Source organism: Actinomadura sp. NBRC 104425 (assembly GCF_030269545.1).
Taxonomy (GTDB): Bacteria; Actinomycetota; Actinomycetes; order Streptosporangiales; family Streptosporangiaceae; genus Spirillospora; species Spirillospora keratinilytica.
On the sequence record NZ_BSTN01000034.1, the window covers coordinates 1 to 56,653 of the forward strand.

The 56,653-nt window shown below is 71.2% G+C and carries 53 protein-coding genes and 3 pseudogenes (1 of these 56 cut by a window edge); 11 read left to right on the forward strand and 45 right to left on the reverse strand.

Annotated elements, in window-relative coordinates:
- Positions 1–719 precede the first annotated feature (719 nt).
- The 7 genes and pseudogenes from QSK22_RS30220 to QSK22_RS30250 all read right to left on the reverse strand — a co-directional run bounded on the left by QSK22_RS30220 (position 720) and on the right by QSK22_RS30250 (position 8,547).
- Positions 720–848 (reverse strand): acyl carrier protein, encoded by a 129-nt coding sequence (locus tag QSK22_RS30220; RefSeq protein ID WP_285497921.1) that lies wholly within the window; start codon positions 846–848, stop codon positions 720–722.
- 108 nt (positions 849–956) lie between these two features.
- Positions 957–1,659, reverse strand: a pseudogene (fabG, locus tag QSK22_RS30225) (3-oxoacyl-ACP reductase FabG).
- A gap of 3 nt (positions 1,660–1,662) precedes the next feature.
- Positions 1,663–2,100 (reverse strand): group II truncated hemoglobin, encoded by a 438-nt coding sequence (locus QSK22_RS30230; protein WP_285497860.1) that lies wholly within the window; start codon positions 2,098–2,100, stop codon positions 1,663–1,665.
- A gap of 339 nt (positions 2,101–2,439) precedes the next feature.
- On the reverse strand, positions 2,440–4,905 hold the full coding sequence (locus QSK22_RS30235; RefSeq protein ID WP_285497861.1) for a PEP/pyruvate-binding domain-containing protein: 2,466 nt from the start codon (positions 4,903–4,905) through the stop codon (positions 2,440–2,442).
- 306 nt (positions 4,906–5,211) lie between these two features.
- Positions 5,212–6,312 (reverse strand): Rv3169 family protein, encoded by a 1,101-nt coding sequence (locus tag QSK22_RS30240; protein WP_285497867.1) that lies wholly within the window; start codon positions 6,310–6,312, stop codon positions 5,212–5,214.
- A gap of 22 nt (positions 6,313–6,334) precedes the next feature.
- Positions 6,335–7,738: a phosphotransferase family protein gene (locus tag QSK22_RS30245; RefSeq protein WP_285497868.1), complete on the reverse strand. Its 1,404-nt coding sequence runs from the start codon at positions 7,736–7,738 to the stop codon at positions 6,335–6,337.
- Positions 7,739–7,983: 245 nt separating this feature from the next.
- Entirely contained in the window at positions 7,984–8,547 is a 564-nt protein-coding gene (locus QSK22_RS30250; protein ID WP_285497869.1) for a nuclear transport factor 2 family protein, read from the reverse strand.
- A 494-nt stretch (positions 8,548–9,041) separates the two neighbouring features.
- Here QSK22_RS30250 and QSK22_RS30255 point away from each other — a divergent pair, with 494 nt between their 5' ends.
- The 5 genes and pseudogenes from QSK22_RS30255 (at position 9,042) to QSK22_RS30270 (ending at position 12,227) form a co-directional block, all read left to right on the forward strand.
- Complete coding sequence (locus QSK22_RS30255) at positions 9,042–9,230, forward strand: ferredoxin (RefSeq protein WP_285497870.1); 189 nt, start codon at positions 9,042–9,044, stop codon at positions 9,228–9,230.
- Between the two features lie 445 nt (positions 9,231–9,675).
- The gene (locus QSK22_RS30260) at positions 9,676–10,062 is read left to right on the forward strand and encodes a hypothetical protein (protein ID WP_285497871.1); all 387 of its coding nucleotides are present in this window, start codon (positions 9,676–9,678) and stop codon (positions 10,060–10,062) included.
- Between the two features lie 15 nt (positions 10,063–10,077).
- Positions 10,078–11,397 carry a cytochrome P450 gene (locus QSK22_RS30265; RefSeq protein ID WP_285497872.1) on the forward strand — a complete coding sequence of 440 codons (1,320 nt, stop codon included), beginning with the start codon at positions 10,078–10,080 and terminating at the stop codon, positions 11,395–11,397.
- Between the two features lie 324 nt (positions 11,398–11,721).
- Positions 11,722–11,910, forward strand: a pseudogene (locus tag QSK22_RS33910) (LLM class flavin-dependent oxidoreductase); the annotation flags it as partial.
- 98 nt (positions 11,911–12,008) lie between these two features.
- The gene (locus QSK22_RS30270; RefSeq protein WP_285497873.1) at positions 12,009–12,227 is read left to right on the forward strand and encodes a hypothetical protein; all 219 of its coding nucleotides are present in this window, start codon (positions 12,009–12,011) and stop codon (positions 12,225–12,227) included.
- A gap of 127 nt (positions 12,228–12,354) precedes the next feature.
- Here QSK22_RS30270 and QSK22_RS30275 read toward each other — a convergent pair whose 3' ends face one another.
- From QSK22_RS30275 to QSK22_RS30310, 8 genes are all read right to left on the reverse strand, one after another.
- On the reverse strand, positions 12,355–13,137 hold the full coding sequence (locus QSK22_RS30275) for a tyrosine-protein phosphatase (RefSeq protein ID WP_285497874.1): 783 nt from the start codon (positions 13,135–13,137) through the stop codon (positions 12,355–12,357).
- A 30-nt stretch (positions 13,138–13,167) separates the two neighbouring features.
- Positions 13,168–13,503 carry a VOC family protein gene (locus tag QSK22_RS30280; protein WP_285497875.1) on the reverse strand — a complete coding sequence of 112 codons (336 nt, stop codon included), beginning with the start codon at positions 13,501–13,503 and terminating at the stop codon, positions 13,168–13,170.
- The gene (locus QSK22_RS30285) at positions 13,500–13,637 is read right to left on the reverse strand and encodes a hypothetical protein (RefSeq protein ID WP_285497876.1); all 138 of its coding nucleotides are present in this window, start codon (positions 13,635–13,637) and stop codon (positions 13,500–13,502) included. The genes QSK22_RS30280 and QSK22_RS30285 overlap by 4 nt, the downstream gene beginning before the upstream one ends.
- A 28-nt stretch (positions 13,638–13,665) precedes the next feature.
- A complete protein-coding gene (locus QSK22_RS30290; protein ID WP_285497877.1) occupies positions 13,666–14,451 on the reverse strand; it encodes a ThuA domain-containing protein in 786 nt (261 codons plus the stop codon).
- A 17-nt stretch (positions 14,452–14,468) separates the two neighbouring features.
- Positions 14,469–14,681 carry a hypothetical protein gene (locus tag QSK22_RS30295; RefSeq protein ID WP_285497878.1) on the reverse strand — a complete coding sequence of 71 codons (213 nt, stop codon included), beginning with the start codon at positions 14,679–14,681 and terminating at the stop codon, positions 14,469–14,471.
- A gap of 2 nt (positions 14,682–14,683) precedes the next feature.
- The gene (locus tag QSK22_RS30300) at positions 14,684–16,030 is read right to left on the reverse strand and encodes an aromatic ring-hydroxylating oxygenase subunit alpha (RefSeq protein WP_285497879.1); all 1,347 of its coding nucleotides are present in this window, start codon (positions 16,028–16,030) and stop codon (positions 14,684–14,686) included.
- Between the two features lie 112 nt (positions 16,031–16,142).
- Positions 16,143–16,562 (reverse strand): SDR family NAD(P)-dependent oxidoreductase, encoded by a 420-nt coding sequence (locus QSK22_RS30305; protein WP_285497880.1) that lies wholly within the window; start codon positions 16,560–16,562, stop codon positions 16,143–16,145.
- Positions 16,563–16,605: 43 nt separating this feature from the next.
- Positions 16,606–16,908 carry an SDR family NAD(P)-dependent oxidoreductase gene (locus QSK22_RS30310; RefSeq protein WP_285497881.1) on the reverse strand — a complete coding sequence of 101 codons (303 nt, stop codon included), beginning with the start codon at positions 16,906–16,908 and terminating at the stop codon, positions 16,606–16,608.
- Positions 16,909–17,038: 130 nt separating this feature from the next.
- Between QSK22_RS30310 and QSK22_RS30315 the strand changes: the two genes are divergently transcribed.
- Positions 17,039–17,446: a VOC family protein gene (locus QSK22_RS30315; RefSeq protein ID WP_285497882.1), complete on the forward strand. Its 408-nt coding sequence runs from the start codon at positions 17,039–17,041 to the stop codon at positions 17,444–17,446.
- Between the two features lie 21 nt (positions 17,447–17,467).
- On the forward strand, positions 17,468–18,367 hold the full coding sequence (locus tag QSK22_RS30320) for a TIGR03619 family F420-dependent LLM class oxidoreductase (RefSeq protein WP_285497883.1): 900 nt from the start codon (positions 17,468–17,470) through the stop codon (positions 18,365–18,367).
- A 96-nt stretch (positions 18,368–18,463) separates the two neighbouring features.
- Here QSK22_RS30320 and QSK22_RS30325 read toward each other — a convergent pair.
- From QSK22_RS30325 to QSK22_RS30375, 11 genes and pseudogenes are all read right to left on the reverse strand, one after another.
- A pseudogene (locus tag QSK22_RS30325) lies at positions 18,464–19,670 on the reverse strand (IS110 family RNA-guided transposase).
- 269 nt (positions 19,671–19,939) lie between these two features.
- Entirely contained in the window at positions 19,940–20,938 is a 999-nt protein-coding gene (locus QSK22_RS30330; protein WP_285497884.1) for an alpha-ketoacid dehydrogenase subunit beta, read from the reverse strand.
- Positions 20,931–21,947: a thiamine pyrophosphate-dependent dehydrogenase E1 component subunit alpha gene (locus QSK22_RS30335; protein WP_285497885.1), complete on the reverse strand. Its 1,017-nt coding sequence runs from the start codon at positions 21,945–21,947 to the stop codon at positions 20,931–20,933. Before QSK22_RS30335 ends, QSK22_RS30330 begins: the two co-directional genes overlap by 8 nt.
- Before the next feature lie 13 nt (positions 21,948–21,960).
- Entirely contained in the window at positions 21,961–22,569 is a 609-nt protein-coding gene (locus tag QSK22_RS30340; RefSeq protein WP_285497886.1) for a nuclear transport factor 2 family protein, read from the reverse strand.
- Between the two features lie 29 nt (positions 22,570–22,598).
- Positions 22,599–24,023 (reverse strand): FAD-dependent oxidoreductase, encoded by a 1,425-nt coding sequence (locus QSK22_RS30345; RefSeq protein ID WP_285497887.1) that lies wholly within the window; start codon positions 24,021–24,023, stop codon positions 22,599–22,601.
- A 4-nt stretch (positions 24,024–24,027) separates the two neighbouring features.
- Positions 24,028–24,645, reverse strand: coding sequence for a histidine phosphatase family protein (locus QSK22_RS30350; protein WP_285497888.1), 618 nt, complete (start codon positions 24,643–24,645; stop codon positions 24,028–24,030).
- Between the two features lie 182 nt (positions 24,646–24,827).
- On the reverse strand, positions 24,828–25,406 hold the full coding sequence (locus tag QSK22_RS30355) for a histidine phosphatase family protein (RefSeq protein ID WP_285497889.1): 579 nt from the start codon (positions 25,404–25,406) through the stop codon (positions 24,828–24,830).
- A 204-nt stretch (positions 25,407–25,610) separates the two neighbouring features.
- Positions 25,611–26,405 carry an enoyl-CoA hydratase/isomerase family protein gene (locus QSK22_RS30360; protein WP_285497890.1) on the reverse strand — a complete coding sequence of 265 codons (795 nt, stop codon included), beginning with the start codon at positions 26,403–26,405 and terminating at the stop codon, positions 25,611–25,613.
- A 28-nt stretch (positions 26,406–26,433) separates the two neighbouring features.
- On the reverse strand, positions 26,434–28,005 hold the full coding sequence (locus tag QSK22_RS30365) for an AMP-binding protein (protein ID WP_285497891.1): 1,572 nt from the start codon (positions 28,003–28,005) through the stop codon (positions 26,434–26,436).
- Between the two features lie 61 nt (positions 28,006–28,066).
- A complete protein-coding gene (locus QSK22_RS30370) occupies positions 28,067–29,602 on the reverse strand; it encodes an AMP-binding protein (protein ID WP_285497892.1) in 1,536 nt (511 codons plus the stop codon).
- A gap of 108 nt (positions 29,603–29,710) precedes the next feature.
- Positions 29,711–30,556, reverse strand: a complete 846-nt coding sequence (locus tag QSK22_RS30375; protein WP_285497893.1) for a MaoC family dehydratase — start codon at positions 30,554–30,556, stop codon at positions 29,711–29,713.
- Between the two features lie 803 nt (positions 30,557–31,359).
- Here QSK22_RS30375 and QSK22_RS30380 point away from each other — a divergent pair.
- Positions 31,360–32,226, forward strand: coding sequence for an SDR family NAD(P)-dependent oxidoreductase (locus QSK22_RS30380; protein ID WP_285497894.1), 867 nt, complete (start codon positions 31,360–31,362; stop codon positions 32,224–32,226).
- 244 nt (positions 32,227–32,470) lie between these two features.
- On the opposite strand, the gene QSK22_RS30385 is transcribed toward QSK22_RS30380, so the two are convergent.
- From QSK22_RS30385 to QSK22_RS30440, 12 genes are all read right to left on the reverse strand, one after another.
- Positions 32,471–34,210 (reverse strand): PEP-utilizing enzyme, encoded by a 1,740-nt coding sequence (locus QSK22_RS30385; protein ID WP_285497895.1) that lies wholly within the window; start codon positions 34,208–34,210, stop codon positions 32,471–32,473.
- 276 nt (positions 34,211–34,486) lie between these two features.
- Positions 34,487–34,933: a nuclear transport factor 2 family protein gene (locus QSK22_RS30390; RefSeq protein ID WP_285497896.1), complete on the reverse strand. Its 447-nt coding sequence runs from the start codon at positions 34,931–34,933 to the stop codon at positions 34,487–34,489.
- Positions 34,934–35,057: 124 nt separating this feature from the next.
- Entirely contained in the window at positions 35,058–35,516 is a 459-nt protein-coding gene (locus tag QSK22_RS30395; RefSeq protein ID WP_285497897.1) for a hypothetical protein, read from the reverse strand.
- A complete protein-coding gene (locus QSK22_RS30400) occupies positions 35,513–36,589 on the reverse strand; it encodes a phosphotransferase family protein (protein WP_285497898.1) in 1,077 nt (358 codons plus the stop codon). The genes QSK22_RS30395 and QSK22_RS30400 overlap by 4 nt, the downstream gene beginning before the upstream one ends.
- Entirely contained in the window at positions 36,586–37,755 is a 1,170-nt protein-coding gene (locus QSK22_RS30405; RefSeq protein ID WP_285497899.1) for an Rv3169 family protein, read from the reverse strand. The genes QSK22_RS30400 and QSK22_RS30405 overlap by 4 nt, the downstream gene beginning before the upstream one ends.
- 141 nt (positions 37,756–37,896) lie before the next feature.
- A complete protein-coding gene (locus QSK22_RS30410; protein ID WP_285497900.1) occupies positions 37,897–38,640 on the reverse strand; it encodes an SDR family NAD(P)-dependent oxidoreductase in 744 nt (247 codons plus the stop codon).
- Positions 38,641–38,829: 189 nt separating this feature from the next.
- A complete protein-coding gene (locus QSK22_RS30415; RefSeq protein ID WP_285497902.1) occupies positions 38,830–39,939 on the reverse strand; it encodes a CaiB/BaiF CoA transferase family protein in 1,110 nt (369 codons plus the stop codon).
- Positions 39,940–40,106: 167 nt separating this feature from the next.
- Entirely contained in the window at positions 40,107–40,544 is a 438-nt protein-coding gene (locus QSK22_RS30420; RefSeq protein ID WP_285497903.1) for a hypothetical protein, read from the reverse strand.
- A 2-nt stretch (positions 40,545–40,546) separates the two neighbouring features.
- Positions 40,547–41,590 (reverse strand): phosphotransferase family protein, encoded by a 1,044-nt coding sequence (locus tag QSK22_RS30425; protein WP_285497904.1) that lies wholly within the window; start codon positions 41,588–41,590, stop codon positions 40,547–40,549.
- Positions 41,587–42,723, reverse strand: coding sequence for an Rv3169 family protein (locus QSK22_RS30430; RefSeq protein WP_285497905.1), 1,137 nt, complete (start codon positions 42,721–42,723; stop codon positions 41,587–41,589). The genes QSK22_RS30425 and QSK22_RS30430 overlap by 4 nt, the downstream gene beginning before the upstream one ends.
- 2 nt (positions 42,724–42,725) lie before the next feature.
- Positions 42,726–44,357 (reverse strand): class I adenylate-forming enzyme family protein, encoded by a 1,632-nt coding sequence (locus tag QSK22_RS30435; protein WP_285497906.1) that lies wholly within the window; start codon positions 44,355–44,357, stop codon positions 42,726–42,728.
- A complete protein-coding gene (locus tag QSK22_RS30440) occupies positions 44,354–45,145 on the reverse strand; it encodes an enoyl-CoA hydratase/isomerase family protein (protein ID WP_285497907.1) in 792 nt (263 codons plus the stop codon). The genes QSK22_RS30435 and QSK22_RS30440 overlap by 4 nt, the downstream gene beginning before the upstream one ends.
- Positions 45,146–45,625: 480 nt before the next feature.
- Between QSK22_RS30440 and QSK22_RS30445 the strand changes: the two genes are divergently transcribed.
- Positions 45,626–46,873 (forward strand): acyl-CoA dehydrogenase family protein, encoded by a 1,248-nt coding sequence (locus tag QSK22_RS30445; protein WP_285497908.1) that lies wholly within the window; start codon positions 45,626–45,628, stop codon positions 46,871–46,873.
- Between the two features lie 274 nt (positions 46,874–47,147).
- Here QSK22_RS30445 and QSK22_RS30450 read toward each other — a convergent pair whose 3' ends face one another.
- The 6 genes from QSK22_RS30450 to QSK22_RS30475 form a co-directional block, all read right to left on the reverse strand.
- Positions 47,148–47,849, reverse strand: coding sequence for a TIGR03620 family F420-dependent LLM class oxidoreductase (locus tag QSK22_RS30450; protein WP_502872388.1), 702 nt, complete (start codon positions 47,847–47,849; stop codon positions 47,148–47,150).
- Positions 47,850–48,078: 229 nt separating this feature from the next.
- Entirely contained in the window at positions 48,079–49,596 is a 1,518-nt protein-coding gene (locus QSK22_RS30455; protein WP_285497910.1) for a pyruvate, phosphate dikinase, read from the reverse strand.
- A gap of 18 nt (positions 49,597–49,614) precedes the next feature.
- A complete protein-coding gene (locus QSK22_RS30460) occupies positions 49,615–50,226 on the reverse strand; it encodes a hypothetical protein (RefSeq protein WP_285497911.1) in 612 nt (203 codons plus the stop codon).
- A gap of 364 nt (positions 50,227–50,590) precedes the next feature.
- The gene (locus tag QSK22_RS30465) at positions 50,591–51,730 is read right to left on the reverse strand and encodes an acyl-CoA dehydrogenase family protein (protein WP_285497912.1); all 1,140 of its coding nucleotides are present in this window, start codon (positions 51,728–51,730) and stop codon (positions 50,591–50,593) included.
- Positions 51,727–52,950, reverse strand: coding sequence for an FAS1-like dehydratase domain-containing protein (locus QSK22_RS30470; RefSeq protein ID WP_285497913.1), 1,224 nt, complete (start codon positions 52,948–52,950; stop codon positions 51,727–51,729). The genes QSK22_RS30465 and QSK22_RS30470 overlap by 4 nt, the downstream gene beginning before the upstream one ends.
- Positions 52,947–53,864: an SDR family oxidoreductase gene (locus tag QSK22_RS30475; RefSeq protein WP_285497914.1), complete on the reverse strand. Its 918-nt coding sequence runs from the start codon at positions 53,862–53,864 to the stop codon at positions 52,947–52,949. Before QSK22_RS30475 ends, QSK22_RS30470 begins: the two co-directional genes overlap by 4 nt.
- Positions 53,865–54,267: 403 nt before the next feature.
- On the opposite strand from QSK22_RS30475, the gene QSK22_RS30480 reads away from it, so the two are divergent.
- On the forward strand, positions 54,268–54,822 hold the full coding sequence (locus QSK22_RS30480) for a MarR family winged helix-turn-helix transcriptional regulator (protein WP_285497915.1): 555 nt from the start codon (positions 54,268–54,270) through the stop codon (positions 54,820–54,822).
- 129 nt (positions 54,823–54,951) lie between these two features.
- On the opposite strand, the gene QSK22_RS30485 is transcribed toward QSK22_RS30480, so the two are convergent.
- Positions 54,952–56,181, reverse strand: a complete 1,230-nt coding sequence (locus QSK22_RS30485) for an acetyl-CoA C-acetyltransferase (protein ID WP_285497916.1) — start codon at positions 56,179–56,181, stop codon at positions 54,952–54,954.
- 117 nt (positions 56,182–56,298) lie between these two features.
- Between QSK22_RS30485 and QSK22_RS30490 the strand changes: the two genes are divergently transcribed.
- On the forward strand, positions 56,299–56,653 hold the 5' portion of the coding sequence (locus tag QSK22_RS30490; protein ID WP_285497917.1) for a Zn-ribbon domain-containing OB-fold protein. It continues 38 nt past the right edge of the window; 355 of the gene's 393 nt are visible here — the first part of the coding sequence; the start codon lies at positions 56,299–56,301; its stop codon lies off the right edge, out of view.

Below are 56,653 nucleotides of genomic sequence, written 5' to 3' on the forward strand. Positions count from 1 at the left end.
CCTGCGCGTCCACTTGGCAGGCCTGCCAGGGCGTTTACCCTCTGGGAGCAGCCGCTCCAGCACCCGCCACTGCCGGTCGGTCAAGTCCTTGCGCCCCGCGATCGATACCCTGGCCATCGAGGTCTCCGTGCAGATGGTCTTCTTGGTCGTTGATCCATCTACCGGAGACCTCACCTGTATCCAGGCACCGACATGCCGCGACCGAACCGACAACCAGGACTTTCTAAACACGGCCTAGTGTCGGTGCCCAGTTCGCGGAAAACCTGTCCGACCGGGCTGCGGCAGACGCGGTCCGCACCAGGATCGACTCTGGCCTGGCTGGCGCCGCTGATCGAGCCGCAGTGGGCCAAGCGATACGGACGCCGGGTGGAGATCGGCAAGCTGCCGGGCGGGAAGGCGGCCGTGACCGCCCGAGCCGAGGAGTTCGGCCCGGACGGACAGAAGATCCTCACCGCCGCCTGGGCCGCCTGCACCTCACCCCACCTGCGGCTCCTTCCTCAAGTGGAGATTCTGCGTCAGATCTTGGTCCACCACTACTACTGGGACGCGGACGGACTACTGCGCTGGCGGGACGGCCATGCCCTGCCACCCGCCTCGCTGCCGTTCTACTCCCCTTATGACACCGACGCGCGTCGTTGGACCGGAAAGGCGGAGGCCGGAGCCTGGCGGATTCAGCCAGGGCGTGACAATGGATTTCGATCCACGCGTGGCCGTCCGGGTCACCGAGAGCGCTCGGCCAGGTCACCCGGCTCGCCCAGCCACTCCAGCGGCACCTCGACGCCCAGTTCGTCCTGGAGCTCCAAAACCAGCCTCGCCGCGGCCATCGAGTCCAGGCCCGAAGCCGTCAGCGGAGCGTTCCGGCCACATCGACCCCGGGTGGCAGAAGCCGACGCAGCAACCCGGCCACCTCGGCGACCGGTGCTTCGGTGATCGGTTCCATCCGTTCCGTTCCCTTGTCAGTGCCCCATGCCCAGCCCGCCATCGACTGGAAGAACCGCGCCGGTGAAGTATCCGGCCACCGCGCTCGCCAGGAAGGTCACCGCGTCGGCGACCCCCGCGGCTCGGCCACCCGGCGCAGCGCGATCTGGCCCATCAGCTCCTCGCGGCGGCGGTCGGTGAGCCGCTCGGTCATGTCGGTGCGCACATAGCCGGGCGCCACCACGTTCACTGTGATCCCACTGCCACCCAGCTCACGCGCGAGCGACCGGGCCAGCCCCACCAAACCGGCCTTGGAGGCCGCGTAGTTCGCCTGCCCGGCCGCCCCGGACAGCCCGCTCACCGACGACATGAAGATCATTCGTCCCCGGCGCATCAGCACCATGGGCCCCACCGCCCTGCGGGCGACCCAGTAGGCGCCCATCAGGTTGGTGTCCACCACCCGGACGAACTCAGCCTCGTCCATCTGCATCAGCAGCATGTCCGCCGTGATCCCGGCGTTGGCGACCAGAACCTCCACCGGGCCGTGCCGGGCCTCGGCGGCCGCGAAGGCCCGGTCCACCGCCGCGAAGTCGGTGACGTCACACTCCAACCCGTACACCCCGGGCGGGGCCCGGAGCCTCGATGGGTGACCGTGACCCGGTCGCCCTGGGCGGCGAACGCCTCGGCGATGGCTCGGCCGATCCCCCGATTGCCGCCGGTCACCAGCACCGACCGGCTCATGCTCTACCACTCCCAACGGCCCAGCTCCGGGTACGGGGCCGCGGCGAGGTGGTCCAGTTCCCCGTGCGAGACCCGGGCCGAGAGACCGGCCGCCCGCGCCACCTGGCGCTCGAAGGCCTTGCGGAACCGTGCGTCGGCGGGCAGCCCCACCGCGTCCGCCGAGGCCATCATCAGCTCGACGAACCGCGCCCGCTGCGCATCACTGATCTTGAGTCTTTGATGCGCCTTGAAGATCGCTTCAAAGCCACCCAGCTCGTCGCTGTACCGGCTGGGCCCGCCCATGATTTCAACGAGGAACGCCGTCAGGTGATCGACATGATGCGACATGCCGTACAGAAACAGCTTGCCGAGCAGCTCATCGGCCAGCACCGCCTCATGAAAATGAGCTGCCAGGTTCCGCAGCGGCTGCTCACCCCCGACATGCTCGTACATCATGGTCATACGGCCACCTCAACCCGCATGGCTCACATCAAGGTAGGCGTCCGACAATCCCGTTTCTGCTCAATATTGAGTGTGGACGTCACTGCTGGGCGTCCCCGAAGATCGCCGGAGGGCGCGAAGGCGAAAGCGGTCCCGCGCCGCCCCTGCCTGGGCGTGATGGACGAGCCGTGGCGGGCCCTGCGCGGAGCACCCGGCCTCGTCGTGGCCGTTCCTGTCCAGCACCCCGCCGGTCGTCCTGGCGCATGTGGCGGCGCCGCCCAACAGGATCCGGCCCGCGCGGCCTACAACGGCGACACCGCCCACCTGTAGGAGCGGGCCGCCTCATCCGCACGGCGGTCTTCAGTGGACCCGGACGATGCCCGTGGCGCCGTCCAGGGTGATCCGCCGGCCGGTGCGGATCCACCGGGTGGCGTGGGGCACGCCGATCACGGCGGGGATGCCGTACTCCCTGGCCACGGTGGGGCCATGGGAGTTGGGGCCGCCCGCCTCGGTGACCAGGCCCCCCGCCGTCATGAACAGCGGGGTCCAGCCGGGGTCGGTGGACGGCGCCACCAGGATCTCCCCCGGCTCCAGGCGGGCGCCCGCCGGATCGGAGATCACCCGTGCCGGGCCGGTGACGGTCCCGGCCGCCCCGGGCATCCCCACGAGCGTCCCGTCCCGGGATGCGGGGGCCGGGAGCAGCGTCTCCACATCGGTCCCGTCCGACAGCAGGACGTCGGGGACGTGGCGGCGCCGCACCTCCCGCCGGTAGTCCGCACGTCGCGCGGCGACCGTTTCCTTCATCCCGGTGCCGACCACGGCCGCCTGCGCCTCGCGCAGGGTCAGGAACATAATGTCGTCGGCGCTGTCCAGCAGGCCGCGCCCGGCCATCTCGGAGCCGACCAGCAGGAGTTGACGCCGTACCTCGTGCAGCAGGTGGGTCCAGGCGAACTTGGGCAGTTCCCGCAGCCCGCCCACGGCCCGGGCGCGGCGCAGCAGGAAGCCCGCCAGGTGGGCCCGGACCGGCCGCCGCCGGCGCGCCCGCCGCACCAGTTCCTCCAGCGTGGCCTCGGCCGCGCGCGCCGATGCGGCGAAGCGCCGGTCGGGGGCCTGGGCGGGGTCGGTGACCCGCAGGTAATTGGCGATCACGGCGAAGACCGGTTCGGGGTCCTCGCCCCAGCGGGGCCGACCGACATCCACCTCGGCGGCGGCGCGCTGCCCGTACCTGGCGAGGAAGTCCCCCAGCCCGATGTCGGGCAGCCCGCCCCGGCGATAGCGGGCGGCCAGCTCGGCGGGCGGGGTGTTCACCAAGAGATCGCGGTGCCGTCGCGCCCCCGCGGCCAGCCGCCACAGCTCCAGGTCCATCTCGGTGGTGACGTTGTGCGGCATGCCGTGCAGCACCGTCCGCACCTCCCCTTCGGGGGCGACGCCCCGCAGCAGCAGCACGGGCAGGTCGGCGGCGATGACGCCCGCGTAGACGGGCCAGATGAGCTCGCGCACCGTCGTGCGGTTCAGGAACAATGCATGGGCCTGCATCACGAAGTGCAGCCGCTCGGCCGCCGTGGCAGGTTCCGCGGGCGGCCGCACCGACCGCCGTATCCGCTCCGCCGTGCCGAACGCCCGTGCCCGGACGGCGTCCGGACGGGCGAGCGTCCGCGTCGTCCCGGCGATCAGGGACGGCAGCAGCCGGGTCGTGAACGCCGCCGCGGTGCGCGGGCGGAACGGAAGACCGAGCCGCGGGCGGAACCGCGGATCCCGCAGCAGGAGCTCGAGGGCCGCCGCGACCTGGGGGCCCTCGATCCGCATCACCGTGACCAGGCACCTGCGGGCCGCCAGGTTGCGCACATAGCGGGTCGCATCGCCGAACATGCGCCCGCCCACGTCGACGATCCCCTCGGGCCCGTCGACCGGGTCGAATGCGCCCCCGATCCCGAACGCCTCCCACCACCTGGCCACCGCCGTCTTCATCACCGACATGCCCATCGGGGTGAACGGCCGGTGCATGCCCTGGGCGGGTCTGAAGTTCAAATACACCCGGGGCTTCGGCCTGCCGGTGTCCGGCGGGAGCGGGAACAGGGCGGTGACCGGCCGGGACTGCAGCATCCACAGCGTGCCGCCGGAGTCGATCGCCCACTCGATGTCCTGGGGCGCGCCGAAGTGCCGCTGGATGCGCAGGCCCGCCGCGCGCAGCTCCTCCAGGTGCGCCGCGTCCAGGCAGCCGCCGCCGGACATGGCCGGCGCCCGGCCGTCCAGCACGTAGTGGTCGGGCACGACGGTGCCGCCGACGACGGCGGTGCCCGGGCCGGGGGCGGCGTCGACGGTCATCCGGCTGCGGCTGCCGGTCACCGGGTCGGCGGTGAACAGCACCCCCGCCACCCGTGGATCGACCATGCGCTGCACCACCACCGCCATCCGCACCGACTCGTGGGAGATGCCGTTCGCCTCGCGGTAGGCGACCGCGCGTTCGCTCCACAGCGAGTCCCAGCAGCGCCGCACGGCGGCGATCACCTCGGCCGCGCCGCGCACCTCCAGGAAGGTGTCCTGCTGCCCGGCGGAGCCGGCGTCGGGCAGGTCCTCGGCGGTGGCGCTGGAGCGCACCGCCACCGCGCCCGCGCCCAGCCGCTCATAGGCGGCGATGATCTCCGCGCGGACCCCGGGGCCGATGCCGCCCGTCCCCCGGACGGCGGCGTCATGGACCTCGGTCGTGACGCAGAACCCGCCGGGCACCCGCTCGCCCGCTCCGATCAGCTCGCCGAGCCCGGCGGCCTTGCCGCCCACCAGCTCGATCATGCTCGAATCGACTCGGGCCAGGTCGACCACGTTCATCCCGGACTCTCCCGCCCCCGCGTACCGGCCCTGTGAGATACCCGGGCACGGCACCGGCATTCCCCGCAGAGCCGTCAGGCGTCCAAGGCCTTCCGCGCCCCTGCGCTGAACGCTCCTGCGGCCGGTTCCATGGACACTTACCGTGATCCTCGAGAACGTCACCGAAGGAGCAGCGTGGGCAGAGCCCAGATCTTCGCATCACCGGACGAGGCGGTGCGCGTCGTCAAGGACGGCGACACCGTCCTGGTGGGCGGCTTCGGGTTCCGCAGTATGCAAGTGTTCTGGCCGGGCTGCGCCGGGGCGGCGTCAGCCGGGCAGGCGGCCGCTGCGGTCCATGATGGGCAGGTGGCCGATGCCTGCTTCACCGTCGACCGTCAGGCGTGCCAGTTGCTCGCGGTGGCCGGCCGGGACCGGGACGCCCTCCAGCAGGACCTTCTCCGGGTCGCTGAGGTCGTAGACGTCGCATTCGACCACGTCGCCGCGGCGGGCGCCGAATCCCTTGCCGTCGTGAAAGCCCCGGCTGTAGCCGCCTCCGCGGCCCGCCCAGGGACGTTCGGTGAGCGGTTCGGCCGTCACCTCCACGGTGCTGCCGTCCTCCAGGTGCACCTGGATGCGGGCGTGCCGGTAGATCTTGGTTTCCGGGTGGAAGGCGATCTCGTGCGCTATGTCGACGACCCGCAGCGGTGCGGGCTCCCCCGGGCGCTGCAGGGTGCCGTCGATGTAGCGCGGGCGTCCGTCGGCGTACTCGCGGAGCTGGAAGACGCCGCGTCGTGACGCGGTGGAGAAAGCGCACCACACGGTGAGGCTGCCGACGCGTTCGCTCATGTCCGGCGGCTCCAGGCCGCCGACGTCGACCCGGATCCCCCAGGCGTGGTCGCGGTCTCCCCACCAGCCGTCGACCTCGTGGCGTTCGCCGCCCACGGTGATCCAGCCCTGCCAGCGGCCCACCTGGACGTAGCGCTGCTGGTCCTGCAGGACCCTGGCGCGCTGGATCTCCATGTGGTGCCTTTCCAGGTGCGGCGGATGATCGGTGTGGAACTCCAGCCGCGCCTGGACCCCGTCGTCGGGGGCGTCGAACGACAGCGCGATCCGGCGGAACGGCTCCAGCACTTTCACCTGTGCCGCCGAGCCCACCGAAGTGCTGAGCGGGTCGGCGCCGCCGGTGAGGTCCCGCGGTTGCTCGGCGGCCCGGAGGTTGTGCTGCCGGGTGCCGTCCAGCACGGAAAGAAAGGCGTCGCGGGTGCCCATGTTCGGGTAGCGGCCGAAACCGGCGAAGAAGACCGCGCCGCCGTCCGGATCGGCGCCGCAGAACCAGTACCGGTCAAAAAATCGGTGGTCGCTGGTGGCGACCACCGCGAACGGCTGCGGATGCTGGTGGAAGAGAGTCTCATCCAGGCCGATGAGCATTGTCGTTCCTTCCGTGGGGTGTTCAGAGGTCGAAGGCGGTCCGAGCCGCGCGCAGCAAAAAGCTCGGGGACATCAGCAGCCCCGCGACGGCGTCGGAGATCCGTGCAGGATCGGCCAGGAACTTGGCCCGCAACCGGAAGGACGACACGCCGCGCCATACGTCGTGCCACACCGCGTAAAAGCGCAGCCGCCGGTTTCCCGGGTCGAGCCCGCCGGCGGCGCGGTAGGCGTTGAGGAAGTCCTCCCAGGGCAGCACGGCCTCGATGCTGGGACGCAGGTAGGACAGGTCCTCGGCGGGGTGGCCGAGGTGCGCGCGCTCCCAGTCCACGACGGCCGTCACCTCATGTCCGTCCACCAGCAGGTTGTGCAGCCCGTAGTCGCCGTGGACCAGCACCGGTCGCGCCACGTCGTCCGGCGCGTGGGCGCGCAGCCAGGCCAGCACGAGGGTGAACAACGCGGCGTAGGGGGCGGCGGGGTCGTGTGCGACCGTGTCGAGCACGCTTTGGCGTTCTTCGACGGCGGCCAGGATCTCGGCCCGGGTGACCATCGGCGGCAGCGGCGTGTCGAGCAGCGCGGTGGTGTCCGCCGAGTGCAGCCGGGCCAGTGCCGCGGCGGCCGAGATCACGGTCTGCCGGCTGACGGGCTCGATCGGGCCCCACACATCGCCCAGGCACCGGCCGCTCACCTTGCGGGTGGCCAGGGCGGGTGCGCCGAGCGCGGTCTGCTCCAGCCACAGGGGCTCCGGCACGGGGACGCCGTGTTCCCAGGCGAAGCACAGCGTGGCGAACTCGCCGCCGAGCGTGTGCGAGGTCCGGCCGAGCGCGGCCTTGCGGATGACGATCTCCTCGCTCCCCCGGTCGTGCTCGACCGCGGCGGTGAACATCTCCTTGGAGAAGCCGCCGGAAAGCTGGCGCAGCCCGCTGACCTTGCTGATCTTCTGGCCGGCGGGGGCGTGCCGACGCACGCACGCCAGCAGTTGGGCCTCGGTGATGCTCAGGGCGGTCCCCGGCGGTTGGGCCGCCGGTCCGCCGCCGGCCGGTGCGGCGATGCGGGACGGCAGGCCCTCGACCTCGGGGAGGTCGGTGGCGATGAGCCAGCGGGCCGTCCCCCGCAGTGCCTGTGCGCATGCGCGGTCGCCCTGACGTGCCCGCCGGGCGAGTTCGTCGGCGCTCTGGAGGATCAGGCTCAGCTGCCGCCGCGGGTCCTGCGGCGGGTCTGGCAGCGCGGTCACGGCGATGGCGTGTAGCTCACCGGCGGTGGCGCGGCGCCTGTCGGGGGTGCCGTCGTCCAGGGTGGCGCGCCGCAGCAGTGCCGCGGTCAGCTCGTGGCGGCCGTCCCCCTGCAGTGCGCGCCGGATCCGTTCCGCCGCGCCGTCCGGCCCGGCGGCGTCCGGCGCGGCCGGCGCCCCGGCTGAAAGCCGTTCCACCACCAAGATTCCCCCTTCGCCTTCGTGCTTTCCGGCCGTCCACCGATCAGGACATGGCCTGCGACTTGCGCCGCCGGCAGGTTTCGAGGTCGCAGTAGTAACGCACGGCCGCGATCCGCCCGTCGGCGATCTCCACGACTCCGGCGCACCACCTCGCGGCCTCGGTTGGCAGCCGTGTACCGTTCTCACCCACCCCGGTGCTTCTTTCCTTACCGACGGCCCTCGAAGATCCCCGAGGTGGGCGGCTACCCCCGATCCGGCGGCCCGAGGTGCGGGCATTCCCCGGCGGCGAGCCTGCGGATGATGCGCGGCCGCTCGCCCGCGTACATCTGCTCGCCCTCGATCAGGCCGTCGGGGCTGATCGGCCAGACGATCAACGCCTGGTACTCGACCAGGTACCAGCCGTCCGGCTCGACCCGGCCCGCATCGGCGAAGCCGCGTCCCAGGAGCGTTTCGCCCGAGTAGGCGTGCCGGAACACCCCTTCGGTGACGACTGACTCGTCGTCGACCACGACCCGCGAGACCTCGAATTCCAGCCGGTTCTTGCCGATCGCGATGGAGGCCTCGTAGAAGGCCTTGACCTCCTCATATCCCTTTGGGCCGGTGGAGGAGGAGGCTCCCCAGATCTCATAGCGGGGCTGGGGGACCAGCGTGGCCATCAGGGCGGGAACGTCGCCGCGCACCTCCTCCCGCACGTGACGGGCCACCACCTCCAGGTTCGCCCGCCGACGCGGGTCGGTCTCGGCGGCGGCCCGTTCGGCCAGCAGCCGCCAGCTGCGCTCGGCCGCGGGGCTCAGCTCAGCGATCACGATTACCTCCTGACGTGCGGCCGAAGCCCGGTCGGCGGCGACACCGGCCCGCGGGTGCGGACCCACGCCGACTCAGCGGTCCGCGTGCCCTGCCGCCGTCCGGCGGGTGAGGCGTTCCCTCCGCGGCGGGCCCACGGTGCGCGGTTCCGCCACGACCACTCCATTCACTTATTCGACCGCAAAATGGTCGGTCAGTAGACTATTGCGGACATCGCCCACTGTCCATAGTCCCCTGCCGGGCCTTGGCAGACCGGCGTCACGCCCCCGGCCCACCGGGCACGCCTGGTGCCCCGCCACCATGTGACCGCCGGGACGGCACGCCCCGGAGGGACGCTCGGGCCTGGTTCCGGCGCCACTGCCGCACCGGTATGCCGGCCCTGCCGGCGGCGCCGGGCGAGCGGATTGAAGGTCACTTTCAAGATTATCTATCCATAGACTTTCAATCAGCCGCTCTGCTAGCGTCGAGCACTCCCGGTCATGAGAGGGGGTCCCCAGTGCGCGTCATCATCAAGGACACCTGCCAGGGATGCGGCACCTGCGAGGCCGCAGTCCCCGACGTGTTCCAGATCCAGGAGGACGGAAGCGCCCGCGTCTTGGTGGACACCGTCCCCGAGCAGTTGGAGCAGGACGTGCGAGAGGCCGCCGAGAACTGCCCGACGGAGTCGATCGAGCTGGTCGACTGAGCCTCCGGGCCCGCGGCGAGGCGGCGGATCACCCTCCGGCGGGAAGTCCGCCGCCCGACCCGGATCGGCCGCCCGAACATTGCTCCCGCGATGAGCCCGTCCCTCAGGTCCCCGCCGGCAGGTCCCCGCCGGCCGCGCTTTCGCGTCTTCGCCAGGACGAGCCCGGAAACACCATTGACAAATAGTTGATTACAAGACTATTTTCGCGGCGTCCAGGAGGCCGGGCCGATCGGCACTCAAGGCGGGGCCCGACCGGAGTTGTGCATCGGCTACGAACTGGAGGTCGACGATCCGTGGAGCGCCTGCGGCGCTCCAGACGGCTGGCGTGATGGCATCCCGGCATCGCTCGCCCGCGGTCCGCCGGCGTTTCCTGCCAACCGGTTCCATCCAACGGTGACCCGTCAACCACCCCACCCAATGGGCACTCGACAGGAAGAGGTTCGGCATGGTCGACATCAACCGGCCATGGGTCGGAGACACCGAGCTGAGCACCCGGTTCCCGGTGTACACGCGCGGCAATACCGGCGAGGTCGCCGGGCGCGTGGCCAGCCCGCTGTCGTGGAGCGCGATCGGCGGCGTGCCCGCCGAGGTCCAGTGGCGCAAGGCCCTGGCGGAGTTCGGGGCCTTCGACGAGGGGGAGTTTCGGACCGGCGAGATCGACACGATGGGGCTGATCCACGGCTACATCTACATGAACCTGTCGGTCCAGCGGGTGTTCGGCGCTCGCATGCCGGGCGCCACCCCCGAGCTAGGACGGCACGCTGATCACCGTCGACGGCACCGCCGGAACGGTCACCGTCCACTGAGCCCGAGCCCAACCGTGACCCAGTAGACAGGGATCTGCACCATGACACAGGCAGCACAGCGCGACGACATCTCCCCCGACTCGCGGTTCGGCAGGCTGTTGGCCCTCGACCCCGACAGCGTGCGATGCCCGTTCGCGGCCTACTCGGACCTGCGCTCCGAGCACCCGGTGGTCTGGAGCGGCAGGCTCAACGCCTGGGTGGTCAGCCGCTACGACGACATCCGTGAGATACTGCGCGACCCGGTCACCTTCTCCAACAGGTCCGCCAGCGGCCCGAGCTCGGTCACCCCGCTGGCCCGGCACGTCATGGAAAGCCCCGACTTTCCGGAAAAGACCCGGCGGCAGGCCGAGCGGCGCATGCGGCTCAGCCAGTCGCCGGTGCTGCTCAACTGCGACCCGCCGGAGCACAAGCGGCAGCGGGGGCTGGTCAGCGCCGCCTTCACCCCCCGCCGGGTGGCCCAGATGGAGCCGCAGATCCAGCAGATCACCGACGACCTCATCGACGCCTTCGCGGCCGAGGGGCAGGTGGAGCTGGTCGGCGCCTTCGCCCTGCCGCTGCCCATGACCATCATCGCCACGATCCTGGGCGTCCCGCTGGACATGATGCACACCTTCAAGCGCTGGTCGGAAGCCTTCACCCAGGGCGTGGGCGCGCTGAACCTGTCCCGGCAGGAGATCATCGACCTGTTCCAGGCGGTCGACGAGTTCTACGACTACTTCACCGAGCAGCTGGAGCGGCGGCGTACCGAGCCCGCCGACGACCTGCTGACCCACCTGCTGGAGGCCAGGCTGGAGGGGGAGCAGCCGCTCACCCAGGATGAGATCCTGCAGATGCTCGTCCAGTTCCTGGTGGCGGGCAACGAGACGACCACCAACCTGATCGCAAGCACCGTCTACCGCCTGGTTCGCGACCGGGAGCTCATGGCGCGCGTCAAGGCCGACCCCTCCCTGATCCCCACGCTCATCGAGGAGTGCCTGCGGCTGGAGGCCCCCGCCCAGGGCATCTTCCGGACCGCCACGGTCGACTGCCAGATCGGCGGTCAGGCGATCCCGGCCGGCAGCATGATCTATCTGGTCTACGCGTCCGGCAACCGGGACGATTCGGCCTTCCCCGACCCGGACGCGATCAAACTGGACGACTCACGCGGGCACCATCTGGCCTTCGGCCGCGGCGAGCACGTCTGCCTGGGCGCCAACCTCGCCCGCAAGGAGGCCAACGTCGCGATCAGGACCCTGCTAGAGCGGCTGGAGGACATCCGTCTGGCGGTCGAGACGGACAGCATCCCCTACCACAACAGTTTCGCCCTGCGCGGCCCCAGCTCGCTTCCTCTCACCTTCCGGTCCGCTTCGGCCAAGTCCTGAAATCATCGGCGCCGACAGGCGGTGGCGATCTCCTTCGCCACCGCCTCGCTCGGCCTCTTCCGGCCCGCAGGCCCGTACGAATCGGACCGGGCCGGAGCACGGCACCGGTCACCGGGCCGCCCGTCCCGTGGAGGGAGCGGACCGCCACATGGGTGAGCAGGCGGAACGGGTGTTGAAGAAGGTTCACTGAGGTGACACTGCGGGAGACGGCGGACGGCACCTTCCGCGACATCAAGGTCCTGGTCGACCCCCGCGCCTGACCGCGGTGCCCAGCGAGAATCCCGGGAGGTCTGTCACCACATGAAGATCGGGCTGCGTTATGACATGCGCGCCCCCGACCCGGGGTCCACCTCGCCCGGCGCCCTGTATGCGGCGGCGGTGGAGCAGTGCAAATGGGCCGACGAGCAGGGCTTTGAGACCGTCTACCTGGCCGAACACCATGGCGCCGAGGACAACTACTGCCCCTCCCCCCTCGTCCTGGCGTCGGCGATCGCCGGCTGCACCACGAACATCCGGCTGCACTTTTCCCCCACCTCCTGCACGCCGGCAACCAGTACGCGCAGTGGGGCCGCGAGCGGGAAAACGCCCGGACGAACGGCTACTGGCGGGAGATGTCGGGCGTCGAGGACCTCAAGGCCGACCCGAACATGTGGGTGGTCACGCCGGAGGAGTGCCTCAAACGCTGCCGGGCCCTGGAGCCGGACTACGAACTGCGGATGCACCCGCTGCTGGGCGGGCTGCCGCCGGAACTGTCCTGGCAGAGCCTGCACCTGTTCGCCGACCGCGTCCTGCCGCAGCTGGAGGCGGAAGGCCTGCGCAGCCGCCGCTGAACGCTTCCGGACGGCAGAATTCCGCCGCCCCGGCATCTTTCCGGCCGGGGCGGCGTTCGTCTCGGCGGGTGAAACGGCGCGGCGACCACGGGGAGGCCGGGTCGAAGAGGCGATTTCCGGCCCGGCCTCAGCCTGTCAGCAGAGTGCGCAGCCGGTCCGTCTGCGCCTCGGTGAGGCCGAGACCGTCGTGGAGGTAGCCGTCCAGATCGCCGTAGGAGGCCTCCATCTGCTCCATGCCGGCCTGGAGGTAGGCCGGGTCCGCGACGAGCGCCGGCATGAACACCTCCGGCGGCCGGTCCCCGAAGAACACCTGGGCGTTCTCGATCACCCGATCGCGCTCTGGGAGCAGGAGTTCGTCGGTGAGCAGGAAGTCCGCCATCACGTCGTCCTCACCGACGCCGACCAGCCTCTGCAGCAGCATCGCGGCCCAGCCGGTCCGGTCCTTGCCCTCCGAGCAGTGGAAGACCTGGGCGCCCGACCCCGCGCTGAGCGTGGCGAGCAGCGCAGCGAATCCGGCGCGTTTGGCCGGGTCGGTCACGAAGCCGCGGTAGTGCCCCAGCATGGCGTCCCGGGTCTGCGCGGCCGAGGTGAAGCCGGCCGCGACCCGGTCGGCGATGCCGGGGACCATGTGGTGCCGCCAGACGGCACCGGGAAGTTCGGTGTCCGGGCGGCGTGCGATCTCGTCGGCGCCGCGCAGGTCATGGACGGCGGTGATGCCGAGCGGCTTCACCACCTCCAGGTCCTCCGGTGAGAGCCGAAACGTGTTGGACCGGTAGAGGACGCGCCGCCGCATGGGGCCGGACGGGGTGAGGTACCCCTTCGGCCCAGCGACGTCCCGGAAGTTCACCGCCGACCTCAATCGCACCTGTTCCTGCACTGCCCGCCCTTCGTCGCTGGAAGTTGTTCGCATCGTCTGCTTCCTGGCCGCAGCGCGCCCGTCTCAGGCCAGGACCCCGGTCTCGAACCAGCGCTCCAGCCGTGACCGCTGCGCCTGGCTGACGTACTCGATCCGGACACCCGACGCCCCGGTCGGCCCGCCGTAGATCACCGAGATGGACCCGTCCGGCTTGCGCATCACCGCATCGACCGGCTCCCCCGCCGCCTCCAGTCGCCGCAGGCGCGCCTCGGGATCGGGCTCCCGGACTCCGAGGTGGTGGAGGCCGCCGCGGGAGGGCGCGAAGACGCCCTCGCCCCGGCACTCGATCAGCTCCCGCCGGGCGGGGCCCTCCTTGGTGTAGGCGGCGAGCATCTCCAGCGGTCCGGTGACGCCGCTCATCCGGTCCTCGACCTCGGCATGCCGAGCCTGGTCGGCGGGTGGAAGGTGTAGCCGAAGGTGTTTGCGAGGTGCTCGACGGCCTGCTGGAGGTCCGCCACGACCAGCCCGGCGTGGAACGGCATGAGCACTGTCACTGTTGGGGCTCCTCAGGGGAAATCGGCGTCAGCGGTCCGCACCGCGTTCGGACACCCAGTGCAGGGCGTTGGCGAGGAGGCGGCGGAAGCCGACGTTGGCGAATGCCGCCTGGCTGTCTCCGAACTGGATGTAGACGATCCGGCTGCGGGGGTGTTCGCGGACCCAGGCGACCACCCCCGCGCTCGGGGGATGGCTCCAGCCGTCGTTGGAGTCCCGCCGTCCCAATACGGCGTTCCAGGTGGACCAGACGGTGCGGTCGGTCAGTTCCACGTCGGTGACCAGCAGCGGGGTGACGCGCTCGGCGCAGACCTCCGCCAGGTAGACCTCGTCCTGGATCTGGAAGCCGTCATCCAGTCCGTCCAGGACGGGGTGCCCGGGCGCGGCCACGCTGATGCGCTGCACGACGTCGTGCCGGTATCCGGAGTCCGGATGCCGCTCGTCGCGCACGAAGCGGAAACGGCCGCCCATGACCGACCCGTACTCCTCCCAGGTCGGCCATGCCGCCAGCGCGTGGTGCAGGAAGACGAAGCCGTGGCCGCGCTCGACGAGGTGCAGGAAGTCCCGCCGGAAGTCCTCGGGAGGGTCGATCAGCCGGGGCGGGGTGTGGTCCGGATGGAACTCATAACCGGGCATGTCGTACATGAGGAAGGCGTCCCAGCGGGCCGGGGCGTTCCCCGCGAAGTGCGCCTGGGCCGCAGGCTGCTCGACCTGGGTGCAGGTGACCGCCTCCAGGGAGTCGAGCATGGCGCTGAAGGCGTTGCGGTCATAGGCATGGCCCTTGGTGACGACCAGGACCTGCCGGCGACGTTCCATCCGGTACCACCCGCTCCTCAGTCGGACGCCTTGCCCGCCAGGCGGTGCGCGGCCCGCGGCCCGGTGATCCAGCTGCACATGTGCGGGTCGGCGTCGAACTTCTCGCCCTCCAGCCAGTGACCGTCCCTGGCGTAGACGCCGACCTTGCCGTCACGCGTCGTCACGCGCACACGCCCGGGGCCGTCCGGTTCGTACAGCGCGCGGGTGTAGGGGTGGCGAAGTCCCTGCATGACTACTCGGCCTCCAAGTACTGGTTCATCCGCTCGTGCATCCACTTGAGCCCGTCCTCCTGGTAGGCCGCCAGCGTCACGGTCTGCTTCGTGGCGCTTTCCAGGCCGTACTGGACCTTTTCCACGTTGGCGGTGTCCTGGTCGAGGACGTTGCCGATGATCCCCAGGGCCGGGACGCTGCTCCACGGGTCGTCCGCGCCGAGCTTGATCTCGGCGGCGGGAGGCGGCCGTTCCCCGGTGAAGGGCGCCAGGGTGAAGACCTCCATGATGCAGGAGCGGTGGTCGTCACCGTTGGGCCGGAACCGGTAGCAGAGCTTGTGCACGCCGCCCCAGGGCATCATGTTCGGGAAGACGGTGTAGGTGAAGTTGTCCACCAGTTCGCAGTCGGCCCACTCCTCGATGCGGTCGCCGAAGAACTCCCGCCACTTCTCCCGAGTGGTCCGGACGATGAACGAACGGGCGGTCTCACCGGGCTCGGGCTTGAGGGGGAGCTCCTCGTCCTCGCGGATGTCCATCGTCGCCCGCAGCATCTCCTCGGTGGTGGGGTCCCAGGGCATCATCGGCCCCACCACCTCCGAGGGCGTGATGAGCCTGGCGAAGTTGTCATAGACGTCCACCCGGCACACCCCGAAGGCGGCGTAGGGGACCGTCTGCGGATGGGTCGCCGCGGCGTGCCAGCACTCCATGAAGGCTTCCTGGGCGATCTTCCAGTTGCAGCGCAGGACCTTGGAGACGTGCGCCTCGACGTACCTGTTTGCCATGTCCCACTTGGCGAAGTGCTCGGGCAGCTCGCCCAGGAACTCCTCCAGCGGCTCGGCGTGGGGGTCGGGGTTGATGAAGACGAAGCCCGCCCAGGTGCCTACGCTGACCTGGTGCAGCCGGAAGTCGTCCCCGTCGACGTGGGGGAACTCCCAGGGGGCGGGGATCTGCTTGAGCTCGCCGTTCAGATCCCAGGCGATGCCGTGGAAGCGGCAGCGGATCTCGGTGCAGCGGCCGGCGAAGTCCTTGAGCTGGCGGCCGCGGTGCGGGCAGGCGTTGGGGTAGGCGCGAATCTCGTCCGGGGCGCTGCGGATCACCAGGTAGGACATGCCGGCGATCTGGTAGACGATGTGGTCGCCCACCTCGGGGATGTGCTCCTCACGGCAGACGAACTGCCAGACCCGCTTCCAGAGCTTGTCCTTCTCCCGCTCGTGCCAGTCCCGGCTGATGTACTTGTCGATGGACACCTCGGACCAGTCGAACTGGCCGCGCGACTCCTCCAGGATGTGCTGCGGGACCTTCCTGGTGTCGGTGGCCAGCACGTCCTCGTAGGTCACCAGGCGGTCCCCCACGTCCAATCTCTCGCCCATCTGAGCCTCCCGCTCATCTGCATCGCGAACAATAACTAAATCATGGATAGTTTATTTCTAGAGCATTCAATCGATCTCAAACAGGGCCGCCTGCCCCTTGCGCACGGCCGGGTCAATGCTGTACGCGCGAGAGCAGCCCGCCGTCGACCACGAAGTTGATCCCGGTGCAGAACGACGCGCGTGCGCTGACCAGGAAGGCGACCGCGCCGGCCACATCCTGCGGATCGCCGAGGCGGCCCAGCGGCACCGAGCCCAAGACCTGCCGGTAGACCTCCGGGCGCCCCTGCCTGACCTGGTCCCAGGCGCGGCCGTCGAACTCGATCAGGCCCGGTGAGACGGTGTTGACCCGGATCCCGTCGGCGGCGTGGGCGCGGGCCAGCGCCGAGGCGTGCTGCAGCACCGCCGCCTTGATGGCCGCGAACGCCGTGGGGCCGGAGGGGAAGGCCGCATCCATCGCACTGGTCGAACCGATGGCCACAATGGCGGCCTGGTCGGAGCGCGCCAGATACGGCCGGCCCGCCTCCGCCGGCACGGCGAAGGCCTGCAGGTCGCCGCGGGCGCTGGTCAGCCACGCCTCATCCCCCCTTGACGCTGCCCGAGGAGGCGTTGGAGACCAGGACGTCCAGCCCGCCCAGCGCCTCGGCGGCGGCCTGCACGAACCGGCGAATCTGGCAGGGGTCGCTCACATCCACCGTCTGGGCGTGCACCTTGGCGCCGCGTTCTTGCAGGCCCTCGGCGGCCTCGGCCGGCGCGTCCGCACCTCGCGCGCAGATCGCCAGCGAGCAGCCCTCCGCGGCCGGCGTGCGGGCGATCTGCCGGCCGATGCCACGGCCGGCGCCGGTCACCGGGGCACGGCGCCCGTCAAGGCCCAGATCCACGGCTCGCCACCTCCCGGCGGGACCGGCAGCGGAGGCCACCCACCCCGCTAATAGTCGTCTTGTATATAGTCTATGACTAGACTATGATCTCGATCACTCTAGCACACCAGTGCGGCGAGGAGGGGTCCCGATGGGACTTGAGCTGGTGAAGCCCACCATCGACATCGGCATCGTCACCACCGACCGCAGGGCCGGCACCGCCTTCTACGGCGACGTACTGGGGCTGCCCCCGCTCGAAGAGCTGTGCATGGACGGGTTCGCCGGCAGCCGGTTCCGGGTCGGCGACTGCGTCCTGAAGATCCTGGAGTTCGACCGGGCCCCCGGCGCCCGGGTGGTCCGGGGAGGACTGGGGGCCGCCACCGGAATCCGCTACTGGACCATCTCGGTGTCCGACCTCGACCAGGTCCTGGCCGACTGCCGGGCGGCCGGCCGGCCGATCATCGACGGCCCAACGCGGATCCGGCCCGGGGTGAGCATCGCGCTGGTGGAGGACCCCGACGGCAACATCGTGGAGTTCGTCAGCCGCCCCGCCTCCTGAACGTCCCCGGAAGGACATGTCGTGATCGATGTAGGTCTGGTACTCCCCCAGCTGGGGCCGGTGGTCGACGCCGCCGTCATCAAGGACGCGGCGCAGGCCGCCGAGGAGATGGGCTTCGCGCACCTGTGGGTGCAGGACCACTTCCTCTACGCCGTCGAGCAGGAGGGCGACTACGGCGGCAGCGCCGCCGCCCAGCCCGAGGTCTACAAGACCGTCTACTCCCCTTTGGAGACGCTGACCTGGGTGGCCGCCTGGACCAGCAGGATCAGGCTCGGCACAAGCGTGCTGGTGGCCGGAAACCACTGGCCGGCCCAGCTGGCCGGCCGACTGGCCACCGTCGACCGGCTGAGCGGGGGCCGGCTCACCGCGGTCGGCCTCGGCGTCGGCTGGTCGTATGAGGAGCACCGGGCGGTCGGGGTGGACCCGCGCACCCGGGGACAGCGCGTCGACGACTTCCTGCCCGCCCTGTTGGCCTGCTGGCAGGACGATCCGGTGGAGTACCACGGGGAGTTCTTCGACATCCCCCGCTCGTTCATCGGTCCCAAGCCGATCCGGCGGCCGCGAATGATGTCGGGCATGTGGTCCAAGGCCGGCCTGCGCCGCACGGCACAGCACTACGATCTGTGGAACCCGGGGTCCATGCCCATCGCCGAGGCCGCCGCCGCCCTCGCCGCCATGAACGAGGAAAGGCCGCCGGGCAAGGCGCCGCTGAACGCCGTCTACCGGGTCGCGCTGCAGTCCACGGCCGGCAAGCTGCTGACGGTCGAGGAGATCGCTCATCGCACCCGGGAAGCGGCCCAGGCCGGCTTCGAGGCGGTCATCGTCGAGACGAACTTCTGCTCCGACATCACTTCTCCTCAGGCGTGGCTGGACAAGGTGGCGAGCCTGGCCCCGATCCTGGAGGCGGGCCGGTCGTCGTGACATGAGGGGTCGTCCCACCCTGCGGCGACGCCGGTCCGGAAAGAGCCTTCCGGACCGGCGTCGCCGTGGTTTTGGGGGGTGTCCCTATGGATCTTGTCAAGCAGCGTTCGGCGCTGTCTGGTCGGTTGTGGGCTGGTAGGTGGTGCCGTCGCGGAGCATGGCGAACAGGACGTCGCAGCGGCGGCGGGCCAGGCAGATGAGGGCGGCGTTGTGACGCTTTCCTTGGTCGCGTTTCCGCTGGTAATACGTTCGCGAGACCGGGTCGGACAGCGAGGCGAACGCGGCCAGGAACATGGCGCGTTCAAGGTGCTTGTTGCCGCCCTTAGGGGGCCGTTCCCCGCGGATGGAGGCGCCGGAGATCCGGCTGACCGGCGCGAGCCCGGCGTAGGCGGCCAGGTGCCCGGAGGTCGGGAACGAGCTGCCGTCGCCGACTTCCAGCAGGACGCGGGCGGCGGTCCTGACCCCGAACCCGGGCATCGAGGTCAGGACCTGGGCAAGAGGGTGCGCATCAAGCATCCTCTCCACTTCGCTGGCGATCTGTTTGCGCTGGTCCAGGACAGTGCGCAGGGAATCGGCCAGGCGCGGCAGGACAGCCTCGGCGGCGGTGCTGCCCGGGACGGTGACGGTCTGGGCGTCCAGCGCGGACTGGATGTCGTCCACGAGCTGTTCGCCCATGCGCGGGGCGAGTTTGCGGGCCAGGGTGAGCAGCCTCTGGGCGGCCCGCCTGACGCAGGCCTTGCGGTCCGCCGAACCGCGCCGGCGGCTCCAGCACGGCCGGATGGTCGGCCTTGGGGCCCAGCACCCGCTCCAGGGCCGGGTGGATCTGGGTGAGCAGGCCGCGGATGCGGTTGCGGACGCGAGTGGCCTCGGCGGCCAGGTCGTCGTCGAAGCCGACCAGCACCTCCAGCTCGGCCAGGGCCTCGTCGCCGGCGTCGACTCTGCGCAGGGTGTGCGGCAGGGTGCGGGCGGCGTCGGCGATGACGAACGCGTCGCGGGCGTCGGTCTTGGCTTGGCCGGGGTGCAGGTCGGCCAGCCGCCGCATGGTCAGTCCGGGCAGGTAGGCGACCTGGCAGCCGGACGCGCGGGCGACCGCGACCGGCAACGCTCCGATCGAGGCGGGCTGGTCGACCACCATCAGCACCGGGCCGTGCTGGGCGAGCCGCTCGAACAGGGCCCGCAGCCGGGCCTCGTCGTTGGGCAGAGGCTTGTCGTGCAGCCGCCTGCCCGCCGCGTCCAAAGCGCAGGCATGATGCTCGCCCTTGCCGACGTCCAACCCGAGGAACACCGCGTATTCGCTGCTCATCGACGTCCTATCGTGCCGTATGGACTTGGTCGCGGTCGGGCGGCGACTGCCGGCAGCCACGTTACGAAGAGACCTGCCCCGAGGGGCGGCCGGGTCCCTATCAGCGGTCCATCGACGCCACCAGACCGGGTGACAACACCCCCCGGATCATCAACGACAGGGGCAATCAGTCATGCCCGGCCTGGCGACCAAGATCCCCGCTTGCCGGGGACACGAAAAAGGTAACGGGCGGGCCGTGCTGCTCGCCCCACCGCGGCGCGGTGCACCGGCTACATCAGCTCCCGGACCTTCCGCACGACCTTCTCGGCGGTCGGGTAAGCCGACAGAGCCTTGGAGAAGGGAACCGGGGTGTAGGCGCCGCCCACCCGCACGACCGGTGCCAGCAGTTCATTGAACAGCTCCTCGTGGATGCGCGAGCTGATCTCCGCCCCGGGGCCGCAGAACTGGGTGGCCTCGTGCACCACCACGGCGCGGCGGGTGCGCTCCACCGACGCCAGCACCGTCGGAAAGTCCAGCGGGACGAGCGTGCGCAGGTCGATGACCTCGGCCTCGACCCCCTGCTCGGCCAGCGCGCCGGCCGCCTCCAGGCAGGTGGCGACCTGGGTGCCGTAGGTCACCAGCGTCACGTCCCGCCCGGGACGGACGATGTTCGCCTGGCCGAAGGGGATGGCGTAGGGACCGACCGGGACCTGCTCCTTCCTGCTGTAGAGCAGGCCGGAGTGCTGGATGAACAGGCAGGGGTCGGGCGAGCGCAGACACGTCATCAGCAGGCCCTTGGCGTCATGGGGGGTCGCGGGCATGACCACGTTGATCCCGGGCGTGTGCATGATCCAGGCCTCCAGGGACTGGGCGTGCTGCGCCCCGAAGTGGCTGCTGCCGATGACCGTGGTCACCGTGATCGGCGTCGGCGTGGCCCCGCCGGTCATGTAGCGGAACTTCGCGGCGTGGTTGACGACCTGGTCCAGTGCCAGCGTGATGAAGTCGAAGAACATGATCTCGGCCACCGGGCGGTAGCCGCCCAGGGCCAGCCCCACCGCTGTGCCCGCGATGGCGCCCTCGGCGATGGGGGTCGACCTGACCCGCCGGGTGCCGAACTTGGTGGACAGCCCCTTGCTGGTCTTGAAGGGGCCGCCGATCGGGTCCTCGATGTCCTCGCCGAGCACCACGATCTTGTCGTCGGCCTCCATCGCCAGATGGAAGCCGGAGTTGATGGCGGCGGCCATCGTCATTTCGGACGTCTCGGGCGGCACGGCGCTCATCTCACTCATCACTCAGGCTCCTGACCCAGGAGTCGTCGGCGAAGACGTCGGTGTACAGGGCTTCGGGCGGGGGGAATGCGCACGAGCGGGCATAGGCGAAGGCGTCTTCGACGTACTCCTCGGCCTGCTTTTCGATCTCGGCGATGCGTTCCTCGGGCAGCAGCGAGTTGTCGATCAGCCACCGCCGGAAGGTCGGCGCGGGGTCGCGCTCGAGCGCGGCCTCCAGTTCGTGCTTGGGAACGTAGCTGTAGTCGGCGGTGCCGGTGTGCCCGGTCAGCCGGTAGTGGACGAACTCCAGGAACGTCGGGCCCTCATCGCGCCTGACACGTTCCATGGCCGTCTGAAGCGCCCGCAGGCAGGCCATCGGGTCGAAGCCGTCGACCCGTTCGGTGGGAATCGTGTACGCCGCTGCCCGCTGGGCCAGCTCGGGGGAGGGCGCATAGTCGGTGATCTTGGTGTGCTCGCCCCACTGGTTGTTCTGACACACGAAGACCACCGGCAGCCGCCACAGGGCCGCGAAGTTCATCGCCTCGTGGTAGGCGCCGATCGAGGTGGCGCCGTCGCCGAAGGTGACGACGGTGGCCGACCCGCCGCCGTCCATCTGGGCGGCCATCGCCAGCCCCACGGCTATCGGCAACCCCGCGCCCACGATGCCCGTGGTCGCGGTGAACCCGACGGACTGGTCCTGCAGATGCATCGGGCCACCCTTGCCCTTGGAGGTGCCCTCCGTCCGTCCATACAGCTCGGCCATGATCGAGCGCAGCGGCACCCTCTTGGCGAGCGCGTCGCCGAGGTTGCGGTATGTGGAGATCAGGCGGTCCTCGGGACGCAGCACCTCGCCCAGCGCGGCGCAGACCGCCTCCATCCCGCGCACCGGGTAGAAGGCCGCCTGCAGCCGCCCGGCCTTGGCCTCGGCGGCGGACTTCTTGTCGGCCAGCGTGGTGACCAGCATCAGGTGGTACATCCGCGCCAGCGCATCGGGCGCGAGCCCGACGGGCGCTTCCAGGGTCTGGTCCATTTTCATCTCCTCCCTAGGAAGCGGTCAGGCTCCAGTCGAGCTTCAGGTCATAGACCGGGTCCGTGCGGTCCCGGGCGCCGGGCAGATCGTAGTGCTTGCGGCCGCCGTCCAGCAGGTGGGTCGAGGGCCGGCACTGGTTCCACTCGTTGGTGATCTGCCGCCGCCAGATCCGCCACACGCCTGCACGCCGTTCGAACCGGTCCAGGTAACGGCCGCCGCACAGGTACTCGTGCTCCTGGTCGAGCGTGCCCTCCTGCCTGGCCTTGGTCGCGTACGCGTCGCCGAAGAACGCCGAGACCGCCTCCCAGCCGCCCGGGACCCGGTGGTACCCCACATAGCTGGACTCGCAGATCGCACGGTCGCCGTCGACCTCGATGAGCGGGTTGGTGACGGTGTGGAAACCGCAGGTGGTCTGCCGGCGGATCCGGTCGACGATGAACTCGGCGAACTCGTGGGCGTTGCCCTCGAAGCTGCCGTGGGCGTCGATGGCGTCGGGGTGGTAGACCGAACGCAGCAGTTCCACGTCCAGCCGGTCGATGGCGCGGCAGTAGGTGTAGAGGACCCGCTCGATCTCCTGCCGGTCCCACACCAGCCGCATGCGTCGTTCCAAGTCCGAAGTCAAGTCTCCTCCTCGTGGATGGCGAGGGCGGGTCAGGCCGCCTTGCGGGCGCGGCGGCCGGCGTCCTCGCCGGCGATCCGGCCGAATCCGCAGGCGCTGGCCAGCGAGCTGCCGCTGCCCATGTAGGTCACCCCGGCGATCCCGCCGGTGCACTCCCCGGCGGCGTACAGGCCCTCGATCACCCGGCCGTTCCGGCCGATCACGCGGCCGTACTCGTCGATGCGCAGCCCGTAGCCGGTGTGGTTGACGGTGACCGGGCGCACGTCGACCGCGTAGAACGGCGGTGTGGAGATCGGCACCAGGAACTTGCCGGCCTTGCCGAAGTCGCTGTCGACGCCCGCCTCGACCAGGGAGTTGTAGCGGTCGATCTCGCCGCACAGGTGCTCGGCCGGCAGCCCCAGCTTCTCGGCCAGGGCGGCGATGTCGTCGGCGGCGTGCACCTTCCCGTTCTTGACGGCCTCGTCGATCATGTCCGCGGTGTAGTTCTTCGGCTTGAACGGCGCGTGGTTGGGCCAGACCTGCTTGTAGGCGTCGCGGTACTTTTCGGCCTTGTCGGCGGGGGGCCGCAGGGCGGCGTCGTCGAACACCACGTAGGCCCTGTCACCGCGGGCGCGCACCAGCGTGTCCAGCAGTCCGTAGGGCGCGGTCTCGTCGCAGAACCTGCGGCCGTCGGCGTCCAGCAGGACCGTCCAGCCCGGCAGGAACGCCTCGTTCAGCTTGGCCAGCCCCGGGTCGAGGGTGCGCAGGCCCCGGTCCTTGCCGGTGGTCTGCGCGCCGACCTCCGCGGCGAACTTCAGGGCGTCGCCGCGGGCGCCGTCGGCCCCGATGTACCAGGTCCAGCCGGGGATCCAGGCCGACGGGTAGTGCTCGGCCAGCAGCTGGGGGTTGGCGCCGAAGCCGCCGGTGGCCACCACCACCGCCGCCGCGGTCAGCGACTCCCCGCCGGAGACCACGCCCCGCACCGTCCCGTCCTCGATCAGCAGGCGCTCGACCCGGCGGCCGAGCGCCACCTGAACGCCCTGGCGGCGGCACGAGGAGTGCAGGGCGTTGATGAGCGCCTGGCCGCCGCCGTCGACGCAGTGGCCGCGCGGCACGCGCTCCTCCCCGCTGTAGATGAGGCGGTCGAAGAACTTCACGCCGTGCTCGACCAGCCAGTCGATGGTCTCCCCCGACCGCGCGGCCCACCGCTCGACCGGCCCGACCGCCACGTCCCAGGCGTTCAGGGCCATGTACTCGCGGAACATGGCACCCGGCGGGTCGTCGATGCCGGCGGCGCGTTGCAGCCTGCTCCCGCTCCCCATGATCACACCGCCCGCCAGCCGGGAGGACCCGCCGACCACCCCTTCTGACTCGACGACCAGCACCTCCCGGCAGCCCTGTTCGACGGCCGACAGCGCCGCGGACAGTCCCGCCGCGCCGGAGCCGATGACGATGACCTCGAAGTCGGTTGCGGACATGTGTTCACGCCTCCTGAGCCGATGCAATGGGTGGCTGCGGTGTGCGCAGGTGAGTGCCCTCGTTGAGGGAGTACAGGTTGGCCACGCCCTTCCGGCTGATCTTCAGCCGGGTGATGCCGGTGTAGGCGGGGTGGTGGAAGACGAGCCGTTCGATGCCCAGCAGCGAGCCGACGTAGGCGTTGATGACGGTGCCGTGGGTGACGACGGCGACGCGCTGCCCGGGGTGGGCGGCCACGATCGCGTCGAGCGTGGTCTTGGCGGTGCGCCGGATGGTGGCCGCGTCGGTGCCGTAGGCGGAGAAGTCCTCGCGCATGAACGCGGCCAAGCGCTCGTCTTTGGCCGCCAGAACGTCCTCGAAGTGCAGGTACACCGCCCCGCGGTCGAATTCCGCCAGGCCGTCTTCGAGCCGCACCGGCAGCCCGAGCCGGGCGGCGAGGAGTTCGGCGGTCTCCAGCGCGCGGCGCTGTGGCGAGGAGTACAGGGCGTGCCAGCGCTCGTTCGCCAGATGCCCGGCGAGCCGCTCGGCCTGCTCGCGCCCGGTGGCGCTGAGACCGGGATCGCGGCGCTCGGCCTCATCGGTGCCACGGCGGGGTTCCGCGTGCCGGAGCAGCGCAAGTTCCACGGAGCTCTCCCGATGTTCCGGTGGACGCGGGGTGGGTCGCGCCGGGCGAGTCGCCGTGACGGCCGGCCCCGGGGTTGTCGCGTGCCACACTAACTCTAGTAATAAACTATCGCAAGGTTGACTTTTGTGGATCCACCCCGTCCGGGCACCGCGGCGGCCGCGTCCCGAGACGCGGCACCCCGTCAGGCGGGCACGACCAGCAGTTCTGCGGGCAGGGTCGTCTCGTTGAGGCTCCGCACATGCCAGGTCCCCTGGTCATCGCGCTCGAACCGGCTGGTGGAGGCGTATACCGGAGGGAACAGCTGGACCCGGTCGGTGACCCCCATGACGTGGTTGGCCACCACGTTGATGACGCCGCCGTGACAGACCGCCAGGACGTGCCGACCCGGGTGGGCGTCGGCGAGCCGTTCCACCGCGTCCAGGACCCGGTCTTGGAACTCCTGCAAGGTGGTGCCCCACGGGGTGAGGTCGCCGGCGCGGTAGCGGGCCCAGATGTCGGCTCCGTCCTCGTAGTGCAGGTACTCCACCTTGTGGTCGAACTCGGCCAGCCCTTCCTCCACATGGATCTCGGCACCGGTCCGTTCGGCGATGACGCCCGCGCTCTGCAGGGCGCGCCGCAGCGGCGAGGCGTACAGGACGTCGAAGCCGTCGGCGATCACCTGCCCGGCCGCGGCGGCGACCTGCCGCAGACCGCGCGGGCTCAGGGCCGGATCCCGGGCATCGGCCCCGGGACCGACACGGAGGGGTTCGCCATGGCGCATCAAGGTCAGAATCACTGCCGGCCCCAAACTATGACATGTGACCCATATCTCACAGAGATTACTCTATCACTAGACACTCTAGTTATAGAGTTAATTCTGCCGTCGATGTCGTGTCGGCGCCAGGGGCCCCGGGGCGGCGATGCGGAACGGGCCGCTCACCGGCTGCGGTGAGCGGCCCGTTCCCATGCGGTCGGCGGCCGGACGCTAGGACTCGGCGGGGCGGAAGCGCGGCGGGCGGCGTTCCATGAAGGCCCGCATGCCCTCCCTGGCCTCGGGAGCGCGGAAGCTGAGCGCCTGGGCGGTGGCCTCGGCCTCGACGGCCTGGGCGAAGGAGGCCTCGAAAGAGGCGTTGAGCGATTTCTTCATCATCGACAGCGCGACCGTCGGGCCGTCGGCCAGTCGGCGGGCCCACTCCCGCACGCCCTCGTCCAGTTCCTCGTCCGGCAGCACCCGGTTGACCAGGCCGATCCGCGCGGCCTCGGTGCCGGAGAGGCGGCGGGCGAAGAACACCAGTTCCTTGGCCTTGGCCAGCCCCACCAGGCGGGGCAGCGACCAGGATCCGCCCCCGTCGAGGGTCAGGCCGCGGTCGGCGAAGATCTCCCCGAGCACCGCGCTCTCCCCGGCGACGACCAGATCGCAGGCCAGCGCGAGGTTGCAGCCGAACCCGACCGCGGCACCGGCCACCTTGGCCAGCGTCGGCTTGGGCATCTCGTGCAGCAGCGTGACCACCCGGCCGACGCGGCGCATGAAGATGAACTCCTCCCGCCCCACCGACTCGGCCAGGTCCATGCCCGAGCAGAAGGAGCCGCCGGCGCCGGTCAGCACCACCACCCGGTCCTCGGGACGGCGCGCGATCTCCTCCAGTTCCCGGTTCAGTTCCTCGATCAGCGGCCAGGTGACGCCGTTCTTGCGCGCCGGCCGGTTGAGGGTCACGGTCACCACGCCGTCGGAGCGGTCGACGAGCAGGTCGGGCATCGGCATTCCCTTGGTCGCTGTCAACTGGTCACTGTCAACCGGCTGGTCACCATCAACCGGCGGCGGTGCCGCCGCCCGCGGGCGGTGCGGCATAGCGTTCCTTCAGCCGGTTCTTGTAGAGCTTTCCGTTGTCTCCGCGCGGCAGTGCGTCGGTGAAATCGACCGACCGCGGGCACTTGTAGTGCGCCAGCCGGTCCCGGCAGTAGGCGATCAGCTCGGCGGCCAGTTCCGGGCCCGCGGCGGCGTCGCGGGCGGCGACCACGACCGCCTTCACCGACTGGCCGTACTCCTCGTCGGGCACCCCGATCACCGCCACGTCCTCGACCTTGGGATGCACCGCCAGGACGTCCTCCGCCTCCTGCGGGTGGATGTTGACCCCGCCGGAGATGATCAGGTGGTCGCGCCGGCCGGTCAGGTACAGGTAGCCCTCTTCGTCGAGGTAGCCGACGTCGCCGACCGTGCGCCACCCCCGCGGGTTCCCGGAGTCGCGTGTCTTGGCCGGGTCGCCCTGGTACTCGAACGGCGCGGTGCCCTCGAACCACACCGTTCCCGGCCGGCCGGGCGGCAGTTCACGGCCGTCTTCGTCGGTGATGTGGATCGTGCCCCGCAGGGCCCGGCCGACCGAGGCGGGCCGGCGCAGCATCTCCTGCGGCCCGATGTGGCAGTTGCCGTAGCTCTCCGAGGCGCCGTACAGCTCGTGCAGCACCGGCCCCCACCAGTCCATGATGCGCAGCTTGAGCTCCGGTGGGCAGGGCGCGGCGCCGGTGATGGCCACCTTCAGGCTCGACAGGTCGAACCGCCGCCTGACCTCCTCGGGGAGGCGCAGCATGCGCTGCAGCATCGTCGGCACGAACTGGGCGTGGGTCACCCGGTACCGCTCGATCGCCTCCAGCGTCCGCACCGGATCGAACCGGCCCATGCTGACGACGGTGCCGCCCAGCTGGGTGATCGCGAACACGAAACGGAACGGCGCGGTGTGGTAGGTCGGCGCGGGCGAGAGATAGACGGTATCGCCGTCGAACCCGAACAACTCGGTGTAGCCGCCCAGATGCGGCGGGGCGTCGGCGGGGTGGATGTCGCTCCCGGGGTGGCGGATGCCCTTGGGCGTCCCCGTCGTCCCCGAGCTGAACATCATCCGCCCGCCCAGGCGCTCGCGGGGCAGCGGGTCGTCCGGCATGGCGGCGAGCGAGGCGTGGTAGTCGTGGCAGCCGTCCGGCAGGTCGCCGCCCGGGTCCGCCCCGTCCTCGATGAGGAGGGTGAGCCGCAGGCCGGGGACGTGGCCGACGACCTCGCGCAGCGTCTGCCGACCGACCCCGCTGATCAGCAGGGCGTCGGCGTCGGCGGCGCGCAGCAGCTGTACCATCTCCGCCGGCCCCAGGTGCCGGTTGACCGGCGCGCAGCAGCGACCCGAGCGGGCGACCGCCCAAATCATCTCGGCCCATTCCAGCCGGTTCTCGCACACCACGGCGACGGTGGCGTCGGGGGCGAGCCCGTGGTGGTCCAGCACCCGGGCGAGCCGGATGGAACGCCGGTCGAGCTCGGCGTAGGTGATGCGCTCCCCGCCGCCCGCCATGATCATGGCCGGGTGGTCGGGCTTGGAGATGGCGTACTGTCCGGGGTACACCGATCCTCCTCCGTCAGTTCGGGGGCCTGGCCCGCACTTCACCGCCGGTCGGTCCGCTCGGTCAGGAGGGGCCGCCCTCGGCCTGCAGGACCCACTGCCTGATGCGGCGCTTGTCGAGCTTGCCCATGGCGCTGCGGGGCAGGGCGTCGGCGAACTCCACCGAGCGCGGGCACTTGTAGTGCGCCAGCCGGTCCCGGCAGTAGGCGAGCACCTCGGCGGGGTCCGGCGGGGCGGCCGGATCGCGGGGCACCACGACGGCCTTCAGCTCCTCGCCCATCTCGGGGTTCGGCACGCCGACGCAGGCGGCCTCGGCAATCTGCGGATGGTTGGCCAGCACCAGCTCCGACTCGGCCGGATAGATGTTGACCCCGCCCGAGACGATCATGTCGGAGAACCGGTCGGTGATGTAGACGTACCCGTCGTCGTCGATGTAGCCGATCTCCCCCAGCGTGAAGACGCCGGGTTCGAGGTGGACGCTGCGCTGCTTGTCGGGCGCGTTGTGGTAGCGGATGCCCCGGCCGGTGGTGTCGCGGAAGTACAGGCGTCCCTCGGTGCCGGGCGGGAGCGGCCTGCCGTGCTCGTCGACCACCAGCCCCTCGAACGGCGGGATGGGCCTGCCGACCGACCCGGGGTGGGCCAGCCACTCCTTGGCGCTGATGAGGCAGGTGGTGCCGACCTCGCTGGCGCCGTAGCTCTCCCAGATGACCTCGCCCCACCAGTCGATCATGGCCCGTTTGACGTCCGCGGGGCACTTGGAGCCGACCTGGAGCACATAACGCAGGGACGACAGGTCGTAGCGCTCCTTGACCTCGGCGGGCAGGGCCAGCATGCGGATGAAGTGCGTGGGCACCATGACGGCGCTGCCGATGCGGTGGCGGTCGATCGCCGCCAGGACGGTCTCGGCGTCGAACCTGCCGAGCACGGTCACCGGGGCCCCGCCGATGAACAGCCGGGTGCCGACCAGCGGGCCGCTGTGGTACATCGGGCCGACGATCAGGTGCGGCCCGTACTCCAGCCAGCGGTTGGTGCCCAGCCGTTCGACGTGCTCGGCGATGTCGGCGCCGCCGACGAACGAGGTGGGCGGCAATGGCGTGCCCTTGGGGCGGCCGGTGGTGCCGGAGGTGTACACCAGCGACGGCAGGGGCTCGAAGTCCACGGGCGGCTTCCGGTCGCCGGCCGCCGCCAGCCACTGCTGCCACGGCTCGGCTCCCTGGACGGCCGCGCCGCGCGCCACGACCAGCGGCACGCCGGCCTGCCGGGCCGCCTCGACCGCGCGTTCGGCGGTGGCGGCGTCGGCGAGCACCAGGCTGGTCTCCGAGTCGCGCAGGATGTAGGCCGCCTCTTCGGCGGTCAGATGGAAGTTGACCGGTACGGCCGAGCAGCCGGCGAGCGTCACGGCGACGTAGCACAGCAGCGTCTCGGCGGAGTTCTCGGCGAACACCGCGACCCGGCGGGAGGGGCCGAGTTCGGCGCCCAGGATGCCGTTGACGATGCGTACCAGCAGCCGGTCGACCTCCTGCCAGGTCAGCTCCCGCTCGGCATCGCGCAACGCGATCTGTCCGGGACGTCGCCCGGCCAACTCGGCCGCGAAGGTCATCGCCCATCACCTCGTCGATCAGTCACACCGGATGTGAGGTCATCCGCCCGGAGCCCCCCGCCCGGCCACGGGTTCCGGGCGGGACCACCTGCGGTCGTCGTGCCGGTCTCAGGAGCCGGCCAGGGTGCACCGGCCGTTGGTGAGCACCACCGTGCCATCGTCCTTGCGGGTGCGGAACAGCGCCTGGTCCTCGGCGGTCCGCCAGATGTCGATGTGCAGCGTGTCGCCGGGCAGGACAGGGGCCGCAAAGCGGGCGTCCATGCCGCGCAGCCTGGCCACGTCCCCTTCGGCCACGGTGTGCAGCAGCGCGCGGCCGGTGAACCCGTAGGTGCACAGCCCGTGCAGGATCGGCCGCTCGAAACCGGCCCGCCGGGCGAACGCCGGGTCGGAGTGCAGCGGGTTGTGGTCGCCGCACAGCCGGTACAGCAACGCCTGCTCGGGCCGGGTCCGGTAGGTGACCACGTGGTCGGGCTCCCGGTCGGGGGTCTGCCAGGACGGGCTGGGCCCGCGGTCGCCTCCCCAGCCGCCCGCGCCCCCGATGAACAGGGCCGAGCGGGTGCGGAAGAGGACCTCGCCGCTGTCCTCGTCGACCGACTCGGACTCGGTCACCACCAGCGCGGCCTTGCCCTTGTCGAACATGTCGGCGATCCGGGTGGTGGTCAGCACGGCTCCCTCGGGCGGGATCGGCCGCAGCACCTGCACCCCCTGCTCGGCGTGCACCAGTTTCGCCCAGTCGAAGGTGCCGAACTTCTTGAAGATCGCCGGGTCGGTGCTGAGCACGACCGGGTAGGTGGGCAGCACCTGCTGCGGCACGCCGGCGGTGTTCTCCGTGGTGAACGCCAGTTCGTCGGCACCGGCGCCCACCGCCAGTGCGTACAGCATGCAGTCGTCGGCCTGCCATACCGTACGGCGTGGCCCGCTTTCGGCGCCGACCGCCGTGGGATCCAGTGGCATCGCAACCCCCTTCAGCGCCCGTGGGCCGCACACGGCCACCCATGGGCTCTTCCGGACCGAGATAATACTCTATCACTAGATAATCGTGCAATAGAGTTTATGGGTGGTCAGACCGCCCGCCGCCACAGCGCCCAGGGCCACCCGTGCCGGGCGACGATCGCCTCGCCCACCCTCCCGGCGCGGGCCGCCGTAAAGCCGTTCTCGACCACGTCACGCCCTCATCCGGTCGGCCTGCGGCCGGCGCCGTGCGACGGTCCGCGCCGGGCGGACCGCGGGCCTTGGTCGGAACACCGCGATCGGGACCCGGGCGGGCGGATCACCATGGCGAGCCGCCCGCCTCAAAAGCAATCGAACGGCAATCAAATCTATAGATATATATTAGATCAATCAAGATTAGCTTTCAGATCGACTCGCCTTCTCGACCGGCGGCAGCCGGTCGCCTCCCCGGTCGCAGCGGCAACGTTCCGGCCCTCTGCGCCCGATCCTTGACCTAGACACCATGTCTATCGACAATCGAGCACTAGATAAATAGGGAGCCGTATCCGTCCGCCGTGCACAGCCCCCGCGGTCTTCGCGCCGGTGCCGAGAAGGTCCCTGCGCCGGTTCGTCCCGGCCATGGCGGCGGACGGCGTGATCGCCTCGCCGCCGCGGCCGTACCCGACGCCCGGACGGCGGCCCGGCGGCCGGGACCCGCCGGCTCCACCTCCGCCCCACCCACGACCGAGGGAGTTGATCGTGCCGAACGCACTTGTGACCAGGGCCGACCTGCCCGCCGCACCGACGGCCCCTTCCGGAGGCGCGCGATGACGGCGGCCGTCCCCGCACCGTTCCGGCTCGACGGGCAGGTCGCGCTGGTCACCGGCGGCTCGAAGGGCATCGGCCTGGCGATCTGCCGGGCGATGTGCGCGGCGGGCGCCGCGGTGGTGCTGTGCGGGCGGGACGCCGAGCGCGGCGAGGCCGCCGCCGAGCAGCTCGCCGACGTCGGCGAGGCCGGATTCTTCCGGGCCGACGTCACCGTCGAAGAGGACGTCACCGCGCTCGTCGAGCATGTGGTGTCGCGGTATGGCGGCCTGTCGGTGCTGGTCAACAACGCCGGGCCGACCGACCTGCTGCACAGCCGCGATGTCGACGGCCCGGCCGGGCGGATCGAGCCCGGCAACTGGGACCGGGTGCTGCGGACCACGCTCACCAGCGCGTTCCTGCTCACCCGGACCGCGCTGGAGCCGATGGTCGCCGCCGGCGGCGGGGCCATCGTCAACATCTCCTCCATCGCGGCGCACCTGGCCATGCCCGGGTTCGACGCCTACTCGGCGGGCAAGGGCGGCCTGGAGTCCTTCACCCGTTCGGTCGCCTGGGGGTACGCCCACCTGGGCGTGCGCTGCAACGCCATCCGCGTCGGGAGCATCCAGACCGACCACGGCGGCGGCAAGGACGCCATGGTCGGCGGGCTGACGCCGACGGATCTGCGGCGCGATGCGCAGGACCGGCGGGCGGCACCGCCGGCTCCCGGCCGTCCCGAGGACGTCGCGTACGCCGCGCTGTATCTGGCCTCCCCCCAGGCCCGGTACGTGACCGGAGCCGTCCTGCCCGTCGACGGCGGGCTGTCGTGCCGCTCGCTCATGCCCTGGCAGACACCGCTCCCCGAGTATCCGGCGGAGCGGGCCGGCTGAAGGGTTTCGAGGCGACAAACACCGGGGTCGGGATCTCGGCGGGGAATCGAGATCCCGACCCCGGTGTCATGTGCACCGCCCGGCCAGCGGGGCCGGGCGGGCAAGGGCTCGGTGAACCTTCTCAACCTGTGGTTTCCGGGAACCTCGGACGGGAGCCCCGACGGCGGGCGGCCTCGTGCCGCCCCAGGTCACGCCGCCGCTCCCGACTGCGACACCCCCTGCGGAAGGGCAGGTTGGGAAAGGTTCAGTGCACGGTGACCGTTCCGGTGGTCCCGTCGACGGTCAGCATGGTGCCGTTCTTGATGCGCTTGGTGGCGTGCCGCACCCCCAGGACGCACGGGATGCCCAGCTCACGGCTGACGATCGCGGCGTGGCTCAGCGTCGACCCGATGTTGACCACCACGGCGCTCGCCGAGGAGAACAGCGGGGTCCAGCCCGGGTCCGTCATGGGCGCGACGAGGATCTCGCCCGGCTCCAGGTCGGTGGCCTCGGCCGGGTCGTTGATGATCCGGGCCGGTCCGGTGGCCATCCCCGGGCAGGCCGCCAGCCCGGTGAGGACGTCCCCGGGCCGGGCGACCGCCACCGCCGGGTCCTTCTTCTTGGGCCAGGTGGTGACGGGCGGGATCTGGCCGTCGATGATGAACGGCGGCTCCAGCTCCGACAGCGCGTGGTACCACTCCCACCGCTCGGCGATGGTCTGCCGGAACGAGGCGGGGTCGGCCACCAGGGCGTCCAGCTCGTCCTCGCGGACCATGGTGATGTCCTCGATGCGGTCGAAGTGCCCGGCGGCCACGTAGCGGCGGCCCAGCTCCACCATGGGCAGCCGGGCCTCGTGCAGCACCCGGACAGTGTTGCTCTTGCTGAGCTCGCGCGCCTGCATGAAGACGATGACCGAGCGCATGACGGCGTCGAAACGGCCCAGCTGCTCGGGGTCGGCCGCCAGCTTCTGGCGCACCTGCTCGGTCAGCCGCTCACGCTCGGCGCGCAGCCGCCGGGACTGCTGCTCCGGCTCCCGGTCGGCCGGCTGCAGCCGCAGCCGGTCGATCAGGCCCAGCGGGATCTCCGGGTGCGTCTCCCACGTCGCCGGGGCCGCCTCCCACTCCACGGTCGAGCGCGAGCCGAACTCGTAGATGAACTCCTCGAAGGCGGTCAGGAACTCGGCGCAGGCCGGCGCCGAGCCGGAGCGGATCCGCTCCAGCAGCCCGTCCACACCGGCGTCGAAGGCGGCCGTCAGCTCCGGCGAGGCCGCGACCATGCGCCCCAGCCGCCACATCGCCTGCGTCGGCGCGGCCGAGGCGATGTTGCCCAGGCCGCCGAGCAGGCGCACCACCAGCGTGGGGTCGCCCAGGGGTGCCAGCGCATCCTCGAGGGCGCCGGTGACCACGGAGGATTCATAGATCATCTTCAGGTGCCTGCGCAGTATCCCGGCATAGGGGCCCGCCATGATGGCGCGCTGCCGGGCCACCAGGTCCGCGTTCGACAACGTCGCGAAGTCGGGGCGTTCGGCGCGCAGCCGTGCCGCGGTACGGGCGTCCTCCTCGATGTCGGGGCGGGACTCGGTGGACAGGACCTGCTGCACGCTGCGCAGGATGCGCTCGGTGAAGTGGGGGGCGTCGTCGTCGGGGTGCGGCACGTAGGGCGGCGCGTCGTGGTTGTCGCCCAGGTAGGTGCGGTCCATCAGCTCGGGGCTGCCGCCCGGCATCCGGACACCGAAGACGCGGAGGTTGGACAGGTTGAGGTACACGTAGCCGTGGACCATCCCCTGGATATCGATCACGTCGGACCGGAACTCCTCCTCGTCGAAGGCGCCGAACTCCACCAGCGCCTTCTTCCACTCGCGCTCCGCCGGCAGGCCACCGACCATGCTCCAGAACAGGGGCGTGGCCACGTTGGGCGTGACCTCCCCGACGTTGGCGCGGGTGTAGACGGGGTAACGGGTGCTGAGCGGGCTGTCCACGACCCAGGGACGCGAGATGTCAACCATGATCATCCTCCTCGGTGTGTGATGTACCTTACATTGGCGATCTACTATCGATCAATAGACCTTTGGAGGGTGGTTCAGCAGCGCGTCCCGGCGGAGGAAGACGGGGTGCAGCGGCCAGCGGAGGGCCCGTCGGCCCGCTCGGCATGGGCCGGGCGGGCCGACGGCGGCCGGACAGGACACCTGCCCGCGAACACACGGAGATCAAGGGACCGCCAAAGGCCGGACGGTCTGGGGCCCGCAGTCCGGGCGACGCCTGCGCTTTCTCTTAAATGACTTTCACTTCGGGTCGATGACGACCCGCTTGATACGGGTCAGCCGGGTCCTGGAGATCTTCCAGCGGCCGTTTTCCTTGCGGTATTCCTCGGTGTAGTGCCCATATCCGGTATGCGACACGTAATCGCTCTCCTCAGGCGTCTCCACCAGGTCGAACATCGGCCAGATGGCCCGTGCGCGGGTGTCGTCGATGATCTCGATCTCCGGGATGTGGCCGTGGTGCACCGAGACGGCGCCCTCGAAATGCCGGGCGGCGGACCGGACGAACTCATCGCGCGTCATCGGCTTGCTGGTCGACTCGGCGAAGTCGATCTGCAGGTCCTCGGTGAAGAGATCGGCGAACACGTCCCACAGTTTCATGTCCACCGCCCGGAAATACCTGGCCTTCAACTGCCGGATCTCCTCGATGGCGACCAGCCGTTCAACGGCCTGTTCCAGGGACTCCTCCATGTCGGCACCTTTCGTCGGTGAGAGGGGCACGCAGACGCGCGGCCCCGGACTGCCAGCGCAAGCAAAGGTCTATCTGTTGACTGTCTGGACTACGACCGAGAGCGGCCCGGCCGGGTGGGCCGCCTCACCGCCGGGGCCCGGTGAAGGCGTCCTGCTGCCAGGCCTGCTCGCGCTCCAGCTGGCGGCGCAGGTAGCGGCGGGCCGCCACGCGGACCGGATGGTCCTCCTGCGGCACCGCATCGATCACCGACACCAGCGCGGCCCGCAGCCGCAGCGCGTCCTCCTGCAGCTCCGGCAGGGCGGGATAGCGCGGCTCCGGTTCCCGCGCCACCGCCTCGGCCACCTGGTGGCGCACGTGGCGGGGCAGGTCATCGCCCCAACCGGCCAGCAGCCCGCGCAGCTCGGCGTTGTCCTCGGCCAGGGCGCGGGGTTCGGCGTCGACCCTGACCCGCACCGCCCGCAGCATCTGCGCGACCGTCCGGCACAGACTGGCCGCGTACTCGTCCTCGACGGCGGGGGCGATCTCCCGTTCGACCGCATCGATCACCGACGCCAGGATCTGCTGCACACCGGGGTGGATCACGCGATCGCCTCCTTCATCAGGTCGACGCCGAACACCCGGGCGAGCCGCAGCTGGCTGCGGAAGGAGACCTCGGTGGCGGTCCACATGAAGCGCAGGGCGACCGGATCGCGCCGCCGCGCCAGCGCCGCGGCGTGATGGGAGTACAGGAACTGCAGCACCCCGTAGAACATCCGGTAGAACTCCACGCGTTCGACGGTGACCTCGATGCCGGTGCGCTCGCGGTAGTAGGCCAACGCCTCGGGCAGACCCCAGATCCGGCGCCCGTCCCGGTGGATCTCCGGGATCATCTCCTGCACCTGTGCGAAGTCGTAGGCGGGGTCGCCGAGGGCGGCAAGCTCCCAGTCGCTCATGGCGACGATCCGGCCGCCGGACCAGACCTCCTCGCCGTGGCCGTTGTTGCCCTTGCACAAGGTGATGCGCGGGCAGTCCCGGGGGGCGCGCGCCCGCAGCCACGAGATGGTCTCGGCGAGCACCGGGTTCGGCTCGAACTGGAAGTCCGCCAGCCGTGCCAGGGCGGCGCGGATCAGGTTCTCGGCGCAGTCGGCCGGCGAGGACGGGACGGGGAACAGCTCCCCGAAGCCGAGCCCCTCCCAGTCCAGGGTGTGCACCAGCGCGAGCTTGTCGAGGTGCTCCTTGGAGGCCGCGATGCGCGCCCGGTCCTGCTCGGGGGACTCGTCGGCGATGAACGGCAGCCGCCAGTCCCCCTCGACCTTCGTGCGCACGTAGGCGGGCCGTCCGTCGGGTTCCCAGCGCGGGTCGTCCTCGAACCACAGCGCCGTGGCGGTGGGCACCGGCGAGCCGTTCAACCGCCGGTAGGTCTCGTACTCGGTGCGCAGCGGCGTCGGCACGATGCCGCCGTCGGCATGGTCGCGCCGGACGATGAACTCCCGTCCGCTCCAGCGGCCGGTCTCCTCGCGCACCTCGGTGCTCACCGACCACGTCTGCCGGGACACACCGCGCGAGAGCCGTCGCACGGCATGGACCCGCACGTCCACGACCCCGGGGCCGAGGCGGGCGGCCCGGTGGCGGAACCAGCGGCCGACGAATCCGGCATCGTCCAGGCGGCCGCTCATCGCAGCCCCAGCGGCTTGAAGGGGCCGTCCAGGAACAGCTCGGTGTGGCCGGCGCCGACCCACTGCCGCCCGTCCGGTGCGGTGGTGACCACACGCGAGAGGTACTCCTTGCCGTGCAGGCCCTGGTGCACGGTGCCGTCGTACATCGTGTGGTCGAACGGCTGCCGGGAGAAGTCGAACTCGTCCCACTCCAGGTTGACGCCCGGGCCGTGGTAGGTGCGCATCGAGCCCCCGTCGCGCCAGCTGCCCGCCTGGTAGCCGATGGTGGCGGTCACCCACGGCGGCCCGGCCGGCTCCAGGCGCTGGGTCCACCGTCCCCCGTCGGCGGCGGTCAGCGTGATGGTGCCGGACTTCAGCAGCCTGGTGCCGGGCACCAGTTCCAGCTGGTGGGAGCCGCCGACCAGCTCGATCGGCGCGGCGTCCCAGCCCAGGTGCAGCCTGCCTTCGAAGGGGGTGCCGAAGGTGTCGTTCATCGGGACCTGCTCGCCTTCGGGCGACTCATGGATGGCGTAGAAGCCCGACAGCTCTCCCGCGCCGAACAGCGTCCACAGACGCAGCGCCCGGGGAACCCCGCCCGGATCGCGCGGCGGCAGCCACCTGGGGTCGGGGGCGAGCGGCGGACGCTGGTGGTAGAGCCCCCAGGAGTGGTCGCGGCTGCCGTACCAGTGCGCGGGGTCGACTTCGATGCGCCGCCCGTCGATCTCGATCCAGCCGCGGACCGTACCGGGCTGGGAGTAGCGGGTCTGGTCGGTCACCGGCCGTCCACGGTCGGTGGCCAGGTGGTGCGCCTCCTCGTAGGGGGGAGCGGACCCCAGCCAGTGCAGGTCCATGCGCAGGCCGGACGGATTGTCCTCGAGCGTAAGGCGGATGTGGCGGTAGGGCTGGAGGACCTCCAGCCGGTAGGGCCCGACCGCGGTGTCGCACAGTTCCCGCCAGGTCCGGCTGAAACGCACGGTCCGCTGCACGCCGTCCCGCATGACCCCCACGTAACCGCCGATGATGTCGGTGTTGGGGTTGATCCGCAGGCCCTGGAAGCAAAAGCAGCGTTCCTCGGCCGAGAAGGCGCCGAAGAAGTACCCGTCGTCGAAACCGGGGTCGGTGTTGCTGACGAACGACAGCGGATACGGCGTCTGGTGGACGGGCAGTTCGTCGTAGGGGCTGAGCATCTGTGATCCTCCATTCCCGCGGCCGGCGCCCGGTGCCGGCCGCGGGCGTTCCGGGCCCGGCGGGCCGGTATCGATGGGGCGGTGACGCGCTCGGTCCTGTCGCCGGTGCCGCAGCCGGTCTAACCGGCAGGGGCTTCCCCGTCAGGTCGTCCGCTGGGCGGCCTGCAGGAACGGGATGGTCGCCGCGGTGAGCCCGCCGTCGACGTAGAGGACCTGCCCGGTGATGTAGCGCGAGTCCTCGGAGGCGAAGAAGGACACCACATCGGCGATGTCCTCGGGGACCGCGCGGCGGCCCAGGGGCACCAGGGAGTTGAACCGCGCCTCGCGCTCGGGATCGGCCGACACCTGGGCCGTCCCCTCGGTACGCACGCCGCCGGGGGCGACGGCGTTGAACCGGACGCCCGAGTGCGCGAACTCCAGTGCGCACAGCTGGGTGAGCGACACCAGGGCGGCCTTGGACGGCGAGTAGGCGCCCGTCCCAGGGGTCGCCGCCTTCGCCGCCATGGAGGCGATGTTGACCACCGACCCGCCCGAGGCCGACAGCAGCGGCAGCAGCCGCTGGATGAGCAGCAGCGGCCCGAGCACGTTCACATCCATCACCCGGCGGAACTCCTCGGGGGCGATGTCGGCCAGCCTCGCGAAGGGGAAGATGCCGGCGTTGTTGACCAGGACCTGGAGCTCCTCCAGCGAGGCGGCCAGGTCACCGACCGCCGCCGGGTCGGTGACGTCGCATGTGACGGCCCGCCCGCCGATCTCGCCCGCCGTCTTCTCGGCGGAGGCGGCATCGACGTCGAGCGCGACGACCGCGAAGCCGTCGGCCGCCAGCCTGCGTGCAATCGCCCGGCCTATGCCGCGCCCCGCACCGGTCACCAGCGCAGTTGCCACTGATCTGCATCCTCTCTGCCGCACGCCCGGAGCCGGGGGTCTCCGCGGCCCCCCGCCAGCCGGTCACGGCGCTCATGCCTCGACGTTATTTGTCGAAGGATAAAATATTGTAATTTAGACTTTTTGGGTCGTCCATAGCCCGATCCGCTCGCCCGACAGGACGGCCTCAGGCGAGGGCGCCGCTTGCCCTCAGACCGGAGATCTCGCCGGCCGAAAAGCCCCAGGAGCGCAGCGCCTCCTCGGCGCCGTCGTCAGGGCGGGCCGACGGGGGCGCGGCGGGCGTGCGGGAAAACGCGGTGCGGGTGCCGGCTGGAGGACGCCGTCGACCTCCACGAAGCCCTGGCGGGCGACCGCGTGGGGGTGCCGGGTGGCCTCCTCGGGCGTCAGCACGGGGGTCACGCAGGCGTCGGTGCCGGCGAAGGCCTTCTCCCACTCGTCCCTGGTGCGGCTCCGGAAGGCCTCGGCCAGCCGGGCGCGCAGCTCCGGCCAGCGGGACCGGTCGTACTGCGGGGGCAGGTCGGCGGGGTCCAGGCCCAGCCCGTCCAGCAACTGGGCGTAGAACCGGCGTTCCAGGGCGCCGACGCTCACATGGCGGCCGTCGGCGGTCTCGTAGGTGTCATAGAACGGCGCGCCGCCGTCGAGCAGGTTGGTGCCGCGCTCGGCGGACCACTCGCCGGAGGCCATCACTCCGTGCAGGAAGGCGGTCAGCAGAGCCGCGCCGTCCACCATCGCGGCGTCCACCACCTGCCCGGTGCCGGACCGGTCGCGCTCATAGAGAGCGGCGACGATACCGAAGGCCAGCAGCATTCCCCCGCCGCCGAAGTCGCCGACCAGGTTCAGCGGGGGCACCGGCCGCCGGCCTTTGCGCCCAATGGGTTCGAGCGCCCCCGCCACCGAGATGTAGTTGATGTCGTGCCCGGCCCGGTCGGCCAGGGGGCCGGTCTGCCCCCAGCCGGTCATCCGGCCGTAGATCAGCCTGGGGTTGACGGCATGGCAGTCCTGCGGGCCGATGCCCAGCCGTTCGGCGACCCCGGGCCGAAAGCCCTCCACCAGCACGTCGGCCTGGGCGGCGAGCCTGCGGACCACCTGGACCCCCTGCGCGGACTTCAGATCGACTTCGACCGTCCGGCGGCCCCGGGCCAGCGGGTCGACCCGTCGCCGCTCGTCGGGACGGCGCCGGGAGGCCCGGCCGACGCGCAGCACCTCGGCGCCGAGGTCCCCCAACAGCATGCAGGCGAACGGCGCCGGGGCGGCGCTGGCGATCTCCACGACCCGCACGCCCTGCAGGGGGCCGCCCATCAGGCCGCCTCCGTCCGGGCCGGGCGATCGGCGCGGGGCGTTCGGTGCAGCATGTCAGCCTCCGATTTTTTGATTCATGAAATAAATATGACTAGACAAAAATGAGGTGATGACGGGACGCCGTCCCGGCGTTCACCGGGACGGTGCCGATGACGGCGACCGTGGGGTCAGACGGCCAAGTGCCGCATCATGCGCAGCCGCAGTTCGCGTCCGCCGGCGTCCTCGGGATGGGCGCGGAGCCAGGTCGCCAGCCGCCCGGCGACCTCGGTCAGCACGGCCGCATGCCGGGCGTGGACGGCGTTCAGTGCCGCGAGCTCCTCGGGAACCGGCTCGCCGGGCCCGGCCAGCTGGGGCAGCAGATCCGCAAACGCCCGCCGCCGGGCAGGGTCGGCCTCGATCCAGGTGCGCGCGTCGGCCAGCAGGCCGCGCAGCGCCTGGTCCCGACGGCGCAGCCGCAGCGCGGCGTCGTCCCAGTCGATCTGCGCGAGCACGGCGCGCACCTCGCGCAGCCGCTGGCGCGCGTACTCCGAGCCGACCTCGGGTTCGACGACATCGCGCAGGATCCGGCGGATTCCGGCGATGGTCTCGGCCGGGGTGGGTCGCACGGTCACCCTCCTTCCGCGGCCAGGATCCCGGCCAGCACCTGCCGGATCACGGTGTCGGCAGGGGCGGCGGGACGGTCGGTGCCGCCTTGGCAGAAATTGCGGACGCCGGCCAGCGCGATGACCGCCAGCCGGAAGGTGGACAAAATCTGCCAGAACCGCAGTGCGGCCGGATCGACCCGGATGCCGGTCAGCTCGGTGTAGCGGCGCAAAAAGTCCTCCGCGTCCCAGCGGCCCGGGATGAAGTGCTCGCGGGCGTACAGCGGGGCGGTGTACCAGCCCAGGTCGTCGAGCGGGTCACCGAGATGGGCCAGCTCCCAGTCCAGCAGCACCCCCAGGGCGCCGTCCTGGACCAGGACGTTGGCGGGACGGAAGTCGCCGTGCACCAGCACGGTCCGCTCCGGAGGGCCGGGCAGGTTGTCGCGCAGCCAGTCGGCGGCGATCCGCAGGGCGGGCTGAGGTTCCAGCTCCTGAGCCTCCAACTCGCGTTCCCAGCGGGTCAGCTCGTGCTCGGCCGGGTTCGGCCCCGGGTCCTTCAGGTCCGCGCGCAACCCGCCGGCATCGACATCGATGCGGTGCAGCTCGGCCAGCGTCTGGCACAGCCGTTCGGCCAGTGCGGCCTGCCGCTCGGGGCCCAGTCCGAGGGGGTCGGCCGGGCGCAGCACCGCCCGGTGCGCCTCCCCCTCGTACCTGGTGACGATCATGGTGGGGCGCAGCAGGTACTCGCCGGTGTCGTCGAGCCAGTGCACCCGCGGTGCCGGGACGGGGGTGTCCGCCAGGCGCCGCAGCAGCCGGAACTCCCGCTCGCGGTGGGTGTCCACCACGGCCGCCGGCGGGTCGCGGCGCATCAGCAGCCGGTGCCTGACCGGCCGGCCGTCGACGTTCCACACCGCATCGAACGGCCAGTTCTCCCGCGAACTGCCGGTGCCCGAGCGGCGCAGCCCGAAGACCTGCGGCGCGGCCCCCTCGGGCAGTTGCCGGCTCAGGAAGTCGCGCAGGGCGGCGGCGATCTCCTCCACGCCCGGCTCGGCGGCGGTCGCGGTGCTCATCGCCCACCGTCCCGCGAGGCGGGCTGCGGCGGGATGGCCTCCTGATAGCGGGGGTAGCCCGGCAGCACCATGTACTCCATCACCCCGTAGCCGACCCGGCCCTCGTGGTGGACCTCGACCAGGTGGTCGCTGCCGGCCTTGGCGTAGCGGTAGAACTGGTCGCGGTCGGTCAGGTCCCACACCTCGTGCTCCAGGCTGTCCTCGCCCTTCCAGTGGCCCTGGTACCAGCCGTTCCAGCCCTCGTAGCCGCCGCCCCTCAGGTGGGCGCGGCCGGGGTGGGCGATCAGGTCGAACTCCATGCGCCTGCCGCTGTCGAGGACCAGCGCGATCCGGCCGCCCTCCAGCGTGGGTGCCGGGGCTCCGGCGACCCAGCGCAGGTCGTGCTCGACACCGACGATCATGTCGTCCTCGGCCTGGGCGCCGTGCGGACGGCAGATGCTCGCCGACAGGTGCAGCGGGCGGCCCGGCCTGGCCTCGTACAGGTAGAGGTGCACCCCGAAGTCGGGAAGCTGCAGGGGGCAGAACATGAGCATCCGCCACTCGGGGCGTTCGCCGGGGGGCGCTCCCTGGGCGCGGGGCAGCGGGCGAGTGCCCCAGGAGTGGTCGCGTTCGCTCCACCAGGTCTGCGGGTCGAGGGTGAACTCCCGTCCCGGCGCGACGAGGGTGCCGGACGCCCTCCCCAGCTGCACGTAGCGGATCGCATCGTAGGTGACGCGGGTCCGGCTCACCTGGAAGTGCCGTCCCTCCAGGACGGGTTCCAGCCCGCTGGTCCAGGTGAGGTCGAAGGCCAGGCCGGAGGGGTTCTCCTCAAGGATGAACCGCAGCTTGCGGAAGGGCTTGACGATCTCGACCCGCAGCGGGCCGACGTGCATGCGGTCGTTGTGGGGGGCCAAGGCGCGGGCGAGCCGCAGGTTGTGCTGGCGTCCGCCGGTGGACAGGACGGCGAAGCCCTCCTGCACGTCCTGGTTGGGGTACTTGCCCAGCCCCAGGGTGAGCACGGTGTCCTTGCCGGCCGTGTCCTGGATGCTGACCCAGTAGCGCTCCCGCCAGCTGGGGTCGCTGGAGCCCACCATCGCGTGGGGGTAGGCGACTTGGTGGTTGAAGTACTCGTCCGGAGGGCTCAGTCGCACCATCGTCATCCTCGTGCCGCCGGGTCCGCGTCGGTGAACGTCGCACGCAGCGTCTTCTTGTCGATCTTCTCCCCCGCCAGCGTCGGCAGCCGCTCGGCCTGGATCCGCCAGCGGGTCGGGATCTCGAAGTAGGCGAGCCTGCCGGTCAGGTACCCGCGCAGGCCGGCCGCGGTGGGTGCGGCGCCGTCCCGGTGCACCACCACGGCGGCCAGCTCTTCGCCCAGGTCGGGGTGGGGCAGGCCGAAGACGGCGACCTCGACGACGTCCGGGTGCCCGGCCAGCGCGGTCTCCACGTGCGCGCAGGCGATGTTCTCGCCGCCGCGGATGACGATGTCCTTGCTGCGGCCGTCCAGGAACAGGTAGCCGTCGGAGTCGAGGTGCCCGACGTCGCCGGTGTGCAGCCAGCCGTCGGAGTCGACGGTCCCATCGTCGAGGCCCAGGTAGCCGAGCATGACCGTGGGGCTGCGGACCAGGATCTCCCCGCTGCCGTGCTCGTCGGGGTCGGCGATCCGCAGCTCGACCACCGGATAGGGCCGGCCGACCGTGCCGGGGCGCTGGGCCAGGTCGCGGTTGCCGGCGACGGTGAGGAAGCCGCCGGACTCGCTCATGCCCCAGGTGTTGCCCAGCCCGCGCCGCTCCAGCCGGGGCAGCCGGCGCACCATCGCCTCCAGCAGGCTGGGCGGGACGGGCGCCCCGCCCAGCGGCCAGGACCGCAGGCTGGACAGGTCGTAGGAGTCGAAGTCGGGGTGTTCCAGCACCCGGATGGCCATGGTCGGCACGCCGCCGAAGGTCTGCACCCGCTCGGTCTCGATCAGCCGCAGCACCTCCCCGGCGTCGAAACGGCCCTCGGTGAGCACCACCTTGCCGCCGATGATCAGATTGGTGATCAGGTTCGACACGCCGCCGATGTGGAACAGCGGGGTGCACACCAGCGCGACCGGCGCGGGGGCGCTCTCGTCCAGGTTCACCGGCAGCCGCCCGGAGCGGGACAGCAGGTTGTGCTGGTTGGCGATCACCGAGCGGTGCGACAGCACCACGCCCTTGGGCGCGCCCGTGCTGCCGGAGGTGAAGATGACCAGCGCCGGGGCGTCCTCGTCGGGCCTGGGGAAGTCCGCCAGGACGGCCTGCAGATCCGCCTCGGAGGCGGTGTCGAAGGCGAAGGCCAGCTCGGCGGGCGCCATGGCGTCGGTGATGCCGTGCGCGGCGGGGGCGGGCAGGTCGGTGATGACCAGGGCGGGCCGGGTCAGCTTCAGCCCGTGGGCGATCTCGCCGTCGCTCCACCAGCGGTTGCCCAGCGTCGGCACCGCCCCGGCACGCCAGGCGGCCAGCAGCGCCAGCACCCAGTCGGGGCTGTTGTAGGCCAGGATCATCACATGGTCGCCGGGCCGGACGCCGCGGGCGGTCAGCGCGTCGGCGGCCGGGCCGATGGCGCGCAGGAAGGCGGAAAAAGAGATCCGGCGGCGGCCCTGGACGAGGAAGGTGCGCTCGGCCCAGCGCGGCAGCCCGGCCAGCATCTCGCCCAGCGACGTGGGCCGTGGCCGGTACACCCTGCCGGGGTGACCGGCGTAGCGGGTCTCGGCGACCTCGGTGCCCCAGATCTCGGTGAGCGGCGGCAGCTTGGCTCGGGAGGTGTTCATCGGCCGCTCCACTTGCCGGGACGCTTCTCGGTGAACGCGGCGACGGCCTCCCGCAGGTCCGCGGTGCCGGCGGTGATGGCCTCCAGGTAGAAGGCGGTATCGAAGGCCTCGTCGATGCGGGCGGCCAGCACCTTGTTGAGGGCCCGCTTGGTCAGCTGCACGGCCACCGGGGGCAGGGCGGCCACCCGTTCGGCCAGTTCCAGCGCCGTCGTGCGCACCTGCCCGGCGTCGTCGACCAGTTCGGTGACCAGGCCGAACCGGTGGGCGTCCTCGGCCAACAGCGGGTCGCCCCACAGCAGGTGCCGCTTGGCGAGCACCATCGGCAGCGCGGCGGGCCAGGTGACGCACCCGCCGTCGCCGGCGACCAGGCCGAAGTGCACGTGCGGGTCGCAGATGCGCACGCCGGGGGTGGAGACGACCGCGTCGGCGGTGAGCACCAGGCTGGTGGCGACCCCGAAGACATGCCCATGCACGGCGGCCACCAGGGGCTTGGGGAAGTCGGCGAAGGTGCGGAACAGCCGGCGGCCGTCGTCGACCTGGGCCAGTAGGACCTGCAGGTCGGCGTTGGCGGCCAGCATGGTGTCGGTGTCGCCGCCCGCGGAGAAGTGCCTGCCCTCGGCGGAGAACACCACGGCGCGGATCTGCATGTCGGCGGCCAACTCCTCCAGCGCCCCGCCGAGCTCGGCGAACATCACCTCGTCGAACCTGTTGTGGAGGTCGGGCCGGGCGAGGCGGAGCTCGCCGACAGGGCCGTTCCTGATCAACTCCAGTGCCTGGTAGCGCGTCATCGCGTCGCGAAGCCCTTCGATGCCTCCGCTTCGGGGGCGGATACCTGCTGACCGAAATATTCCGGAGCCACCATAGACGGTTGTGAGCTAGATAGTCTAGAGCTAGACTTCATTCGGGAATCGCAGTATGGCGCCACCTTGCGGCCGTGTGCGGCCCTCAGGCGGCGCCGGGGGCCCGGCGACCACGCCGGACCGGCGCCCTGCGACGGTCGTTCGGCCCCGGCCGGAGAGCACACCCCGCCCGGTCTCCCGACACCATGACCACCCAGGTCTATCACGGGACGCTCCGGACAGCCAGGACCGGCCGCCGGCTCCGGCGGCGCCGGGCGCCCAGGCCGATCGGGCCGGCCTTCCCAGAGCCGCGCGGGAGGACGACCGGCACTCCGTTCGGAACACGGAGCACAGCCCTCCGCATCCCTAAACTCTAATGCTAGATTATTTATTCAGCGACAAACTGTTCGCATCCGGAAGGGGATGGGCGTGCCCGACGAACCACAGCGGCAGATTCCCGAGCTCGACGACTTCCGCGCCGAGGCCACGGCGTTCCTTGACCGGGTGGCGCGCCCGCGCCGCGGCGGCGGGACGGCACCGGCCTGGGGCGAGGGCGATGACCGCGTGAGCCTGTTCCGCGGCGCCACGGAGGAAGAGGTCCAGGCGGCCCGGGAGTGGCGGCGGACCGTTTTCGACGCCGGGTTCGGCTGGATCACCGGCCCGGTGGAACTGGGCGGGCGGGGGCTGCCCGCCCGCTACGAACGCGCCTACCTGCAGATCGAGCGCGGCTATGAGACGCCGTCCCGCTCGCCGCTGGGCGTGAGCCTGGGCATGGTGGGCCCCACCCTGCAGCACTTCGGCTCGCCCGAGGCGGTCAAGCGGTGGCTGCGCGCGATCTACCGCGGGGACTCGGTCGGCTGCCAGCTGTTCAGCGAGCCGGACGCCGGCTCCGACCTGGCGGCCGTGTCCACCCGGGCCACCCGGCGCGGGGACGAGTGGGTGATCAATGGCCAGAAGGTGTGGACCTCCGGGGCGCACTTCTCCGACGTGGGCCTGCTGCTGGCCCGCACCTCGCCGGCGCCGCGGCACCGGAACCTGACCGCGTTCGTGATCGACATGCACGCGCCCGGCGTCGAGGTGCGCCCTCTGCGGCAGATGACCGGCGGCGCCGACTTCAACGAGGTGTTCCTCAACGACGTGGTGGTGCCCGACGCCTACCGGCTGGGCGAGGTGGACGGCGGGTGGAAGGTGGCGCTGGCCACCCTGATGCACGAGCGCGGCGCGATCGGCGGCGCGGCGGGCGGCGGCAACGGCCTGTTCCGGATGGAACGCCTGGTGGCCATGCTGCACCATCTCGGCCGGTCCACCGACCCGCAGGTGCGGCAGGCCTACGCCCGGGTGCACGCCGGCGTCGCCGCGGCGAAGGCGATGCGGGAGCGGGCCGAGGCCGCGGCACGGGCCGGCGGGCCCCCCGGCTCGGAGATGTCGCTGTCGAAGCTGGCGCTGACGGAGAACCTGGCCGCCCTCGCCCACCTGGTCGGGCTCGCGCTGGGCCCGAAACTGCTGGCCGACACCGGCGAGTGGGGCACGTTCGCCTGGTCGGAGTTCGTCCTGGGCGTCCCCGGCTTCCGTCTGGGCGGCGGCACCGACGAGATCCAGCGCAACATCATCGCCGAACGGGTCCTGGGCCTGCCCAAGGAACCGGCCGCCGCGCCGAACCGTTCTTCCACCTCTTGAATGATCCGGATGCAAGGACCCGCCGCCCTGCCCGCTGTCACACCGCAAGCACGGTGGGCAGGGCGGTGGGCGTTCTGCGCGGGTGAGCACGAGCGCGGCGTTGCTCACCGGACGGCGGCGCTGATGCGCCTCGCGCACGAGCCCCGGACGCCGCCACAGCCCGCACGGCATTGCGCCGCCCTGCCGGCGCGTCGCGGGAGGCACGCGAACGGTGACGGCAGGGCGGTCGGCAGGCGGCGGCGCGGCACCGCCCGTGGATACCGCGCCGCCGAGCTCAGGTGAGGGCGGCGGCCAACTCCCGCCAGCCCTGCCGGGGCAGGCCCACATCCCCGGTCACCACGTGCAGGGCCACCTGGTCGGCGCCTGCGTCGTGGTGCGCACGGGCGCGGCGGGCGACGGCTTCGGGCGTCCCCCAGGCGACCAGTGCATCGACCAGCCGGTCGCTTCCGCCGTCGGTGAGGTCGTCGGCGTCGAACCCCATCTTCACCAGGTTGCCCACATAGTTGGGCAGGGTCAGGTAGATGGCCAGATGGGCGCGCGCCGTCGCCCGTGCGGAGACGGGATCGGCATCGAGCACGACCTTCTGCTCGGGCACCAGCAGCGGGCCCCGGCCCAGGCGCTCGCGGTGCCACCGGGTGCGCTCGGGGGTGACCATGTAGGTCAGCGCACCCGCGGAGCGGTCGGCGGCCAGGCTGACCATCTTCGGGCCGTTGGCCCCGATCATGCGGCGGTCGGCGGGCACCGGACCGTCCGCGACGTCCAGGCCGTCGAGGTAGTCCCGCATCTTGGCGTACGGCCGGGCGTAGTGCCCGCCGGAACGTTCTACCAACGGTGCGTGGCTCACCCCGACCCCGAGGGTGAACCGGCCGGGATGGGCGGTGTCGATGCGGTGGAAACCGGCGGCGGCGGCAGCGGCGTCCAGGTCCCAGACGCTGAGTACCGCGGTCCCGACATGCAGCGATCGCGATGCCGCCAGGGCCGCCGACGACGGCGTCGAGGCGGCCGCGGCAGTCGGCGATCCAGACCGCGCCGAACCCGAGTTCTTCGAGTTCGGCCACGGCCTCGTCGCCGTCGGGCGCGCTGAGCCGGGCGTGGCTGGTGTAGACGCTCCAGGGCGCCGGCTTGGCTTTCATAGAACGGGTCGTTTTCCTCTCAGGCGGTGCGCACGCCGCCCGCGGGCGGCGCCATGGCGTCGGCCGGGCCGGTCATTTCGCGGCCGGCTCGGTCGCGGAGCGGTCCGTGGCCTTGCCGGCCAGCGCGTCGCGGGCCGCCTGGAACACCGCCGCGGGCGAGCCGTCCACCCCGGGCACCAAGGCGCGGGCCCACGACAGCAGGGCGGCCAGCGCGGGGTTGTCGGCCTCGGTGCACGGCGCCAGCGGCAGGGCCCCCTCGAACACCTCCCCGGTCGTGCCGTCGACGGTCACCTGGCGTCCGGCCAGCGCGGCCAGCTCGCCCTGGCCGCAGCCGACGACGCAGGGCGTGCCGAGCTCCCGGCTGACCACCGCGGCGTGCGAGGTGGAGCCGCCGATCTCGGTCAGGATCGCCGAGGAGACGATCATGCCGGACACATCGTCGGGGTCGGTCGTGGGACGGGCCAGCACCACCTCGACACCGGAGTCGGCCAGTTCCTCGGCCTCCTCCACCTCCAGCACCACACGCCCGATCCCCACTCCAGGGCAGGCGGGCTCGCCGCGGGCCACCAGGGTCGCCGACGCCTTCGCCTCCGGGGCCACCCGGGGCCGGCACACCGCAGCCACCTGTTCGGAGGTGACGCGGGACAGCGCGACCTCGGCGGTGAGCAGGCCGTCGGCGTGCAGCGCGACGGCCAACCGGACGGCCGCGTCGGGAGAGCGCTTGGCGGGCCGGGCCTGCAGCAGCCACAGCTTGCCCGACTCCACCGTGAACTCGATGTCCTGGACGTCCTTGCCGACCTCCTCCAGCCGGGCGGCCGCCGCCAGCAGCTCGCGGTGCACCTGGGGCTGTTGCTCGGCCAGCGCCGACAGCGGCAGCGGGTCGTGCCTGCCGGACACCACGTCCTCGCCCTGGCCCCGGGGCAGCCACTCCCCGTAGGGGTCGGACTCGCCGGTCAGCGGGTTGCGGGTGAACAGCACGCCGGTGCCCGAAAAATCGTCCAGGTTGCCGAAGACCATGGCCTGCACGGTGACCGAGGTGCCTCCGTCGTCGCCGATGCCGTGGTGGCGGCGGTAGGCGACCGCGCGCGGCGACCGCCAGGACCGGAACACCGCGCCGATCGCCGCGATCAGCTGCTCCCACGGATCCGGGGGCGCGGCCTGCCCGACCACGCTTTCGAACTGCTCGGTGAAGCGGCGGTGGGTGCCGGATGCGTAGCCGGCGTCCTGGGTCTGGGTCCGCAGGGCGGCCTCGACCTCGTCGTTGATGCCGAGGTTGAGGATGGTGTCCATCATGCCGGGCATACTGCGCGCGGCTCCGGACCGCACCGAGACCAGAAGTGGGCGCTCGGTGTCACCGAACCGCCGGCCGGTGCGCTCCTCCAGCGTGTGCACCGCCCGACGCACCTGGGCCAGCAGGTCCTCACCGAGTCTCTCCCCGGCGGCGAAGAAACGCGCGCACTCGTCGGTGGTCAGCACGAACGCCGGCGGTACCGGCAGGCCGAGCCGGTGCATCCGGTTCAGGCTATGGGCCTTGCCCCCCACGACCTCCCGGTTGAGGTCGTCGTGCTCGCCCATCCACAACAGGGCCATCGTCGAACTCCTCCCGCCTCAGACCGCGCGCCCGGCCGCGGCCTCCTCTGCCCGGCTCAGCCCGAGCAGGCCGATGAGCTCCTCGTGCAGCTCGAACCAGACCGTGTGGTAGCTGTCGGCGATCGGACGGGCCACGAACGAGTGGTCGCCCTGCTCAAGCCGCTCGACCGCGTGGTCGAGCCGGCTCTGGTAGGAGCGCAGCCGGGGGACGAACTCCACCATCCGCGCCAGCAGTTCGGCGAAACGCCCGTGCAGCGCCACCAGCCGGTCCACGACCTGCTGGTCATAGTCCGGGTCGGTGTGGTCGTTGGGGGTCTGCCCGTCCTTGAGCTGCCAGCTGGTGACGATGCTCTTCAGCTCGGTGTTGACCTCGTCGAAGTCCCGGTAGCACTGGTCGAGGGCGGCCTGGTCGACGCCCTGGCGCTCCTGCCGCAGGAGTTCCGCCAGGCGCTCCCGCCCCTGAGGGGTGATCCGGAACGCGTTGCCCGCCTGCTTGGCCAGGCCGGCGTTCGCCAGCTCCGCCAGCCGCTCCCCCGCCTCCGACACACCGGTCATCGCACATGCAGCCGCGGCCTCGGCGGTGATCCGCCCCTTCAGCCGCATGGCCTGGAGCACGAGCAGCTCGGTCATGCCCAACCCCTGTACTTACTCCATAGGAAAATTGTCGAGCGCTAGAGTAATCTGGATTACACAGGGATGTCCATAGAGCAAACGGGAGATTTCCGGATGTCCTAGTTGAACAAGATCAACCGCCCTATACCCTGCCCCGCACACAGGAGCCGACCCCCGCCGACGGGCAGGTCTGAACCGGACATGGAACTCCATGCCCGGGATAACCATCTAGCACTCAACTATTCGCGAAATTGAGTCAGCTTATCAGTAACTCCCCATAGCATCCAAGAGGAACATGCATGCCCTGGGCGGAACACCGCGGCAGGGGCACGGATCCGTGCCCCTGCCGCGCGGCATCCGGTCCCGGGTCTTCAGGGCGCCGTCACAGCCCCGCGCAAACCGCCAGCCGCTCCCGGTGCCAGCCGGGGTCGCCCAGGAACAGTTCCGAGGCCTTGGCCCTGCGGTAGTACAGATGGCAGTCGTGCTCCCAGGTGAACCCGATACCGCCATGGACGTGCAGCGACTCCTCGGCCGCGTACATGAACGCCTCCGAGCACACCGACTTGGCCAGGCTCGCGGCCGCGGCCAGCCGCCGGGCGTTCTCCTCCCCCGGAGCCGCCAGGTACTCGTCGGCGGCGGCGACGGCGATGGACGCCGCCGAGCGCGCCATCTCCACCTTCAGCAGCATGTCGACCAGCGTGTGCTTGATCGCCTGGAAGCTGCCGATCGGACGGTCGAACTGGATGCGCTGCTTGGCGTAGGCGACGGCCTCGTCCAGGCAACGCTGGGCGCCGCCGACCTGCTCGGCGGCCAGCAGCGCCAGAGCCACGTCCAGCGCGGGCCGCAGCACCGCCTCCGCGCCCGAGTCCGGGCCGATCGGCCTGCCCGGGGCCGCCTCCAGCGTGACGGTGCCCAAGGGCCTGGTCAGGTCCAGTGTGGTGGACGCCTGGCAGCGTAGCCCGGGGGCGTCTCGCTCGACGGCGAACAGGCCCAGGCCGGCGCCAGTTCGGGCCGGCACCAGCAGGATGTCGGTGCCGACCGCGTCCACGGCGAAGGAGGCGCTCCCGGACAGCCGCCAGCCGCCCCCGGCCGGCACGGCGGACACGGCCGCGGTCTCCACGTCCCACGATCCGTCGCCGTCACAGCAGGCCAACGTCGCGGTCGCGTTTCCGCCGGCGATACGGGCCAGCAGTTCCCCGGCGAGGGCGTCCCCGTCGCTGAGCAGCAGGGCCGGCGTGGCCAGCGCCACGGTGGACAGGAACGGCACCGGAGCCAGGAAGCGGCCCAGTTCCTCGGCCACCACCGCAAGGTCGGCCAGGCGCGCCCCCGCCCCGCCGTGTTCTTCAGGGACGATCAGCCCGGCCACGCCGACCTCGGCGCCCAGCAGATGCCACAGCTTGCCGTCGTACGGCTCGCTCGTGCCGGGCTCACCCACCAGATACGGCCGGGGCCCCTCCCCGCGCTCCAGGCAGCGCCGCACCGCCTCGCGCAGTTCCCGCCGTTCCACGCTCATCTCGGTCATGACGCGCTCCGGGCCCTGCGGGCTGCCGGCGACGGCCCGCCCTGGCGGCTCGGCAGCGCGACGACGGCGCTGCCCGGCATCACGTCATCGCCGCGCTGGTTGCGGGCGAAGGTCTGCACGTGCACCACGTGCTCGCCGTCGGCGTCGATCTCCTTGCCGGTCACCACACCGCCGAGTTCGATCACATCGGACAGGTACACGAAGCCGCGGTACTGGGCGGAGATGTGCTTGACCCAGCCGGAGTCGCCGATCCAGTGCGTCATCAGCTGAATCTGCCAGCACTGCCGCTGGAAGCCCACGTCATACTGATAGGGCACGCCCATGGCGTTGGCGGCGGCCTGGTTGTAGTGCACCGCGTAGATCGGCTCCTTGGCCCCCGTCTCCGGGTCGCGGAACGACCATGCGGGATGCGCGGCGTAGTCGGCGAGCGAGGCGGCGTGCGCCTTCAGCCGCGGGATCGGGGTGCCGCCGCCGGCGATGAAGGCCACCTCGTCGGTCAGCCCGATCGGCCCCTTGGTCAGCGTGTCCACCGGGTCGCCGACCGAGACGTCCTCCCACCAGCGAGGCTCGGCACCACGCGGTTTCTCCGCCAGCACCCGCTCCTCGATCTCGGCCAGCTCCTCCGGCGTCCACGGGTGCGGGACGGTCAGCGGCTTGCGCGTCTTGCTCTTGCCGCGTGCGCTGGCCCGCTCGTAGTTGACCACCTGCCAGCGGATTTCGGCGACCTTCTCGCCGTGCTGGTTGACGTAGGTGTTGGTGAAGTGGTCGGTGACCATCCGGCCGGCGAACTTGGAGGGCCTGGGCCCGGTGAACCCGTCGTAGCGGCACTTGGCGGTGATGGTGTCATACCAGTAGATCGGTGCGAGCATGTCCATGTCGGTGCACGAGTGGAACGCACCAAGGCCGGGCCAACCGAACTGGATGCCCGAAAAGCAGCCGATCACGAACGAGGGCGGCGCCACCGGCCCCCCGTAGTCGGAGCGCCGGCCGCGTTCGGCGTCGGTCCACAGCGGGTTGATGTCACCGATGCCGCCGGCGAACTTGGCCACCGCGATCCGCGTGGCCTCCTCGTTGTTGACCGAGTGGTCGATGCGCAGGTCGATGCCGACCTTGGCGCGCATCGAGGCGATCATCGCCTCGTCGATCACCGCCTCCGGCATGCGGGCCTCGGCGGTCCGTGCGCCGTCTGCGGGCCTGTCCTCAGAGGCCGTGGTGGTCACTTGGCCCCCTTGCCCGGGTTGGCCGTCCACTTCTGGCCCTGCGGGACCCCGGCGTCAGCGACCGCCTTCTCCAGGCCGGCGACCGTCCAGCGGCCCTCGGTCTGCAGCTTCCAGTCCGGGTCGCGCTCCCAGGGCCGGACCCGCTGCACCCGGCTGCCCCCGGCGATGAACACCTCACCGGTGATCTGGCAGGACGGGCCGGCCAGGTAGGCGACGAACGGGGAGACGTTGGCCGGATCCCAGCGGTCGAAGGCGCCCTCCTTGGCCGCCAGGGCGTCGCCGAAGGCGCCCTCGGTGAGCCGGGTGCGGGCCTGCGGCAGGATCGCGTTGACCCGCACTCCGTAGCGGCCGAGCTCCTTGGCGGCCACCTGGGTGAGCGAGGCCACCCCCGCCTTGGCCGCGGCGTAGTTGGCCTGCCCGGGGTTGCCGAACACGCCGGACTCGCTGGAGGTGTTGATCACCGAGGCGCTGACCTGCCGGCCGGCCTTGCTCTGCTCCCTCCAGTACCGGCCGGCCGCCCGCGTCACCAGGAAGGTGCCGCGCAGGTTCACCCGGACCACCAGGTCCCAGTCCTCGTCGCTGATGTTGACCAGCACCCGGTCGCGCAGGATGCCGGCGTTGTTGACCACGATGTCCAGACGGCCGAACTCGCTGAGGGCGGTGTCGATGATGCGCTGCGCGCCCACCGAGTCGGCCACGTCGTCGGTGTTGGCCACCGCCCTGCCGCCGGCGGCGCGGATCTCGGCCGCCACCTGCTCGGCCGGGGCGCTTTCGGCACCGGTGCCGTCCGGGGCGCCGCCCAGGTCGTTGACCACGACCGCGGCGCCTTCGGACGCCAGCAGCAGGGCATGTTCACGACCGATGCCTCGGCCGGCGCCCGTCACCACGGCGACCAACTGATCCAGACTTCCCATGCCTGCTCCCAGATGTCGTAGTGGATCGTTCACCGTCGGCCGGCCTCGTCCCTCGTCGCGACAGCCGCTTGGGCCGCCTCGTCACGTCTTGGTCACCACCGGTGCGAGACGGTGCCGTTCCGGTTCCAGCCGGCTCCGACCGACGAACCTTGCAGGGCAGTTTATTCGTGGTATAGATATTTGTCCACTAGACCTTCTGTCCGGCTTGGCCTCCGGACCGAGCAGCTGCGGCCTCTCGTTTTCCGGCTTCCTGTGGCGTCTTCAACCATGAAGGAGGCCCGCACCCTTCAAGTCCGGACATCGAGCGCGCCGTGACCTCCTGTAGGCCTTCGCAGGTAATGTCGCGGCCTAAAATGTTGATCTCACGGTTCACCGTGTCCGACGGCAACGAACGGGAGCGGTAATGGCAGCGAACAGGAAAAACGGCGCCGACAACGGCACGCCGCCGGCGGACCCGGTGGACTGGGCACGCCACTTCTGGCGGCGGCATCAGCTCGGCGGTTCGGAGGACGCGTTCATCGCCATGAGCTCGGTGCTGCGCTTCCAACGGCTCCTGGTCGACGCGGTCGAGAAGGAGCTGCGCAAGCACGAGCTGAACATCACGGACTACATGTTCCTGATGACCCTGCAGCTGAGCGAGACGGGCACCCGGCTGATCAGCCATCTGGCCCGCAGCCTGCTCGTCCACGCCACCACCGCCACGCTGGCGACCGACCGGCTGGAGGGCCGCAAGCTCATCGCGCGCAGCCCGCACCCGACGGACCGGCGCGCCACGATGGTCACCATCACCAAGGCCGGCCGAGAGCTGGCCACCGCGGCCACCGAGTCCCTGCGCGGCATCAACTTCGGGTTCTACGGCAACACCGAGGAGGACCAGCGGGAGCTCACCGAGATCCTGGCGCGCATGCGCCGTATCGTCGGCGACGCCGATACCCCCATCAAGACCCCGCGGTCCTGAGACCGGCGCGCCCGTCGCGGCCCGTTCCGCAGTCCTGCGGCGGGCCGGGCCGGTTCGGGTGCGCCCGCCGGGCACCGGCCTCGGGCCGGAGCGCCGCGGGTCGTCACCGTCGCCGGACCGGCCCGGCCGTCAGATCCGCTCGATGACGGTGGCGGTGCCCATGCCGCCGCCGGTGCACATCGTCACCAGCGCGGTGCCCAGGTCACGGCGCTCCAGTTCGTCCAGAGCGATCTGCAGCAACATCGGCCCGGTGGCGCCGATGGGATGGCCGAGCGCGATGGCGCCGCCGTTGACGTTGACCCTGTCCGCATCGATGCCGAGGTCGGCGATGACCTTGAGCGGGATCGCGGCGAACGCCTCATTGATCTCCCACAGGTCGATGTCCCCCACCGTCATGCCGGCCTGCTTGAGGGCGGCCCGCGAGGCCGGGGTCGGCGCGGTCAGCATGATCACCGGATCGGCACCCGCGACCGTGGCGGCCCGGATCCGGGCCCGGGGCCGCAGCCCATGGGCCCGCGCGTAGTCGGGCGAGGCCAGCAGCAGCGCGCTCGCGCCGTCGACCACGCCCGAGGAGTTCCCGGCGTGATGCACGTGCCGGACCTCGGTGATCTCCGGATAGCGCCGGACGCACTGCTCGTCCCACGACAGCCCCTCCGGCTCGCGGACCTTGGCGCCCGCCCTGGCGAACGCCGGCTCCAGCGCGGCGAGGGACTCCAGGGTGGTCTGCGGGCGGGGGTGCTCGTCGTGGTCGAGCAGGACCTTGCCGTCCTGGTCACAGATCGCGACGATGCTGCGCTCGAACCTGCCCTCGGCGATGGCCTCGGCCGCGCGCTGCTGGCTGCGCAGCGCGAAGGCGTCCACGTCGGCGCGGGTGAAACCCTCGATCGTGGCGATGAGATCGGCCGCGATGCCCTGCGGGACGAGCGGGTAGGCCGCGCGCAGCGCGGGGTTGCCGCCGTCGAGCAGTGGGCCGCCGCGCCGCGGCTGGTAGCGCGACATCGACTCCACGCCGCCGGCCACGACGAGCCGCTGCCATCCGGCGGCCACCTGGGCCGCGGCGAACGTCACGGCCTGCTGGCCGGAGCCGCAGAACCGGTTGAGGCTCACCCCGGGGATTTCGACCGGCCAGCCGGCGGCCAGCACGGCGAGCCGGGCGATGTCATCGCCGTGGTCGTCCCGCTGGTCGCCGTTACCGACGACGACATCGTCCACATCACCGAGGGTGATGCCGGTCCGCTCGGCCAGCGCGCGCAGCACCTGCGCCAGCAGCTCCTGGGGGTGCACGCCGTGCAGGGCGCCAGACGGCTTCCCCTTGCCGCGCGGGCTGCGCACCCCGTCGATGATCCATGCCTCGGACACGCCACTCCTCACAGTCGCCAACGATAGATACTCTAGTAATATACTGTCCATGAATCGAGTGTTTGTCGGGTGGCCGCACCCGGCGGACACCAACCACTGCAGATCGGAAGGGCGAGGATGCCGCAACAGATTCCGGTCGTCGACTACCTGGAACTCGGCGACCGACCCCACCTGCGGGCCCGGGAGTGCACCGCGTGCGGTGCCCTGTACTTCGATCGCCGCAACGCGTGCGCCAAGTGCTTCGGGACCGAGTTCACCGCCCGGGCGCTGTCGAACCACGGCCGGCTGCGCGCCTTCACCTTCGTGCACCGGGTGAAGAGGCCCTTCGTGTCGGCGATCGTCGAACTGGACGGTGGCGGCGTGGTGAAGGCCAACCTGCTGGGCGTCGAAGATCCCGAGCAGATCACCCCCCGGCTGCCGGTGGTACTGGAGACCTATGCCGTGGGCACCGACGACGAGGGCACCGAGGCGA

What these genes read in the sequence shown, in the direction of transcription:
- QSK22_RS30230 (WP_285497860.1), bottom strand. Translation starts at nt 2,100, where the DNA reads ATGACCATGATGTACGAGCATGTCGGGGGTGAGCAGCCGCTGCGGAAC.
- QSK22_RS30235 (WP_285497861.1), bottom strand. Translation starts at nt 4,905, where the DNA reads ATGAACGTGGTCGACCTGGCCCGAGTCGATTCGAGCATGATCGAGCTG.
- QSK22_RS30240 (WP_285497867.1), bottom strand. Translation starts at nt 6,312, where the DNA reads ATGCTCATCGGCCTGGATGAGACTCTCTTCCACCAGCATCCGCAGCCG.
- QSK22_RS30260 (WP_285497871.1), top strand. Translation starts at nt 9,676, where the DNA reads ATGGTCGACATCAACCGGCCATGGGTCGGAGACACCGAGCTGAGCACC.
- QSK22_RS30265 (WP_285497872.1), top strand. Translation starts at nt 10,078, where the DNA reads ATGACACAGGCAGCACAGCGCGACGACATCTCCCCCGACTCGCGGTTC.
- QSK22_RS30270 (WP_285497873.1), top strand. Translation starts at nt 12,009, where the DNA reads ATGTCGGGCGTCGAGGACCTCAAGGCCGACCCGAACATGTGGGTGGTC.
- QSK22_RS30275 (WP_285497874.1), bottom strand. Translation starts at nt 13,137, where the DNA reads ATGCGAACAACTTCCAGCGACGAAGGGCGGGCAGTGCAGGAACAGGTG.
- QSK22_RS30280 (WP_285497875.1), bottom strand. Translation starts at nt 13,503, where the DNA reads ATGAGCGGCGTCACCGGACCGCTGGAGATGCTCGCCGCCTACACCAAG.
- QSK22_RS30290 (WP_285497877.1), bottom strand. Translation starts at nt 14,451, where the DNA reads ATGGAACGTCGCCGGCAGGTCCTGGTCGTCACCAAGGGCCATGCCTAT.
- QSK22_RS30295 (WP_285497878.1), bottom strand. Translation starts at nt 14,681, where the DNA reads ATGCAGGGACTTCGCCACCCCTACACCCGCGCGCTGTACGAACCGGAC.
- QSK22_RS30300 (WP_285497879.1), bottom strand. Translation starts at nt 16,030, where the DNA reads ATGGGCGAGAGATTGGACGTGGGGGACCGCCTGGTGACCTACGAGGAC.
- QSK22_RS30315 (WP_285497882.1), top strand. Translation starts at nt 17,039, where the DNA reads ATGGGACTTGAGCTGGTGAAGCCCACCATCGACATCGGCATCGTCACC.
- QSK22_RS30330 (WP_285497884.1), bottom strand. Translation starts at nt 20,938, where the DNA reads ATGAGTGAGATGAGCGCCGTGCCGCCCGAGACGTCCGAAATGACGATG.
- QSK22_RS30335 (WP_285497885.1), bottom strand. Translation starts at nt 21,947, where the DNA reads ATGGACCAGACCCTGGAAGCGCCCGTCGGGCTCGCGCCCGATGCGCTG.
- QSK22_RS30345 (WP_285497887.1), bottom strand. Translation starts at nt 24,023, where the DNA reads ATGTCCGCAACCGACTTCGAGGTCATCGTCATCGGCTCCGGCGCGGCG.
- QSK22_RS30355 (WP_285497889.1), bottom strand. Translation starts at nt 25,406, where the DNA reads ATGCGCCATGGCGAACCCCTCCGTGTCGGTCCCGGGGCCGATGCCCGG.
- QSK22_RS30370 (WP_285497892.1), bottom strand. Translation starts at nt 29,602, where the DNA reads ATGACCTTCGCGGCCGAGTTGGCCGGGCGACGTCCCGGACAGATCGCG.
- QSK22_RS30375 (WP_285497893.1), bottom strand. Translation starts at nt 30,556, where the DNA reads ATGCCACTGGATCCCACGGCGGTCGGCGCCGAAAGCGGGCCACGCCGT.
- QSK22_RS30380 (WP_285497894.1), top strand. Translation starts at nt 31,360, where the DNA reads ATGACGGCGGCCGTCCCCGCACCGTTCCGGCTCGACGGGCAGGTCGCG.
- QSK22_RS30385 (WP_285497895.1), bottom strand. Translation starts at nt 34,210, where the DNA reads ATGGTTGACATCTCGCGTCCCTGGGTCGTGGACAGCCCGCTCAGCACC.
- QSK22_RS30390 (WP_285497896.1), bottom strand. Translation starts at nt 34,933, where the DNA reads ATGGAGGAGTCCCTGGAACAGGCCGTTGAACGGCTGGTCGCCATCGAG.
- QSK22_RS30400 (WP_285497898.1), bottom strand. Translation starts at nt 36,589, where the DNA reads ATGAGCGGCCGCCTGGACGATGCCGGATTCGTCGGCCGCTGGTTCCGC.
- QSK22_RS30405 (WP_285497899.1), bottom strand. Translation starts at nt 37,755, where the DNA reads ATGCTCAGCCCCTACGACGAACTGCCCGTCCACCAGACGCCGTATCCG.
- QSK22_RS30415 (WP_285497902.1), bottom strand. Translation starts at nt 39,939, where the DNA reads ATGGGCGGCCCCCTGCAGGGCGTGCGGGTCGTGGAGATCGCCAGCGCC.
- QSK22_RS30425 (WP_285497904.1), bottom strand. Translation starts at nt 41,590, where the DNA reads ATGAGCACCGCGACCGCCGCCGAGCCGGGCGTGGAGGAGATCGCCGCC.
- QSK22_RS30430 (WP_285497905.1), bottom strand. Translation starts at nt 42,723, where the DNA reads ATGGTGCGACTGAGCCCTCCGGACGAGTACTTCAACCACCAAGTCGCC.
- QSK22_RS30435 (WP_285497906.1), bottom strand. Translation starts at nt 44,357, where the DNA reads ATGAACACCTCCCGAGCCAAGCTGCCGCCGCTCACCGAGATCTGGGGC.
- QSK22_RS30440 (WP_285497907.1), bottom strand. Translation starts at nt 45,145, where the DNA reads ATGACGCGCTACCAGGCACTGGAGTTGATCAGGAACGGCCCTGTCGGC.
- QSK22_RS30455 (WP_285497910.1), bottom strand. Translation starts at nt 49,596, where the DNA reads ATGGCCCTGTTGTGGATGGGCGAGCACGACGACCTCAACCGGGAGGTC.
- QSK22_RS30460 (WP_285497911.1), bottom strand. Translation starts at nt 50,226, where the DNA reads ATGACCGAGCTGCTCGTGCTCCAGGCCATGCGGCTGAAGGGGCGGATC.
- QSK22_RS30465 (WP_285497912.1), bottom strand. Translation starts at nt 51,730, where the DNA reads ATGACCGAGATGAGCGTGGAACGGCGGGAACTGCGCGAGGCGGTGCGG.
- QSK22_RS30475 (WP_285497914.1), bottom strand. Translation starts at nt 53,864, where the DNA reads ATGGGAAGTCTGGATCAGTTGGTCGCCGTGGTGACGGGCGCCGGCCGA.
- QSK22_RS30480 (WP_285497915.1), top strand. Translation starts at nt 54,268, where the DNA reads ATGGCAGCGAACAGGAAAAACGGCGCCGACAACGGCACGCCGCCGGCG.